This window comes from Streptomyces sp. NPDC051183 (genome assembly GCF_040682455.1).
In the GTDB taxonomy this organism is placed as follows: domain Bacteria; phylum Actinomycetota; class Actinomycetes; order Streptomycetales; family Streptomycetaceae; genus Streptomyces.
This window is the reverse complement of the sequence record NZ_JBFBBA010000042.1, coordinates 1-57135: the sequence shown is the minus strand read 5'-3', so window position 1 is coordinate 57135 and position 57135 is coordinate 1. Positions and strand designations below refer to the sequence as shown.

General features: G+C 70.6%; 50 protein-coding genes and 1 pseudogene (1 of these 51 only partly in view). 32 read left to right on the top strand and 19 right to left on the bottom strand.

Annotation, left to right across the window (positions count from 1 at the left end; all coding sequences use genetic code 11):
- Positions 1-242: pseudogene (locus tag AB0M99_RS30250) on the top strand (ATP-binding protein); it begins 405 nt to the left of the window's first position.
- A 169-nt stretch (positions 243-411) separates the two neighbouring features.
- Positions 412-1386, top strand: a complete 975-nt coding sequence (locus AB0M99_RS30245; RefSeq protein ID WP_365926017.1) for a DUF5926 family protein — start codon at positions 412-414, stop codon at positions 1384-1386.
- Positions 1387-1566: 180 nt separating this feature from the next.
- Here AB0M99_RS30245 and AB0M99_RS30240 read toward each other — a convergent pair whose 3' ends face one another.
- The gene (locus AB0M99_RS30240) at positions 1567-2142 is read right to left on the bottom strand and encodes a hypothetical protein (RefSeq protein ID WP_365926015.1); all 576 of its coding nucleotides are present in this window, start codon (positions 2140-2142) and stop codon (positions 1567-1569) included.
- Positions 2143-2276: 134 nt separating this feature from the next.
- Positions 2277-2981, bottom strand: coding sequence for a bifunctional DNA primase/polymerase (locus tag AB0M99_RS30235; RefSeq protein WP_365926013.1), 705 nt, complete (start codon positions 2979-2981; stop codon positions 2277-2279).
- A gap of 431 nt (positions 2982-3412) precedes the next feature.
- On the opposite strand from AB0M99_RS30235, the gene AB0M99_RS30230 reads away from it, so the two are divergent.
- Entirely contained in the window at positions 3413-4957 is a 1545-nt protein-coding gene (locus AB0M99_RS30230) for a PP2C family protein-serine/threonine phosphatase (RefSeq protein WP_365926011.1), read from the top strand.
- Between the two features lie 95 nt (positions 4958-5052).
- Positions 5053-6519 (top strand): aminopeptidase P family protein, encoded by a 1467-nt coding sequence (locus tag AB0M99_RS30225; protein ID WP_365926009.1) that lies wholly within the window; start codon positions 5053-5055, stop codon positions 6517-6519.
- A gap of 58 nt (positions 6520-6577) precedes the next feature.
- Here the strand turns inward: AB0M99_RS30225 and AB0M99_RS30220 are convergent, their stop codons facing one another.
- Complete coding sequence (locus tag AB0M99_RS30220; protein ID WP_365926007.1) at positions 6578-7108, bottom strand: ATP-binding protein; 531 nt, start codon at positions 7106-7108, stop codon at positions 6578-6580.
- Between the two features lie 245 nt (positions 7109-7353).
- Here AB0M99_RS30220 and AB0M99_RS30215 point away from each other — a divergent pair, with 245 nt between their 5' ends.
- The 9 genes from AB0M99_RS30215 to AB0M99_RS30175 all read left to right on the top strand — a co-directional run bounded on the left by AB0M99_RS30215 (position 7354) and on the right by AB0M99_RS30175 (position 17092).
- Positions 7354-8169, top strand: coding sequence for a hypothetical protein (locus tag AB0M99_RS30215; protein ID WP_365926005.1), 816 nt, complete (start codon positions 7354-7356; stop codon positions 8167-8169).
- Positions 8170-8279: 110 nt separating this feature from the next.
- Positions 8280-8996 carry a YcnI family protein gene (locus tag AB0M99_RS30210; protein WP_365926003.1) on the top strand — a complete coding sequence of 239 codons (717 nt, stop codon included), beginning with the start codon at positions 8280-8282 and terminating at the stop codon, positions 8994-8996.
- A gap of 92 nt (positions 8997-9088) precedes the next feature.
- Positions 9089-9742, top strand: coding sequence for an SCO family protein (locus AB0M99_RS30205; RefSeq protein WP_365926001.1), 654 nt, complete (start codon positions 9089-9091; stop codon positions 9740-9742).
- A complete protein-coding gene (locus AB0M99_RS30200; RefSeq protein ID WP_365925999.1) occupies positions 9739-10233 on the top strand; it encodes a copper chaperone PCu(A)C in 495 nt (164 codons plus the stop codon). Before AB0M99_RS30205 ends, AB0M99_RS30200 begins: the two co-directional genes overlap by 4 nt.
- Positions 10234-10255: 22 nt before the next feature.
- Positions 10256-12220 (top strand): copper resistance protein CopC, encoded by a 1965-nt coding sequence (locus AB0M99_RS30195; protein WP_365925996.1) that lies wholly within the window; start codon positions 10256-10258, stop codon positions 12218-12220.
- A gap of 5 nt (positions 12221-12225) precedes the next feature.
- Positions 12226-13500, top strand: a complete 1275-nt coding sequence (gene efeB / locus AB0M99_RS30190; protein ID WP_365925994.1) for an iron uptake transporter deferrochelatase/peroxidase subunit — start codon at positions 12226-12228, stop codon at positions 13498-13500.
- A gap of 42 nt (positions 13501-13542) precedes the next feature.
- Positions 13543-14478 (top strand): prephenate dehydratase, encoded by a 936-nt coding sequence (gene pheA, locus AB0M99_RS30185; RefSeq protein WP_365925992.1) that lies wholly within the window; start codon positions 13543-13545, stop codon positions 14476-14478.
- 527 nt (positions 14479-15005) lie between these two features.
- On the top strand, positions 15006-16283 hold the full coding sequence (serS, locus tag AB0M99_RS30180) for a serine--tRNA ligase (RefSeq protein ID WP_365925990.1): 1278 nt from the start codon (positions 15006-15008) through the stop codon (positions 16281-16283).
- Positions 16280-17092 carry an HAD family hydrolase gene (locus tag AB0M99_RS30175; RefSeq protein ID WP_365925988.1) on the top strand — a complete coding sequence of 271 codons (813 nt, stop codon included), beginning with the start codon at positions 16280-16282 and terminating at the stop codon, positions 17090-17092. Before serS ends, AB0M99_RS30175 begins: the two co-directional genes overlap by 4 nt.
- 163 nt (positions 17093-17255) lie before the next feature.
- Here AB0M99_RS30175 and AB0M99_RS30170 read toward each other — a convergent pair whose 3' ends face one another.
- From AB0M99_RS30170 to AB0M99_RS30150, 5 genes are all read right to left on the bottom strand, one after another.
- Positions 17256-17903, bottom strand: a complete 648-nt coding sequence (locus tag AB0M99_RS30170; protein WP_365925986.1) for a rhomboid-like protein — start codon at positions 17901-17903, stop codon at positions 17256-17258.
- Positions 17904-17989: 86 nt separating this feature from the next.
- Positions 17990-18709 carry an ABC transporter permease subunit gene (locus tag AB0M99_RS30165; RefSeq protein ID WP_365925984.1) on the bottom strand — a complete coding sequence of 240 codons (720 nt, stop codon included), beginning with the start codon at positions 18707-18709 and terminating at the stop codon, positions 17990-17992.
- A 14-nt stretch (positions 18710-18723) separates the two neighbouring features.
- Positions 18724-19635 carry an ABC transporter ATP-binding protein gene (locus tag AB0M99_RS30160; protein ID WP_365925982.1) on the bottom strand — a complete coding sequence of 304 codons (912 nt, stop codon included), beginning with the start codon at positions 19633-19635 and terminating at the stop codon, positions 18724-18726.
- Positions 19632-20519 carry an ABC transporter permease gene (locus AB0M99_RS30155; protein WP_365925980.1) on the bottom strand — a complete coding sequence of 296 codons (888 nt, stop codon included), beginning with the start codon at positions 20517-20519 and terminating at the stop codon, positions 19632-19634. Before AB0M99_RS30155 ends, AB0M99_RS30160 begins: the two co-directional genes overlap by 4 nt.
- Complete coding sequence (locus AB0M99_RS30150; RefSeq protein WP_365925978.1) at positions 20509-21489, bottom strand: ABC transporter ATP-binding protein; 981 nt, start codon at positions 21487-21489, stop codon at positions 20509-20511. The genes AB0M99_RS30155 and AB0M99_RS30150 overlap by 11 nt, the downstream gene beginning before the upstream one ends.
- Before the next feature lie 246 nt (positions 21490-21735).
- Here AB0M99_RS30150 and AB0M99_RS30145 point away from each other — a divergent pair, with 246 nt between their 5' ends.
- Genes AB0M99_RS30145 through AB0M99_RS30130 form a run of 4 tightly spaced genes read left to right on the top strand, consistent with a single transcriptional unit; the run spans position 21736 to position 26234 of the window.
- Positions 21736-22593: a M24 family metallopeptidase gene (locus AB0M99_RS30145; protein WP_365925976.1), complete on the top strand. Its 858-nt coding sequence runs from the start codon at positions 21736-21738 to the stop codon at positions 22591-22593.
- Positions 22590-24362 carry an SDR family oxidoreductase gene (locus AB0M99_RS30140; RefSeq protein ID WP_365925974.1) on the top strand — a complete coding sequence of 591 codons (1773 nt, stop codon included), beginning with the start codon at positions 22590-22592 and terminating at the stop codon, positions 24360-24362. Before AB0M99_RS30145 ends, AB0M99_RS30140 begins: the two co-directional genes overlap by 4 nt.
- A gap of 59 nt (positions 24363-24421) precedes the next feature.
- Positions 24422-25306, top strand: a complete 885-nt coding sequence (locus AB0M99_RS30135; protein ID WP_365926037.1) for a metal-dependent hydrolase — start codon at positions 24422-24424, stop codon at positions 25304-25306.
- A gap of 10 nt (positions 25307-25316) precedes the next feature.
- A complete protein-coding gene (locus AB0M99_RS30130; RefSeq protein ID WP_365925972.1) occupies positions 25317-26234 on the top strand; it encodes a MerR family transcriptional regulator in 918 nt (305 codons plus the stop codon).
- A gap of 115 nt (positions 26235-26349) precedes the next feature.
- Here AB0M99_RS30130 and AB0M99_RS30125 read toward each other — a convergent pair whose 3' ends face one another.
- Entirely contained in the window at positions 26350-27126 is a 777-nt protein-coding gene (locus AB0M99_RS30125; protein WP_365925970.1) for an aquaporin, read from the bottom strand.
- Between the two features lie 133 nt (positions 27127-27259).
- Here AB0M99_RS30125 and AB0M99_RS30120 point away from each other — a divergent pair, with 133 nt between their 5' ends.
- From AB0M99_RS30120 to AB0M99_RS30110, 3 genes are all read left to right on the top strand, one after another.
- Complete coding sequence (locus AB0M99_RS30120; RefSeq protein WP_365925968.1) at positions 27260-27799, top strand: RNA 2'-phosphotransferase; 540 nt, start codon at positions 27260-27262, stop codon at positions 27797-27799.
- Positions 27800-27971: 172 nt separating this feature from the next.
- The gene (locus AB0M99_RS30115; RefSeq protein WP_365925966.1) at positions 27972-29870 is read left to right on the top strand and encodes an HSP90 family protein; all 1899 of its coding nucleotides are present in this window, start codon (positions 27972-27974) and stop codon (positions 29868-29870) included.
- Complete coding sequence (locus AB0M99_RS30110) at positions 29867-32884, top strand: tetratricopeptide repeat protein (RefSeq protein ID WP_365925964.1); 3018 nt, start codon at positions 29867-29869, stop codon at positions 32882-32884. The genes AB0M99_RS30115 and AB0M99_RS30110 overlap by 4 nt, the downstream gene beginning before the upstream one ends.
- Positions 32885-32947: 63 nt before the next feature.
- Here AB0M99_RS30110 and AB0M99_RS30105 read toward each other — a convergent pair whose 3' ends face one another.
- Positions 32948-33841 (bottom strand): LLM class flavin-dependent oxidoreductase, encoded by an 894-nt coding sequence (locus tag AB0M99_RS30105; RefSeq protein WP_365925962.1) that lies wholly within the window; start codon positions 33839-33841, stop codon positions 32948-32950.
- Positions 33842-33927: 86 nt separating this feature from the next.
- On the opposite strand from AB0M99_RS30105, the gene AB0M99_RS30100 reads away from it, so the two are divergent.
- From AB0M99_RS30100 to AB0M99_RS30085, 4 genes are read left to right on the top strand one after another with little or no spacing between them, the layout of a single operon-like run.
- Positions 33928-34239, top strand: a complete 312-nt coding sequence (locus AB0M99_RS30100) for a hypothetical protein (protein WP_365925960.1) — start codon at positions 33928-33930, stop codon at positions 34237-34239.
- 51 nt (positions 34240-34290) lie between these two features.
- On the top strand, positions 34291-35499 hold the full coding sequence (locus tag AB0M99_RS30095; protein ID WP_365925958.1) for a hypothetical protein: 1209 nt from the start codon (positions 34291-34293) through the stop codon (positions 35497-35499).
- A 55-nt stretch (positions 35500-35554) separates the two neighbouring features.
- On the top strand, positions 35555-35803 hold the full coding sequence (locus tag AB0M99_RS30090) for a hypothetical protein (protein WP_365925956.1): 249 nt from the start codon (positions 35555-35557) through the stop codon (positions 35801-35803).
- A complete protein-coding gene (locus AB0M99_RS30085; protein WP_365925954.1) occupies positions 35800-36201 on the top strand; it encodes a DNA-binding protein in 402 nt (133 codons plus the stop codon). The genes AB0M99_RS30090 and AB0M99_RS30085 overlap by 4 nt, the downstream gene beginning before the upstream one ends.
- 48 nt (positions 36202-36249) lie before the next feature.
- Here the strand turns inward: AB0M99_RS30085 and AB0M99_RS30080 are convergent, their stop codons facing one another.
- On the bottom strand, positions 36250-36504 hold the full coding sequence (locus AB0M99_RS30080; RefSeq protein WP_365925952.1) for an LLM class flavin-dependent oxidoreductase: 255 nt from the start codon (positions 36502-36504) through the stop codon (positions 36250-36252).
- 126 nt (positions 36505-36630) lie between these two features.
- On the opposite strand from AB0M99_RS30080, the gene AB0M99_RS30075 reads away from it, so the two are divergent.
- Positions 36631-37551, top strand: a complete 921-nt coding sequence (locus AB0M99_RS30075) for a Cof-type HAD-IIB family hydrolase (protein WP_365925950.1) — start codon at positions 36631-36633, stop codon at positions 37549-37551.
- Between the two features lie 30 nt (positions 37552-37581).
- Here the strand turns inward: AB0M99_RS30075 and AB0M99_RS30070 are convergent, their stop codons facing one another.
- The 4 genes from AB0M99_RS30070 to AB0M99_RS30055 all read right to left on the bottom strand — a co-directional run bounded on the left by AB0M99_RS30070 (position 37582) and on the right by AB0M99_RS30055 (position 45544).
- On the bottom strand, positions 37582-39372 hold the full coding sequence (locus AB0M99_RS30070) for a GAF domain-containing protein (protein WP_365925948.1): 1791 nt from the start codon (positions 39370-39372) through the stop codon (positions 37582-37584).
- 24 nt (positions 39373-39396) lie between these two features.
- A complete protein-coding gene (gene cydD, locus AB0M99_RS30065; protein ID WP_365925946.1) occupies positions 39397-42957 on the bottom strand; it encodes a thiol reductant ABC exporter subunit CydD in 3561 nt (1186 codons plus the stop codon).
- Between the two features lie 61 nt (positions 42958-43018).
- The gene (gene cydB / locus AB0M99_RS30060; RefSeq protein ID WP_365925944.1) at positions 43019-44020 is read right to left on the bottom strand and encodes a cytochrome d ubiquinol oxidase subunit II; all 1002 of its coding nucleotides are present in this window, start codon (positions 44018-44020) and stop codon (positions 43019-43021) included.
- An 18-nt stretch (positions 44021-44038) separates the two neighbouring features.
- Positions 44039-45544 (bottom strand): cytochrome ubiquinol oxidase subunit I, encoded by a 1506-nt coding sequence (locus AB0M99_RS30055; RefSeq protein WP_365925942.1) that lies wholly within the window; start codon positions 45542-45544, stop codon positions 44039-44041.
- A gap of 191 nt (positions 45545-45735) precedes the next feature.
- Between AB0M99_RS30055 and AB0M99_RS30050 the strand changes: the two genes are divergently transcribed.
- Complete coding sequence (locus AB0M99_RS30050; RefSeq protein ID WP_365925940.1) at positions 45736-46104, top strand: cyclophilin-like fold protein; 369 nt, start codon at positions 45736-45738, stop codon at positions 46102-46104.
- A 51-nt stretch (positions 46105-46155) separates the two neighbouring features.
- Here the strand turns inward: AB0M99_RS30050 and hisC are convergent, their stop codons facing one another.
- The gene (gene hisC / locus AB0M99_RS30045) at positions 46156-47238 is read right to left on the bottom strand and encodes a histidinol-phosphate transaminase (RefSeq protein ID WP_365925938.1); all 1083 of its coding nucleotides are present in this window, start codon (positions 47236-47238) and stop codon (positions 46156-46158) included.
- Between the two features lie 361 nt (positions 47239-47599).
- Here hisC and AB0M99_RS30040 point away from each other — a divergent pair, with 361 nt between their 5' ends.
- The 3 genes from AB0M99_RS30040 to AB0M99_RS30030 all read left to right on the top strand — a co-directional run bounded on the left by AB0M99_RS30040 (position 47600) and on the right by AB0M99_RS30030 (position 51103).
- A complete protein-coding gene (locus AB0M99_RS30040) occupies positions 47600-48715 on the top strand; it encodes a LacI family DNA-binding transcriptional regulator (RefSeq protein ID WP_266627634.1) in 1116 nt (371 codons plus the stop codon).
- A gap of 215 nt (positions 48716-48930) precedes the next feature.
- Positions 48931-50136 carry a metallophosphoesterase gene (locus AB0M99_RS30035; protein ID WP_365926035.1) on the top strand — a complete coding sequence of 402 codons (1206 nt, stop codon included), beginning with the start codon at positions 48931-48933 and terminating at the stop codon, positions 50134-50136.
- A gap of 148 nt (positions 50137-50284) precedes the next feature.
- Positions 50285-51103 carry a hypothetical protein gene (locus AB0M99_RS30030; protein WP_365925936.1) on the top strand — a complete coding sequence of 273 codons (819 nt, stop codon included), beginning with the start codon at positions 50285-50287 and terminating at the stop codon, positions 51101-51103.
- A gap of 1 nt (position 51104) precedes the next feature.
- On the opposite strand, the gene AB0M99_RS30025 is transcribed toward AB0M99_RS30030, so the two are convergent.
- Positions 51105-52031, bottom strand: coding sequence for a hypothetical protein (locus AB0M99_RS30025; RefSeq protein ID WP_365925934.1), 927 nt, complete (start codon positions 52029-52031; stop codon positions 51105-51107).
- A gap of 233 nt (positions 52032-52264) precedes the next feature.
- Here AB0M99_RS30025 and AB0M99_RS30020 point away from each other — a divergent pair, with 233 nt between their 5' ends.
- The 3 genes from AB0M99_RS30020 (at position 52265) to AB0M99_RS30010 (ending at position 55459) form a co-directional block, all read left to right on the top strand.
- Entirely contained in the window at positions 52265-53425 is a 1161-nt protein-coding gene (locus tag AB0M99_RS30020; protein WP_365925932.1) for a glycosyltransferase, read from the top strand.
- 159 nt (positions 53426-53584) lie between these two features.
- Positions 53585-54745, top strand: a complete 1161-nt coding sequence (locus AB0M99_RS30015) for a hypothetical protein (RefSeq protein ID WP_365925930.1) — start codon at positions 53585-53587, stop codon at positions 54743-54745.
- Positions 54746-54823: 78 nt separating this feature from the next.
- On the top strand, positions 54824-55459 hold the full coding sequence (locus AB0M99_RS30010; RefSeq protein WP_365925928.1) for a DUF6461 domain-containing protein: 636 nt from the start codon (positions 54824-54826) through the stop codon (positions 55457-55459).
- Positions 55460-55839: 380 nt separating this feature from the next.
- Here the strand turns inward: AB0M99_RS30010 and AB0M99_RS30005 are convergent, their stop codons facing one another.
- Together AB0M99_RS30005 and AB0M99_RS30000 are read right to left on the bottom strand one after the other, a co-directional pair.
- Positions 55840-56694: a hypothetical protein gene (locus AB0M99_RS30005; RefSeq protein WP_365925927.1), complete on the bottom strand. Its 855-nt coding sequence runs from the start codon at positions 56692-56694 to the stop codon at positions 55840-55842.
- Positions 56675-56998, bottom strand: coding sequence for a hypothetical protein (locus AB0M99_RS30000; protein ID WP_365925925.1), 324 nt, complete (start codon positions 56996-56998; stop codon positions 56675-56677). Before AB0M99_RS30000 ends, AB0M99_RS30005 begins: the two co-directional genes overlap by 20 nt.
- Positions 56999-57135: the final 137 nt, after the last annotated feature.

Genomic DNA, 57135 nt, shown 5'->3' with positions numbered 1-57135 from the left:
CGGTCACCGCACGGGGCGGTCGGGGGCTGAACATCATCAGCGCCCTGGCCCAGGACTGGGGTGTCCGGGACGGAGCGGCGGGTGAGGTCACCGTGTGGGTGATCGTTGCCTGTGGGCCCCGGCACGAGGATTTCGCTACGCGCGTTGCGCCCCCGGCGATCGACTTCAGCACGGCCTTCGACGAACTGAACCAGCTGGATCCACTGAATCAACTGGACCCGCTGAATCAACTCGATCCCTGAGTCGGGATCCGAGCAATATCGAGCAGTACCGGTCATCCGTACACAAGCGGCCGTCCGGGAGCGCACGCCGACCGTGCTCCCGGCCGCACCCCACCGGTTCCGGCGGTACGAACGGCTAGGCTCGCGCCCAGACACAACGCCGTACCGCCGCAACCGGGAGACACCCACGATGGCCAAGAAGCGCCCCGCAGCGAAGTCTGCAAAGCCGCAGCTCAACAACGGGGAGATCCCTGTGGTGGGCGCTCGCGAGCCCTGCCCCTGCGGATCCGGGCGCCGTTACAAGGCCTGCCACGGCGCAGCCGCCGCGCACGCCGTCACCGAGCACGTGCGGCGCCCCTTCGAGGGACTGCCGGGCGAGTGCGACTGGGTGGCGCTGCGCGAGCTCGTACCCGCGGCCACCGTCCCGCTCACCCTCAAGGGCGGTCTGCCCGAAGGCGTCCCCTCCGTCACGCTGGTGACCGTGCTGCCGATGGCGTGGCCGGCGCTGCGCCGCGAGGACGGCTCCGTCCTGCTCGGCCTCCAGAACGACTCGACCACCGGGGACCTCGGCCGCGACATGGCCGACACCCTGGAGCGCGCACTCGCCACGGAGCCGGGCAACCCCGTCGCGGCCCACCGGGTGCCCGCCGAGGGACCCCGACTTCAGGAGCTCCTCGACACGGACGGCGTTTTCGAGCCGGTTGTGCACAGCGGCTTCGAATTCTGGATTCCGGATGCGGAGAGCGCCCAGAACGCCTCCCCGGAGATCGCCGCCTCGCTGGAGCGCGCCAACGCGGCCGCCATCCCGACCGTCAAGCTCGCGGGCGTGGACGCCGCCTACTGGTGCGAGACGCCGGACAAGAACCACCTGCGCTGGGTCATGCCGCACCCCGAGGAGAAGCTGCTCGACGCCCTGGCGCGACTGCACGCGGCCGGTACGTCCTCGCTCGGCGAGGGCACCAAGCTCGTCGGTTCCTTCCGCGCGCACGGCCTGATGGTCCCCGTCTGGGACCTGCCCACCGGCGTCACGGCCGACGACGTGGAGAAGCCGGCGGCGGAGTTCGCGGAGCGGCTGGCCACGGCCCTGGCCACGGACTCCCCGCTGACCACGGAGGAGCGCCGGGCGCGCGGCGGGCTCACCAACCGCCAGGTGACGCTCAGCTGACGGGCGCACACCGGGGGTTCGGTGACGGGTGTCACAACTCCCGCTAATCGCCTGCAAATCGATGTCTGAATATCAGAGATCGAATTTGCGAACAGGCGATCTCTTGTTACCGTTCTTGTAGCCCGGTCGCTGGTGCATCCCCCGTCGCCAGCGACCGGGCCCTTCCATTTCCGGTGGCGCTCAACCGTCGCCCGGTGCCGGCGAGTTGCTCCCGGACCGCAGTAGCAGTGCCCCTTCATCATCCGGAACTGCAAACTCCGCTACGGCCGAGTAGCCGTCCGGTTCTCCCGCCGAGGCCTCCCTCGGCGTCTCGCACAGCCCCGGCTCGTCACCCGCGCCGACCGCACAGCGGATCTGCACCGTCCGCCCGGCCGGCCCCATGACCGTCAGCACGGCTTCGAGGGCGCGCCCGCTCGTGTTGCGGTAGTAGCTGCGCCCCCAGGTCTGGCCCTCGCCGACCAGGATGCAGGTCTGCGCCTCCACCCCTTGCGGGGAGGACAGTTCGGGACCGCACCGGGAATCCGTACGGGGCTGCTCGGGCGGACCCGGCCGGGCCGGTTCCGGTGCGGCCGCCGACGGGGACGGCTCCGGGGCGGACCGGCCGGGCTCGGGGTCGGCGAGCCCGAGGGAGGAGAGCACCCCGCCTCCTTTTCCGTCACCCTGACCGGCGAAATCCGGTCCGGCGATCGCCCCGGCGAGCGGGAGCGACAAGATGATCAGCACACCGGCGCCGATACCGATCAAGCGGAGATTCATTCGCCGAAGATAGCGACGCGGGAATGGGGCACGGAGATCCCCGCGCCCAATTCCCTTGGAAACTCGTCCCGCTGGCACCCGTACGAGTGATCCGACTGTGCTCCGTACGTCAACTCCGCACGCGGGCTCGCACGTCAGTACGCAAGTCGGCTGCCGCCGCCGGAGGCCCCGGTGCTCGCCTCGACCAGCGCGTCCACGACCGCCTCCACCTCCGGCAGCCAGACGCTCCCGGCCGCCGCGGGCTCCCGCTCCCAGCGCACCTGGCCCCCGCCGGACGCGGTGGAGGGCGGCAGCAGCAGGTAGCCGCCCTCACCGTGGAAGCGCAGCGAGGAGGGCACGTGATCCTTGGCGTAGAGGAGTTCGCCGAGCCGTTCCAAGGAGTACGGCGCCACCAGCAGCGACCACCGGGTGGGGGTCGCCACGATCGGCCCGAGCAGCATGCCCTGTGCGTGCAGGCGTGCGACGGCCCGCGCGGCCGCCGCGGCGGGCAGGCTGACCGCGCACGGCGCGGTCCCGCCGGTGGCGAGCAGGACGGAGGCGGTGGGCCGGTTGGTCCACCACCAGGCCACCATCCGGGGGTCCGTGGTGGCCGCGAGCAGCCCGGGGTCGAAGGGGTGCGCGCCGGGCACGACGCAGTCGGGATCCGGGCAGGCGCACCGCGCGCTGTCGGTGCCGCAGCGTCCGACGCCCGGCAGAACGGGCCACTGCCAGGTGGTGGCGCAGGCCAGCGCCGCGTCGAGGAGGGGGAGAGCCGACGGCTCGCTCCGCCGGGGGGCGGGGCGCAGGGATTGCAAGCGATCGCGGAGCCGCTGGAGACGCCTTCCGAGGATCTCGCGCATGAGCGCTCGTTCCTTTCCGTTGAACGTCGAGGGCCACATCACACCATGTAAGCGGTGTTTCACCACACGTACACGTTTCGCGTCACTGTCCGCCTGAAGCAGGTTCACACGGTTCGTGCAGTTTTCTTACGGGTCCATGGAACGTCCGGCGGGGCCCCTGCGGGGGCGGTCCGCGCAACCAGAGACGGCGCCGGGACCGGCTGCCGCCGCCTAGGACGACGGGCCGCGCCGGGCGGTTCCCGGCAGGTGCCCGAAGGGTGCCGGGCTGCGTCAACTGTCCCCGGGCACCACGGATTACGTACCCGGACCCACTCAGCAGCCCGTCCAGTCGACAGCAAAAACCGTCCGCTTCCGGCTTTTTCCGGCCAAGTTCTAGCCTTGGCCGGACAGTGAGTTGTCGTCCCACAGACACCAGGATTCCCACCTGGGCAATGCTGGACATCGCTCCTCGTCTGCGTGTAGATGTGGATTCATTGATAGCGGCGCAGCACGATCTGGGGGTTTGCGATGCTATATGGCGAATCGCACCAGCTGGAAAGGCGGACGCCATGAGCGCCCCGCATCTGCCGAAAGTGGCTGGAATCGATCCAGCGGTTACGACATCCCCGCACACTGCGGCGCCCGTGCCCACACGCACCGCGCCCGCTCCGGCACCCGCGCCTGCCCCGGCACCCGCCGCGAGCACGCTCATCCAGGACCGGCTGGCGGGCATGGTCTCCGACCTCACCACCCTCCACGAGCTCACCGAGCGCCTCGCCCGCACCGATGACCTCACCTCCTCGCTGCAGGAGTTCCTGCGCGCCGGAGCCGCCCTCGTCGGCGCCCGGCGTGGCCTGATCGTCCTGGAGCCCTCCGACGGGCACGGTCCCAGCACCACGATCGGCCTGGGGCTCGGCCGCGCCGACCTCGGCCACATCGAGACCGTGCCGCGCAGCGCCACCTCGTACGGCCGCATCCTCGACGGGCTGCCCGACGCCCGGGGCGGCTCCGAGGTACTGCCCGAACCGGGCACGGCGCCCGGGAACTGCGCAACCCCCGTGGACCCGCGCCACCGCGAGGTCGCCGCCCGTCTCGGCTACGCCGCGAGCTACTCCCTCCCCCTGACCGCCGAGGCCACCGGGCGGCTGGGCGCGGCCGTCTGGCTCTACGACGAACAGGCCGAGCCCAGCGACCGCCAGCGCGACCTGGCCGGGCTGTACGTGCGGCACGGCGCCGAGCACCTGGCCCGGATGCTGGAGATCGAGCGCTCGCGCTCGCGCCTGGCCACCATCGCCGAGGAGCTGCTGCCCAGCCGGCTGCCCCGGATCACCGGGGTCCAGCTCGCCGCCCGCCACCACACCGGCCCGCGCGGCGGCGGCGACTGGTACGACGCCCTGCCGCTGCCCGAGGGCGCGCTGGGGCTGGCCGTCGGCTCGGTCACCGGCTCCGGCCCGAGCGCCGTCGCCGCGATGGGGCGGCTGCGGGCGTCGCTGCGCGCGTACGCCGTCATGGAGGGCGAGGACCCGGTCGCGGTCCTGTCCGACCTGGAGCTGCTGCTGCGGCTCACCGAGCCGGCGCGCTCGGCGACCGCGCTCTTCGCCTACTGCGAGCCCGCACAGCGGAAGATCATCCTGGCCGGGGCCGGCCACACCCCGCCGCTGCTGATCGGCGAGCGGCGCACCGAGTACGTGGAGACCACGCTCTCCGCGCCGCTGGGGATGCTGGCGTGCTGGGAAGCCCCGAGCGTGGAGGTCGAGCCCGCACCGGGAGAAACGGTGCTGCTGTACACGGACGGGCTGCTGCGGCGCACCGGGGACCCGATGGACCGGGCGTACGCGCGGCTGCACGCCGCGGCCGCCGGGGTGCCCCGTAGCGTGCGCGAGGACCCGGCCGCGCTCTGCGACCACATCCTGCGAACGGTGCTGCCCGAGGGGGAGGTGGACGCCGGGACCGACGCCGATGAGGACATCGTGCTGTTGGCCGCCCGCTTTGACTGATTTGTCACATAGCGCTCGGGGCGCCTTCCGCTCACACATACGATGGATGAGGTCCGCACCCGGTCCTTGCATGTCGTAGCAGCTGAGGAGAAGACGTGGCTGACGAGCTCACCCCGGAGACCCCGGAAGAAGAGCAGCCCAAGAAGACGCACAAGCAGCGGAAGAACGGGCTGTACCCGGGCGTCAGCGACGAACTCGCCGAGAGCATGCGCACCGGCTGGGCCGACACCGAGCTGCACGGTCTGGAGCCGATCGCCCAGGCCGAGCACACCGCCGCCCGCCGCGCCGCGCTGTCCGCGCGCTTCCCCGGCGAGCGCCTCGTCGTCCCTGCGGGCCGTCTGAAGACCCGCTCGAACGACACCGAGTACCCCTTCCGCGCCTCCACCGAGTACGCGTACCTCACCGGTGACCAGACCGAGAACGGCGTCCTGGTCCTGGAGCCCGCGGGCGACACCGGCCACACGGCCACCATTTACCTGCTGCCCCGCTCCAACCGCGAGAACGGCGAGTTCTGGCTGTCCGGCCAGGGCGAGCTGTGGGTCGGCCGGCGCCACTCGCTCACCGAGGCCGAGCAGCTCCTCGGCATCCCCGCCAAGGACGTCCGCGAGCTGGCCGAGGCGCTCACCGAGGCCACCGGCCCGGTCCGCGCCGTGCGCGGCCACGACGCAGGCATCGAGAAGGCCCTGACCGACAAGGTCACCGCCGAGCGCGACGAGGAACTGCGCGTCTACCTCTCCGAGGCCCGCGCCGTGAAGGACGCGTTCGAGATCGGCGAGCTGCAGAAGGCCGTCGACTCCACCGTCCGCGGCTTCGAGGACGTCGTGAAGGTCCTCGACAAGGCGGAGGCCACCTCCGAGCGCTACATCGAGGGCACCTTCTTCCTGCGCGCCCGCGTCGAGGGCAACGACGTCGGCTACGGCTCCATCTGCGCCGCCGGCCCGCACGCCTGCACCCTGCACTGGGTCCGCAACGACGGCGACGTCCGCTCCGGCGACCTGCTGCTGCTCGACGCCGGTGTGGAGACGCACTCCCTCTACACCGCCGACGTCACGCGCACGCTGCCGATCAACGGCACGTACAGCGACATCCAGCGCAAGATCTACGACGCGGTCTACGAGTCCCAGGAAGCCGGCATCGCCGCCGTCAAGCCCGGCGCGAAGTTCCGCGACTTCCACGACGCCTCCCAGCACGTGCTGGCCGAGAAGCTCGTCGAGTGGGGCCTGCTGGAGGGTCCTGTCGAGCGCGTCCTGGAGCTCGGACTCCAGCGCCGCTGGACCCTGCACGGCACCGGCCACATGCTCGGCATGGACGTCCACGACTGCGCCGCCGCGCGCGTCGAGGCGTACGTGGACGGCACGCTGGAGCCGGGCATGTGCCTGACCGTCGAGCCCGGGCTCTACTTCCAGGCCGACGACCTGACCGTGCCCGAGGAGTACCGCGGCATCGGTGTCCGGATCGAGGACGACATCCTCGTCACCGAGGACGGCAACCGGAACATGTCGGACGGGCTGCCCCGCACCTCGGTCGAGGTCGAGGCGTGGATGGCGCGCCTGAAGGGCTGACCGCCCGAGCGCAAAGCCGATGGGCGGGATCCCGTACGGGGTCCCGCCCATCGGCGTACTACGACACCTTCAGCAGCGCTCCCTCGCGCCACTTGAGGATCTTGTCGAAACTGACCACCGCACCGCTGCCCGGCCGGTTGCGGAAGCGGACGTGGTCCGCCAGCTCCGCGATCAGCCACAGGCCGCGGCCGTGCTCCTTCGCCGTCTCGGCGCAGCCCGGCGGACCGGGCTGCCCGGGTCTGCCCCCTGCTCCCGTACCGGCCGCGGCCGGATCGGGTGCGGCCGTGTCGGGCGGAAAACCCGGGCCCGAGTCGGTCACCTCGATGCGGCAGCAGTCCCCGTCCAGGTACGCCGTCACGCGGTACGCCGCGCAGGCCCCCTGACCGGCTCCCGCGCCGTCCTGACCGTCGTCGGCCGCAAAACCCCCGTGCTCCACCGCGTTCGCACACGCCTCGCTCAGCGCCACCGACAGGTCGAAGGAGATGTCAGGGTCCACCCCTGCGGTCTCCATCGTCCCGAGCAGCAGCCGCCTGGCCAGGGGCACGCTCGCTGCTTCGCGCCTCAAGTGGAGAGACCACCAGATGCTCATACGGTTACCTATTGCCGCCCATGCCGGGGCGTAAGCCCCCGGCGGCGCACGGAGCCCTCATTCGGCCGATGCGGCGCTCCCGGGTGGCGGTGTATGCGGCGGTATGGGGCGGCTCCCGGGCCCACGGGCGCGGTCCGCCGACCCTCCGAACGAAGCCGCCTGGAGCCGCGCTGGAGCGGAATCCAAGGCGCCTTCCGGAACCTGCCGTATGAAGGGCCTAAGCGCAGTGCAATGATGGCCCGGCCATGACTGCCCCCCACGCGACGCAGGCCGGAGCCGGCCTCCGACTGATCCGGGCCGCGGTGTTCACCGCGGTCTGTGTCGTGCTGTCCGCGTCCGGGCACGCCCTGGCGTCCTGCGCCACCGTGCCCTGGTGGGCCATCGGCATCGGCTTCCTCGCCGTCTTCGCGGTCGCCGCCCCGCTCGCGGGACGCCGCCGCTCGCTGCCGGGCATCGCCGCCGGGCTCGCGGCCGGACAGCTCGCGCTGCACACCGTGTTCGGCCTCGGCCAGCACGGTGCGGCCGCCTCCTCGGCGGGTGCTGCAGGCTCCTCCGACACCTCGCTCGCGGCTCTTGCCGCCCGGTTGGTGTGCGGGGGCAACTCCGTACCGCTCAGCCCGGCCGACGCCCGGCAGATCCTGGAGAGCGCCGGCCTGGACCCGGCCGCCCTGGCCGCCCAGGCCGAGGCGCAGGGACACTTGGCCCACACGCACCTGACCCAGGCCGCGGCGGAGCCCGCGACGGCTCTGTTCAGCCCGGCCATGCTGCTCGGCCATCTGCTGGCCGCGCTTGCCGCCGGCTGGCTGCTGGGCCGCGGGGACGCCGCGCTCTTCCGGCTCGTGGAACTGTCCCGGCGCTCCGCCGAGTCCGACCCGGTACGTCCGCTGCGCGCCGCGCTGGCCTTCGTACGGGCGCTCCGCACCGGGCTTGCGGGTACGCCTGCCCGTGCGCCGCGGGGCTCGCGGGCAGCGGCCGAGCCCGCCGCCCGCACCGGCCGGGAAGCTCTCCAGCACACGGTGATCAGGCGCGGTCCGCCCGCGGCCCTCGCCCTCGCAGCCTGACGCGGCACCCCCACTCCCCGGGACACGACGGGAGCACCGGTGCCGCGAACTCCGCGCGCGCCCTGTGCGCGGAGCCCCAGCCACCACTGCTTCCGTGGAGTGTTTCTGCCATGAAGACCTCTCGCGTCTCCATCGCCGCCGCCGTCGCCGCCGGCTCCGTCCTCCTCCTCTCCGGCACCGCCTTCGCCCACGTCGGCGTGCAGCCCGGCGAGGCCACCAAGGGCGGCTACGCGACGATCAACTTCAAGGTCCCCAACGAGCGCGACAACGCGTCGACCACGCAGCTGGAGGTCAACTTCCCGGTCGACCAGCCGCTCACGTCCGTGATGCCCCAGGACATCCCGGGCTGGACCTCGACCGTCGAGAAGACCAAGCTCGACAAGCCGCTCACGGTGCACGGCAAGCAGATCAACGAGGTCGTCAGCAAGGTCACCTGGTCCGGCGGCAAGATCGAGCCCGGCCGCTTCCAGCAGTTCCCGGTCTCCGTGGGCAAGCTGCCCGACAACGCGGACAAGATGGTCTTCAAGGCGATCCAGACCTACGACAACAACGAGGTCGTCCGCTGGATCGAGGAGCCCAAGGAGGGCTCCGCCGAACCCCAGAACCCGGCGCCCGTCCTGAAGCTGACCGCGCCCGCCGCGGGTGGCGACCACCACGACGACGCCAAGGGCGCGGACAAGAAGGCCGACAAGGCGGCCGACAAGGGCCACGACACGGCCGCGAAGAGCGGTTCCGACACGACGGCGCGCGCGCTCGGCATCACCGGCATCGTCGTCGGCCTCGCAGGTGTCGCCTTCGGCGTCGCCTCGCGCCGCCGCGCCTCCTGACCTGCCGCGCCCGCAGGACCGGCCCGGCCGCCTGCGGCGCACCCCATCGCCAGAACCACCAGAACCATCCCCGATCCCAGGGACATTTCCCCATGCGCACCACACGTGTGACGGTCGCCGCCCTCGTGGCAGCGGCCGCCCTCACCCTCACCGCCTGCGGCGGTGAGAAGGCCCCGACCAGCTCGGTCAAGCAGATCAGCGGCGGCCAGGCCAAGGCCGGCTCCGCGACCCTGCTCGACCGCCCGTTCGACAAGCCGGAGCTCGTCCTCACGGACACCACCGGCAAGCCCTGGAACCTGCGCGAGCAGACCAAGGGCAAGCCGACGCTCATCTACTTCGGCTACACCAACTGCCCCGACGTGTGCCCGCTGACGATGAGCAACATCGCCGTCGCCAAGAAGGCACTCCCCAAGGCCGACCAGGACAACCTCCGGGTCGTCTTCGTCACCACCGACCCCGACCGGGACACTCCCGAATCCCTCGGCTCGTGGCTCAAGGCCCAGGACCCGTCCTTCATCGGACTGACCGGCGACTTCGCCACCATCCAGGCCGCCGCACGCAAGCTCGGCATCGGTATCGAGGCCGCCAAGCCGGGGCCCGACGGCAAGGTCGTGTCCATGCACGGCGCCCAGGTCATCGCGTTCTCGCCCAAGACGGACGAGGGCTACGTCCTCTACGGCGAGGGCACCACCGTCGATGACTACACCAAGGACCTGCCGAAGATCGCCAAGGGAGAGAACCCGTGAACGCCCGCACCACCCGCACCCTCGCCGCCGCCCTCTCCCTGACGGCAGCGCTCGCCATATCCGGCTGCTCCTCGGACGGCGAGGACGCCGGGGCCAAGCCGAAGCTCTCGGTCAGCGGCGCCTTCATGCCCCAGCCGGTGAACGACAAGATGGCCGGCGCGTTCATGGTCATCAAGAACGACTCCAAGACGGCCGACAAGCTGACCGGCGTCACCAGCACGCTCTCCGACGATCTGCAGATCCACGAGACCAAGGACCAGAAGATGCAGCAGGTCCCGTCCCTGGACGTGCCCGCCAACGGCGAGCTGAGGCTGGAACGCGGCGGCAGCCACGTCATGTTCATGGGTCTCAAGACCACCCCGAAGGTCGGCGACAAGGTCACCGTCGAGCTCCGCTTCGAGAAGGCCGACCCCGTCAAGGTCGAGCTGGACGTCAAGGAGCGGACGTACAACGCGAAGACGCCGACATCCACCGACGGCAACGCCCACTGACGGACCGAGGGACTGACACGCCATGACGGCCACCGCCCCCGCCCCATCCGCGGCCCGCGTCCACGCCACGGCCTTCCTGCCGCGGCTCACGCTGGTCCTCGCAGCCCTGCTGGCAACCCTGTTCGCCGTGGCCACCCCGGCCTCGGCGCACGCCGCACTCACCGCGAGCGACCCCAAGGACGGGGCGGTGGTCGCCACGGCTCCCGCCCAGGTCACCCTCTCCTTCTCGGAGCAGGTCGCCATGGGCGACGACTCCATCCGCGTCCTGGACCCCCAGGGCAAGCGCGTCGACACCGGTGAACTGCGCGACATGTGCAGCGGATCGATCATCCGCTACGGCACCGCCCTGCACACCGGCCTGCCCAACGGCACCTACACCGTGGCCTGGCAGGCCGTCTCCGCCGACAGCCACCCCATCGCCGGCGCCTTCACGTTCTCCATCGGCGCCCCTTCGGCCACCGCGGTGACCCTGCCCGCGCAGACCGCGGGCGACGGTCCCGTCGCCATCGCCTACGACGTCGCCCGGTACGCCGCCTACGCCGGCTTCGCCGTCCTGGTCGGCGGCGCCGCCTTCATCCTGGTGTGCTGGCGCCGGGGCGCCGCCGAGCGGTCGCTGCAGAGGCTGGTCGTACGGGCCTGGGTCACGCTGACCGTCGCCACGCTCGCGATGCTGATGCTCCGCAACCCGTACACGGGGTCGGGGAAGTTCGCCGACGCCTTCGACCTCGACGGGCTCAAGGCCGTACTGGAGACCAAGTCCGGCGCCTCCCTCGTCTCCCGGCTGCTCCTGCTCGGCGCCGCCGCACTGTTCATCGCCGTACTGTTCGGCGCCTACGCGAGGCGGCAGCAGGCCGACAGGAGTGCGGAGGACGCCAAGGCCGACGGAGACCTCGTCTTCGGCCTCGCCATCGGCGGGACCGTCGTCGCGGCGGGCATCGCCGCCACCTGGGCCCTGTCCGAGCACGCCTCGACCGGTATCCAGCCCGGCATCGCCATGCCCGTCGACGTCCTTCACCTGCTGGCCGTTGCCACCTGGCTCGGCGGACTGACCGCACTGCTCGTCGCCCTGCACAAGGCCCCCGGGATCGAACGCGCGGCCATCCGGCGGTTCTCCACCGTGGCCTTCACCAGCGTGATGGTCCTCGCCGCGACCGGGACCTATCAGGCCTGGCGGCAGATCGGCACCTGGTCCGCCCTCACCGGCACCGGATACGGACAGCTGCTGATCATCAAGGTCGGCCTCGTCGCCGTCCTCATCTCCATCGCCTACGTCTCCCGCTCGTGGACCGGGCGGCTCGCCGAGTCCGCCTCCGGGAAGACCGCCGACACGGCCGAGGCGGCCAAGGTCGTGGCGCAGCGCGATGTTTCACGTGAAACACAGCCCGTCGGCGTCGGCGGCACGGCGGCCGGCGACCCCAAGCGGGCCGCGCAGCTCGCCCGGCAGCAGGCCGCGCAGGACAACGCCCGCGAGAAGCAGGCGCGCGACGCCGATCCGGACCGCGCCGGCCTGCGCCGCTCGGTCCTCGCCGAGGCGGGTGTCGCCGTCGTGCTGCTGGCCGTCACGACCATCCTGACCAGCACCGAGCCCGGCCGGGCCGCGGAGCTGGAATCCTCGCGGGGTTCCAACGCCACCGCCGTGCCCAACCGGGCCATCAAGGTCACCCTGCCGTTCGACACCGGCGGTCAGAACGGCAAGGGCTCCGTGCGGGTCGAGCTCGACCCGGGCCGCGTCGGCGCCAACACCCTCCACGTGTGGGCCGAGACCCCCGACGGCAAGCCCCTCGACCTCCCCGAGATGAAGATCTCCTTCACCCTCCCGACCAAGGACATCGGCCCCCTGCCGGTCGTCCCCGACCGTGCCGCGCCCGGGCACTGGAGCGCGTCCGGCGTCCAGTTGCCGCTGGCCGGCGAGTGGCGGATCGACGTGACGGTCCGCACCTCCGACATCGACCAGACCACCGTGCAGAAGAACGTGAAGATCGGCTGACCAGCGTGACCGAGAGCAACCCCGACATCGAGATCTCCCGACGCCGCCTGCTGGGCACCGTCGGCGCCGCGGGCGCCGCGGGGCTGGCGCTCGGCGCCACCGGCGGCGCCCTCGCCCACTCCGCCGTCGCCGAACCCGCGGCGGGAGCCCCGGGCGCCACCGGGAGCCTCAGCTCACTCGGCGCCACCCAGGTCGCCTTCCACGGGGACCACCAGCCCGGCATCACCACGCCCCTCCAGGCCAAGGGGCACGTCCTCGCCTTCGACCTGGCTCCGGGCGCCGGACGCACCGAGGCCGCCGCCCTCATGCGCCGTTGGTCCGACACCGCACGGCGGCTCATGGCGGGCGAGACCGCGCCGACCTCCGACACCGGGATCGCCCTCGACGCCGGGCCGTCGTCCCTCACCATCACCTTCGGCTTCGGGTACTCCTTCTTCGAGCGCACCGGTCTGGCCGCCCGCCGGCCCGCGGCACTGGACCCGCTGCCGGACTTCTCCGCGGACCGGCTCGACGCCCAGCGCAGCAACGGCGACCTGTGGGTCCAGATCGGCGCCGACGACGGACTCGTCGCCTTCCACGCCCTGCGCGCCGTACAGAAGGACGCCGGGGACGCCGCGCGCCTGCGCTGGTCGATGAACGGCTTCAACCGGTCCCCCGGCGCCACCGCGGCCCCCATGACCGCCCGCAACCTGATGGGCCAGATCGACGGCACGGGCAACCCGAAGCCCGCCGAGCCCGACTTCGACAAGCGGATCTTCGTCCAGGGCGCGGGCCCCGGACCCGCCGAGCACGCCTGGATGGCCGGAGGCTCGTACGCCGTCGTACGCCGCATCCGCATGCTCCTCGACAGCTGGGAGCAGCAGTCGGTGGCGCAGCAGGAGCAGGTCATCGGCCGTACGAAGGCCACCGGCGCCCCGCTGAGCGGCGGCACCGAGACCACCGCGATGGACCTCGACAAGATCGGGCCCGACGGCAAGTCCGTCGTCCCGGCCAATGCCCACGCCCGGATCTCGGCCCCGGCGCAGAACGGCGGGGCGGCCATGCTCCGGCGTCCCTTCTCCTTCCACGACGGGATCTCGGCGGACGGCACCCCGGACGCCGGACTCCTCTTCATCTGCTGGCAGGCCGACCCGCTGCGCGGCTTCGTCCCCGTCCAGCGCAAGCTCGACCGGGGCGACGCGCTGTCGGCGTTCATCCGGCACGAGGCCAGCGGCCTGTACGCGGTACCGCCCGGCGCGCGGTCCGGGGAGTACGTGGGGCAGCGGCTGCTCGAAGGGTGAACAGCCCCACGGCGGCCGGTGCCCCGGCATTAGGCTGATCACATGTCGGCCACCCGCTTCACCTATCTCGGTCCCGAGGGCACGTTCACCGAAGCCGCCCTCCGGACACTGCCGGAAGCCGCGACCCGGGAGCTCGTCCCGATGGTGTCGGTCCCGGCCGCCCTGGACGCCGTACGCAACGGCGAGGCCGCGGCCGCGCTGGTGCCGATCGAGAACTCGGTGGAGGGCGGGGTCACCGCCACCCTCGACGAGCTCGCCTCGGGCGAACCGCTGATGATCTACCGCGAGGTGCTGCTGCCGATCGCGTTCGCGCTGCTCGTGCGGCCGGGGACGAAGCTGTCGGACGTGAAGACCGTCACCGGCCACCCGGTCGCGCAGCCCCAGGTCCGCAACTGGCTGCGGGCGAACCTGCCGGACGCGGTGTGGGAATCGGCCGCCTCCAACGCGGACGGGGCCCGGCTGGTCCAGGAGGGCCGGTTCGACGCCGCCTTCGCGGGGGAGTTCGCGGCGGCCACCTACGGGCTCGTCCCGCTGGTCACCGAGATCCACGACGCGGAGAACGCGGAGACCCGCTTCGTGCTCGTCGGTCGCCCGGCCCGGCCGGCCGCGCCGACCGGTGCCGACAAGACCTCGGTCGTGCTCTGGCTCGGCGACGACCGCCCCGGAGCGCTGCTGGAGCTCCTCCAGGAGTTCGCCGTGCGCGGGGTGAACCTGATGCTGATCCAGTCCCGGCCGACCGGTGAGGGCATCGGCAACTACTGCTTCGCCGTCGACGCCGAGGGCCACATCTCGGACCGCCGGGTCAGCGAGGCCCTCATGGGCCTCAAGCGCACCTGCCCCCAGGTCCGCTTCCTCGGCTCGTATCCGCGCGCCGGGGTCGCTCAGGGTGACGTCCGCGCTCCGCGGCCCGGCACGTCCGACGGCGACTTCACCGCGGCTTCCGACTGGCTGGCGCGCTGCCTCGACGGCCGCGCGTAGCGATCCGTCCACTGTCCACAGAGTTATCCACAGGGCGAGACCCGGGCCTGGGGACAAGTCGACAGAGCAGCGCGACAAGGTCGACAAATCGGTCGGGTGGCGCAGGTTTCGCGCTGGGGAGCGGAGGGTGAACGGCGTCACCCCCGCATCACCGATCAACTCTTTGGGGCGAGCCATTCCCACCCGAATGAGTGTGTGAGGGTGGTTTGAGCCCTGATTGGGCCCGCCCGCTCCCCGGTCGGGAATGATCTATTCCCGTGTCCACAGATCCGGCGCACAGCCTGTGGATAAGACGCCCGGACGGGGAATTCCTGTGGACAAGGCGGAGCCTCCCGCCCTGCTCAGGGCGTGCCCGATCCCTCACGCCGTGCCCCTTTTCGGGGAATGGGACCGTTTTTATTGACCCGTCCCGAAGGTGACTCCGGACCACCTTGCCGGAACTTTTCCATTCTCCGCAATTAGGACATAGCGACACGCAGCGTGATATCGGTGTGAGCCCGGGAAGCCCCGCCCGGTAGCCTGGAGGGGTGATTGACCTTCGGCTGCTCCGTGAAGACCCTGACCGTGTCCGCGCCTCGCAGCGCGCCCGTGGAGAGGACGTCGGCCTCGTCGACGCACTGCTCTCCGCCGATGAGCGCCGCAGGTCCTCCGGCATGCGCTTCGACGAACTGCGCAATGAGCAGAGGTCCCTCGGCAAGCTCATCCCGAAGGCCTCCCCCGAGGAGCGGGCCGAGCTGCTGAAGAAGGCCGACCAGCTCAAGCAGAACGTCAAGGCCGCCGAGGCCGAGCAGAACGAGGCGGACGAGGCTGCCAAGCAGCTCCTGCTCCAGCTCGGCAACATCGTCCACACGGACGTGCCCGTCGGCGGCGAGGAGGACTTCACGGTCCTCGAAACCCACGGCACCATCCGTGACTTCGGCGCCGAGGGCTTCGAGCCCAAGGACCACCTGGAGCTCGGAGAGTCGCTCGGCGCCATCGACGTCGAGCGCGGCGCCAAGGTGTCGGGCTCGCGCTTCTACTACCTCACCGGTGTGGGCGCGCTGCTCGAACTCGCGCTGGTCAACGCGGCCATCGCGCAGGCCACCGAGGCCGGCTTCATCCCGATGCTGACCCCGGCGCTGGTCCGCCCGCGCGCCATGGAGGGCACCGGCTTCCTCGGCCAGGCCGCGGAGAACGTGTACCACCTGGAGAAGGACGACTACTACCTGGTCGGCACCTCCGAGGTCCCGCTCGCCGCGTACCACATGGACGAGATCATCGACGCGGACAAGCTCCCGCTGCGGTACGCCGGCTTCTCGCCGTGCTTCCGCCGCGAGGCCGGTACGTACGGCAAGGACACCCGCGGCATCTTCCGCGTCCACCAGTTCGACAAGGTCGAGATGTTCTCGTACGTCGCGCCGGAGGAGGCCGAGGCCGAGCACAAGCGGCTCCTCGACTGGGAGAAGCAGTGGCTGACCAGCCTGGAGCTGCCGTTCCAGGTGATCGACGTCGCCACCGGTGACCTGGGTGCCTCCGCCTCGCGCAAGTTCGACTGCGAGGCCTGGATCCCCACCCAGGGCAAGTACCGCGAGCTGACCTCCGCCTCGAACTGCGACAGCTTCCAGGCCCGCCGCCTGTCGATCCGCTACCGCGACGGCAAGAAGACCCAGCCGCTGTCCACGCTCAACGGCACGCTGTGCGCCGTCCCGCGCACCATCGTCGCCATCCTGGAGAACCACCAGCAGGCCGACGGCACCGTGCGGGTCCCGCCCGTGCTCCGTCCGTACCTGGGCGGCCGCGAAGTGCTGGAGCCGATCGCCAAGTGAGCACGGCCCCGTTCCCGTACAAGCTCGTCGCGACGGATCTCGACGGCACGCTGCTGCGTGACGACGACACCGTCTCGGAACGCACCCGTGAGGCGCTCGTCGCGGCCACCGCAGCGGGCGCGGCGCACATCATCGTCACCGGCCGGGCCGTGCCGTGGACGCGGCACGTCCTGGACGACCTCGGCTACAAGGGGATCGCGGTCTGCGGGCAGGGCGCTCAGGTCTACGACGCGGGCGCGCACCGGCTGCTCACCTCGGTGACGCTGGACCGGCAGCTCGCCGGCCTGGCGCTGTCGAAGCTGGAGGCCGAAGTGGGTCCGCTCGCCCTGGCCGCCAGCCGGGACGGGGTGGACGGCGAGGTCTTGTTCGGGCCCGGGTACCAGGTGCAGGAGGGCCTTCCGGCGCTCTACCTCCAGGACACCGCCGCGATGTGGACGGCCCCGCTGAACAAGCTGTACATCCAGCACCCGGAGCTGGACGACGACGCACTGGTCAAGGTGGCCCGGCTGACCGTGGGCAGCCTGGTGGACATCGTGATGGCCGGTCCGGGGATCGTGGAGATCCTGCCGCTGGGGCTGACCAAGGCCACCGGCCTCTCGCTGGCCGCGCGCCGGCTGGGGGTGAAGGCGGCGGAGACGATCGCCTTCGGTGACATGCCCAACGACATCCCGATGTTCGGCTGGGCCGCGCACGGGGTGGCGATGGCCAATGCCCACCCGGAGCTGAAGGCGGTGGCCGACGAGGTGACGACCTCCAACGAGGAGGACGGCATCGCGGTGGTGCTGGAACGCCTGCTGGGCGCGGCGTAGCACGACGACGTAAGAGAAGGTCCGGGGCAGCCCGCGCCGTCAGGCGCGCTCGAAGTGGCTGCCCCGGACCTTTTTTGTTGCTCCCCGCACGACTCACTCTGCCCCGCGCTCAATCCCCGTACCAGCGAATTTCCGTACGTCAGCGGCGCGTCCGGCTCATGTTTCACGTGAAACATGGGCGCCCGTGCGGGTGGGGGTGCCGGGTGAGCGGCCAGGCGAGCAGACCGACGGCGAGCGAGATGGCGTGGCCGAGGTCGGTGAAGGTGCCGCCGGTGGCGAGCGGGAGCCCGAAGAAGGCAACGACACCGGCGAGGTAGAACCATCGCCAGGGGCCGGGCAGCCGGTAGGTCAGGACGCCGATGGCGGCCGCGAGCCCGTAGCTGACGCCGATGTCGACGACGTGGACCATGCTGCGCGGGGCCCGGTGGTCCTGGATGGCCATCAGGACGACCTTCTGGCTGACGAGGGTGGCCGTGATGTGGGCGGTCGCGACGATCACGAGCCAGCGCAGGGTGCCGAGCCAGCGTTCGACGGGGGCGTGGAAGAGCTCGAAGAGCACGGCGTAGAGGGCGAGCGAGGCCGGGTTCTCGATCCAGAAGGCGCTGGAGAGAAGGCTCCTGATCGGGTGCTTGGCGAGCTCGTGGATGTTGCTGCTGTTGCGGTGGAGCAGGACTCGTTCGAGGTGGTCGGGCGCGATCACCACGACGATGCTGGTGATGGCGATGATCAGCAGCCAGATGTGCGTGCCGGGCGCGGACCGTATCCAGGACCGCACGGGCCTGGACGGCTCGGGCTCGGGGTGCTCGATCATGCACTGATGATGACGTGCGCGGCTGTGCCCCGCCCGGCCGGGTGGGCCGGGCGGGGCACAGTGTGCGGAGCGGGTGCGGCGGAGGCCTACTCCTCGCCCGCCAGGGTCAGGCGCCGCAGCTTCTGGCCGGCGTAGACGGTGGCGCCGATGGTGACCGTGACGAGCAGGACCACGGCGGTGGGCATGCTGACGGTGGCGTCCACGTATCCCTCGCCGGCGATCTTCTCCGCGAGGGTGAGGGACCACTGCTGGACGCTGAGGGTCTTGGCACCGTTGACCAGGCTGCCGAACAGCGATTCCCAGATCAGGGCGTAGACCAGGCCGAAGACGACGGCGTGCCGGCTGACGGTGCCCAGCAGCAGGAAGAGCGCGCTGTAGGCGATGGAGGCGACCACGGCGGCGACGGCGTAGGCCACGGCGATCTGCTGGCCGTTGCCGTTGAGGATAAAGCCGGCGATCAGGGTGGGGATGGCGGAGAAGGCCATCGTGACGGCAATCGCGACGATCAGCTTGGTCATGATGATCGTCGGGCGCTTCACCGGCTTGGAGAGCAGGTAGACGATCGAGCCGTCGTCGATCTCCGGGCCGATGGCTCCGGTGCCGGCGATCACGCCGATCAGCGGGACCATGGTGGCGAGGGCGAAGCCTCCGAGGAGGTCGGCCGCGACCTTGTCGTCCACGCCGGCGAAGGCGCGGACGGCGACGGAGATGACGATCAGCAGGACGGGCAGCGCGCAGAGGATCAGCGCGCGGCGGCGGCCGAGCAGGGCCCGGTAGGTGAGCCGGGCGACAGTGGGGTTGTACATGGGTGCCAGCTCCTTCAGGCCGCGACGAGGTAGGAGAAGACCGACTCTAGGGACTCGTCGGAGGGCGAGACCGTCAGCAGCCGGATGCCCTGCGCGCGGGCGACCCGCGGCAGCAGCTCGGTGAAGCGCCCGAAGTCGACGGCCTGGATCCGCAGGGCGCCTTCCTTGAGGTCGACCTCGATGCCGGCCGTGGACGGGTCGGCGATCAGGGCCGCGGCGAGGGCCCGGTCGTCGGAGGAGCGGACGAGGTAGCGGTGCGGGCGGTCCGTCATCAGGCGGCGGATCTTGCGGTAGTCGCCGGATGCCGCGTGGCGGCCGGCGACGACCACCTCGATGTGCGAGGCCAGTTGCTCGACCTCCTCCAGGATGTGGGAGGAGAACAGCACCGTGCGGCCTTCGTCGCCCATGCGCCGCAGCAGTTCCATGAGCTGCATGCGCTGGCGCGGGTCCATGCCGTTGAACGGCTCGTCGAGGAGCAGCACGGACGGGTCGTGCACGAGGGCGGAGGCCATCTTGACGCGCTGGCGCATGCCCTTGGAGTACGTGGAGATCTTGCGGTCCTGGGCGTACTCCATCTCGACGGTGGCCAGGGCCCGCTGGGCGGCCGCGTCGTCGAGCCCGTGGAGTTCGGCGTTGGCGACGACGAACTCCCGGCCGGTGAGGAAGTCGTACATGGCCTCGCGCTCGGGCACGACGCCGACCTGCTTGTAGACCTGCTCGTTGCGCCAGATCTGCACCCCGTCGAGGGTGACGGCGCCGGTGGAGGGGGCGAGGAAGCCGCCCATCATGTTGATGAGGGTGGACTTGCCGGCGCCGTTGGGGCCCAGCAGCCCGGTGACGCCGGGGCCGATGCGCATGGTGACGTCGTTGACGGCGACGACGTTGCCGAACCAGCGCGAGGCGTGGTCGATGTCGATGATGGTCACAGCCCGGCCTTCCGGTAGCGGGCCATCAGGGCGGCGTAGGAGCCGGCGATGAGGCCGAGGATGACGAGCAGGTAGACCATGCCGACGCCGGCCGACGGGCCCGTGCCGCCGGGGAAGGCGGAGGACGCGCCGAGGAGGGCGGTCTGGAAGCCGTCGATCAGGGTGATCGGGGAGAAGAGGCCCAACCAGTCGATGGCTCCGGTGGACCCGGTGCTGTAGGCGATGCCCTGCACCGCGGTGACCGCGCCGTAGGGGATCAGCAGCACGGCGATGATCGCGGCGACGCCGAAGCCGCGGCGCGGGGTGAGCGCTGCCATGACCAGGCCGAGGCCGGAGAAGAGCAGCGACAGCAGCAGTACGGACACCAGTCCCTGCCCGAATCCCTTGGTCTGGTCACTGAAGTCGAACTTCGCCAGCAGCGCGCCGATGTACATGATCAGCAGCGGGGTGGCGGTGAGGATGAAGAGGGCCGAGGCCATGGCCGCGAACTTCGCCACGACGTAGTCGACGCGCTCGATGGGCCGCGAGAAGTAGAGCGGCACGGTCTTGAAGCGCAGGTCCCGGGAGACCGACTGGGGTGCCTGCGATGCGAGGAACAGGTAGATGATCACCTGAGTCGTCAGGGCGTACGTCGTGTACTTGATCGGCAGGTCGGTGTAGCTCGGCACCATGATGGACACCGCGACGAGGATCGGTGCGGGAACGCACATCACCGCGAAGAGGAGCATCGGCAGCACCTTGGACTTGGCGGAGCGGCCGAGTCCGAAGGCCCCGCGCAGGGACTGCGAGTACAGCGACGTGCGGGCGTAGGCGCGGCCGAGCCGGAGGCCGTCGTAGGACCGGTAGCCGATGTTGTGGATCTGGGTCGAGGTGTCAGGCGCCATGGGAACCGGCTCCCTTCCGCTGGACGGACTGGTCGTTGTCGCGGAAGACCTCCGCGATGTGGTGGCGGCGCTGCTCCATGCGGACCAGGCCGAGCCCCAGGTCGGCGACGGTGTCGCGGACGGTGTCGTACGTCTGCTCGCCGGTGGCCTCGACGAGGAGGATGTGGCCGGCTCCGGGCAGGCCCTGCTCCTCGCCCGCGTGCAGGGTGATGCCCGCCTCGGTGAGCGCCTTGCGCAGGGCGGAGGTGCCGTCCGGGTGGGTGTCGGAGTCGGTGACCTCGACCGCGAGGGTCGCGGTGGTCTGGGTGAAGTCGCTGGTGGAGCTGGAGCGCAGCAGCTTGCCGCCGTCGACGACCACGACGTGGTCGCAGGTCCGCTCCAGCTCGCCGAGCAGGTGGGAGGTGACCAGCACGGAGATGCCGAAGTCCGTGTGGATGCGCCGGATCAGGCCCAGCATCTCGTCGCGGCCGACGGGGTCCAGGCCGTTGGTGGGCTCGTCGAGCAGCACCAGCTGGGGGTCGTGGACGAGTGCTTGGGCGAGCTTGACGCGCTGCTTCATGCCGGTGGAGTAGCCGCCGATGGGGCGGTAGCGCTCCTCGTACAGCCCTACGTGGCGCAGGGTGTCGGCGGTCCGCTCACGGGCGGCGGTCGGCGGGAGGCCGGACATGCGCGCCATGTGCACGACGAACTCGGTGGCCGAGACGTCGGGTGGCAGGCAGTCGTGTTCGGGCATGTAGCCGACGCGCTCGCGGATGGCACTGCCATGCGTGGCGACGTCGAGTCCGAGCACGGCGGCGCGGCCCTCGGTGGCGGGGGACAGTCCCAGCAGAATCTTGATCAGCGTGGACTTGCCGGCTCCGTTGGCACCCACGAGTCCGGTTACGCCGGGCCCGATGTCCAGGGAGAGCCGGTCGAGAGCGGTCACTCGGGGGTACCGCTTGCTCAGGCTTTCGGTCGCGATGACAGTCACGAGTTCGACGGTAGTGGCGACGGCGGCGCGGATCGTCAGACCTGGAGCCGGATCGAGTCTCCGCCTTCAGGACTACACACCCTGACCAAAGGCTGACGCGGACGGTGGCCGATTGCGAGGCCTGATGCGTACCGGACAGTTTGTCCACAGGTCCGTGCACGGGCCTTGACGTGATCTCCGGTCATTGTCACATTCATCAGTGTCAAGTTACGGGCGCGTACGGCTAGTAGGGATGGACGGGCTGGTATGGCTGGGGACACCAAGCAACGCACCGCGCGACTCTCCGCCGAACTGAGCGGGTTCCGGGAAGTACAGCGCCTCTCCTACGAGTGCGCGGAGGCCGTCGCGGCGCAGCTGCGGCCGGGCGTGACCGAGCGCGAGGCCGCGCGGATGCAGCGCGATTGGCTGCGCGAGCGCGGGGTGCGGGACTGGTTCCACATGCCGTTCGCCTGGTTCGGGGACCGCACCGCCTTCGTGAACTTCAAGATCCCCCTGCAGTTCTTCCCGACGAACCGGGCGCTGGAGCCGGGGATGCCGTTCATCCTCGACATGGCACCGGTCTACAAGGGCTACACCGCCGACATCGGGTACTCGGGCTGCCTCGGGCTCAACCCCATGCACGACCGGCTGCTCTCGGACCTCAAGGCGCACCGCGAGCTGATCCTGGAGCAGGTGCGCGAGCGCCGCTCGCTGCGCGACATCTACGAGGACGTCGAGCGGCTCATGATCCGCCAGGGGTACGCGAACCGGCACCGCGCCTACCCCTTCGGGGTGATCGCGCACAAGATAGACCGGGTCAAGGAGCGGCGCTGGTCGCCGACGGCGTTCGGGTTCGGCACGCAGGCCCTGAAGGGGCTGGCCGCCGATGCCCTGCACGGGCACCGTGAGGGCTGGTCCCCGCTGTGGAGTCCCTACCACTTCTCCGACCATCCGCCCCAGCCCGGCCTGTGGGCGGTGGAGCCGCACCTGGGCTTCCGGGGCACCGGCGCGAAGTTCGAGGAGATCCTGGTCGTCACCGACTCCCGGGACCCCGAGGAGAGCGCGTTCTGGCTGGACGACGATCTGCCGCACGTGCGGCGCTGGGCTGAGGAGCAGACGGCATGAGCGGGACGGGAATCGCGGGGGCGCGCGAGCGCTGGGTGAGCAGCGGCGGGGTCGAGCTGTGCGTCGTCGAGCTCGGCGAGGCGGACCGGCCGACCGTGGTGCTGGTGCACGGGTACCCGGACAGCAAGGAGGTCTGGTCGGAGGTCGCCGAGCGGCTGGCCACGCGTTTCCACGTCGTGCTCTATGACGTGCGCGGTCACGGGCGCTCCACGGCGCCGAAGCCACTGCGCGGGGGTTTCACCCTGGCGAAGCTGACCGACGACTTCCTGGCCGTGGTGGACGCGGTCAGCCCGGACCGGCCGGTGCACCTGGTCGGGCACGACTGGGGCTCTGTGCAGGGCTGGGAGTTCGCCACGGTCGGCCGCACCGAGGGCCGGATCGCCTCCTTCACCTCGATGTCGGGGCCCTCCCTCGACCACTTCGGGCACTGGATCAAGAAGCGGATGGCGCGGCCGACCCCGCGCCGGGCCGCGCAGCTGCTGAGCCAGGGCGCCAAGTCCTGGTACGTGTACATGCTCCACACCCCCGTGCTGCCGGAGCTCGCCTGGCGCGGGCCGCTCGGCAAGCGGTGGCCGGGAATCCTCCAGCGGATCGAGCAGGTTCCGGCCGGGTCCTACCCGACGGCCTCGCTGCCCTCCGACGCGGCGCACGGCGCCTGGCTCTACCGGGACAACGTCCGGCCGCACCTGCGCCGGCCCCGCGCCGACGCGTACGCGCACGTACCGGTCCAGCTGATCACCCCGACCGGGGACGCCTTCCTCTCCGAGCGGCTCTACGACGACCTCGAACTGTGGGCCCCCGACCTGGTGCGCCGCACCCTGCCGGCCAAGCACTGGGTGCCCCGGACCCGGCCCGACCAGCTGGCCTCGTGGATCACCGAGTTCGTCACCGCGCGGGAGGAGCCCGCCACGCGGGCGCCGGAGCAGAAGGCCCCGGGGAAGTACGCCGACCGGTTCGGCGGCCAGCTGGTCCTGGTCACCGGCGCGGCCAGCGGCATCGGCCGGGCCACCGCCTTCGCATTCGCCGAGGCCGGGGCCCGCGTGGTGTGCGTGGACCGGGACGCCGAGGGCGCGGCGCGCACGGCCGACATGGCCCGCCTCGTCGGCGCCCCCGAGGCCTGGGGCGAGTGCGTGGACGTGAGCGACGAGCAGGCGATGGAGGAGCTCGCGGCGAAGGTCGCGGCCGAGCACGGAATCGTGGACGTCCTGGTCAACAACGCCGGGATCGGCCTGTCGGGCCCCTTCCTGGAGACCAGCTCCGAGGACTGGAAGAAGGTCCTCGACGTCAACCTGTGGGGCGTCATCCACGGCTGCCGGATCTTCGGCCGGCAGATGGCCGAGCGCGGCCAGGGCGGCCACATCGTCAACACCGCCTCCGCCGCGGCCTATCTGCCGTCCCGGACCCTGCCCGCGTACAGCACGTCCAAGGCGGCGGTGCTGATGCTGAGCGAGTGCCTGCGCGCCGAGCTGGCCTCGAAGTCGATCGGGGTCTCGGCGATCTGCCCGGGCATCGTCAACACCAACATCACCGCCACCTCCCGGTTCGCCGGAGTGGACGAGGCCGAGGAGAAGCGCCGCCAGCAGCGCTCCTCGCGGCTCTACGGGCTGCGCAACTTCCCGCCGGAGAAGGTCGCCGACGCGATCCTGAAGGCCGTGGTGCGCAACGAAGCCGTGGTCCCGGTGACCCCCGAGTCCAAGGGCGCCCTGTGGATGTCCCGCTTCGCCCCGCGCACGCTGCGGGCCTTCGCGAAGCTGGAGCCCCCGCTGTGAGCCGGGCCGCGGAGCAGCCGGGCGTACCGGCACCGGGGCCGCAGGGGGCGTCGTACGCGATCGTTCCGCGCCGGGTGGCCTTCGACTGGAAGACCACCCCGCTGCACTGGATACCCGACGAGCCCACTGCCACCCACGTCATCAACGTGCTGCACCTGCTGCTGCCCGCCGGCGAGCGGTGGTTCGTGAAGGTCTTCAAGGAGGGCCTGCCGCTGGTCACCGACCCGGGGCTGCGCAAGGACGTGAAGGGGTTCATGGGCCAGGAGGCCACGCACAGCGTGCAGCACTCCTACGTCCTGGACCACCTCGCGGAGCAGGGCCTGCCGACCGAGCCGTACACGAAGCACGTGGACTTCCTCTTCGAGAAGCTGCTGGGCGAGACCCCGCCCTTCGGGGCGCCGATCACGGCGCAGGAGTGGCTGCGCTTCCGGCTCTCGCTGATCGCCGCGATCGAGCAGTTCACGGCGGTCCTCGGGGACTGGGTGCTGCGCGCCGAGGGGCTCGACCGGGCCGGCGCGGACGAGATCATGCTGGACCTGCTGCGCTGGCACGGAGCGGAGGAGGTGGAGCACCGCTCCGTCGCCTTCGACATGTACCAGCACTGCGGGGGAGCCGGGCTGCTCCGGTACGCGCGGCGCGTGGAGGGCATGGTCGTGGTCGCCCCGGTGCTGGGCTGGCTGTGGGTGTGGGGGGCCTCGTACCTCATGCGCAACGACCCCGGACTGCGCGGTCGGACGCGCTATTCGCTGCGCGCGCACAACCGGGCCGTGGCCAAGGGGCTGCTGCCGACGTGGAGAGAGCTCGGCACGGCCATACCCCGCTACCTGCGGCGGTCGTACCATCCCTCGCAGGAGGGCTCGCTGCGCAGGGCGGTCGAGTACCTTGCGGCTTCGCCTGCCGCCCGGACCGCCGCGGGCGCGGTCGGCCGAGCCGCCATGTCGTAGGGAGCCGGGGTTGTCCGAACAGGCAGTAGCCGAGTACCGGATCGAGGATCTGGCGCACCACAGCGGTGCGACCGTTCGCACGATCCGGGCGTACCAGGACCGCGGTCTGCTGCCCAAGCCGGAGCGGCGAGGCCGTTCCAACGTGTACCGGGACACGCACCTGGCTCGGCTGCGGCAGATCGCCGACCTGCTGGACCGCGGCTACACCCTGGCCTCCATCAAGGAGTTGCTGGAGGCCTGGGACGCGGGACGCGGGCTGGGCGGCGTCCTGGGACTGGTCGCCGAGGTGCACGGGCCGTGGACCGACGAGGAAGCGGCCCGGATCAGCCGGGACGAGCTGAACGACCGGTTCGGAGGCAAGCCCGACGACGACGCCGTGGGCGAGGCCTGCGAGCTGGGGGTGCTGGAGCGGATCCCGGGCCGCCCGGACCAGTTCCTGGTGCCCTCACCGCAGGAGCTGGCCGTGGCCGCCGAGCTCTACGCGGCCGGGGTGCCGCTGCCGGCGATCACCGGCCACCTGCGGGAGCTGCGCGGGCAGGTGGAGCACATCGCCTCGCGCTTCCTGGAGTTCACCACCGAGCACGTCTTCGCCCGGTACCTCGGGCCGGTGCCTCCGACCGATGCGGACGCGGCCGAGGCGGCGACGATGGTACGGAGGCTGCGGCCGCTGGCACAGCAGACGGTGGACGCGGAGCTGGCGCGGGCCATGCGGCTGTTCGCGACCCGGCACCTCCAGCGGCACCTGGGGACGGCGGCGCCCCCCCAGCCCGCGGGACCGGCACCGGTGGCGCTGCCGGCCGAGACGGTGCGGGCGGTGCAGGACCTGGTGGGCGCGGACCATGTCGCGGAGTTCGTCCGGGCCGCGACGGAGCGGGAGCTGCAGGCCCGGACGATGAACGATCTGGCGCGCCGCGGCGGCGGCCGGTAGCAGTCGATCAGTAGTCCACAGGGCGGATCCCGCTTTTGCAGTCGAAACCGGACCAAAGGGCTGTGGACAGCTGTGGACAACTCCTGTGGAGCTGTGGGGAACCAGGCCAGGAGGCTCAGCTGACGGCCTCGTAGGCCGGGTCTGCCGGGCTGTTTCCGGCCACCTGTTCCGGGTTGCCGACGCCGGTGGCGACGACGGTCGCCACCCGCTGGGCGCGGCCGTAGAGCATGGCCGCCAGGACCAGGCCCAGGGCCCCGCCGAGCAGCTGGGCGGTGACGAACCCGGGCAGGGACTGCGGGGCGATGCCGGCGAAGGAGTCGCTGAAGGAGCGCCCGATGGTGCCGGCCGGGTTGGCGAAGGAGCCCGAGGACGTGAACCAGATCGCGGCGGCGATGTACGCGGCGACCGCGGGCGGGATGAGCCTCGGGCGCCCGATCCGGCCGAGGCCCTGGATGACGAGGACCAGCCCGGCGGTGGCGACCACCTCGCCGATGAGCAGGTGGCCCCCGTCGCGGACCTGGGTGGAGAAGGCGCCCGGGGTACGGCCGAACATGGCCTCCGCGAGGACCGCCCCGCCGATGGCTCCGGCGATCTGCGAGGCGGTGTAGACGAGGGCGTCCCGGCCCGCGAGTCCCTCGCCGCCGGTACGCCGGCCCCACCAGGAGGTGAGGGTGACCACCGGGTTGAGATGGGCGCCGGAGAGAGGCCCGAAGAGGGTGATGATCAGTCCGAGGCCGATGGCGGAGGCGAGCGAGTTGGCGATGAGGGCGACACCCGTGTCGCGGCTCAGCTCGGCGGCCTGTATCCCGGATCCGATCACCACCACGAGCAGGCCGGCGGTGCCGATGAGCTCGGCGGCCGCGCGGCGTGGCAGAGACGCGTGGGTCGTCATGGATTCTCCCCTGAACAGAAGTGGCAGCGGAAAATATATTCCGCATCTCGGAAAGGCGATAGAGGGTGTCCACCCCCTGTCGACCGTCGGAAAATCCCTGTCGGAGGCCCTGCGGACCGGGCACGCTGGGCGCATGGATGACAGGCGCACCGTGAAGGTGTCCAAATACGTCTCGAAACACCTGCGGCATCAGCCGGATCGCATCGGACTGGTGCTCGATCCCCAGGGCTGGGTGGAGATCGACGATCTGCTGAGCGCGGCCGCGGCCCACGGGTTCGCCATCAGCCGCGCCGAGCTCGACCACGTCGTGGCCGCCAACGACAAGCAGCGGTTCGCCGTGCAGGGCACCCGGATCCGCGCCAGCCAGGGGCACACCGTCCCGGTGGACCTGGGTCTGCCGGAGGCCGAGCCGCCCGCGTACCTCTACCACGGCACCGTCGCCGCCGCCCTGGACGCGATCCGCGCCGAGGGCCTGCGCCCGATGGCCCGCCACCACGTGCACCTGTCCCCGGACCGCGAGACCGCCACCCGCGTCGGCGCGCGCCGCGGCCGGCCGATCGTGATCAGCGTGGACGCGGGGGCGATGCGTGCGGCCGGACACGTCTTCCGGGTCAGCGCCAACGGGGTCTGGCTGGCGGACGCCGTACCGCCGCAGTTCCTGCGCTTCCCCTGATCCCTTGGGCGCCGGGGGGGGGGCAGGGGCACCGGGGGGTCAGGGGCACCGGGGGAATTCACTCAGGGTGATTGTCGGATCATCGCCCTACTCTGTTGCCCACTCCGGGATACGTGAGGGGGGCACCTCGCGATCGCCGAACCACCCGCGCGAACACACGAGGTGACGCACCATGACGTCCACACCCCCATCCGTTCCCACTCCCGTTCCGGCTCCGGCTCCGACTCCGGATCCGGCTCCCGGGGCGGCGACCAGCACCTTCCAGGTCGATCTGCGCGGCCTGGTCGACCTGCTCTCCCACCACCTCTACTCCAGCCCGCGCGTCTACGTCCGCGAGCTCCTGCAGAACGCCGTCGACGCCGTCACCGCCCGCCATGGCTTCGACCCCGAGGCCCGGGTGCACATCCGGCTCTGCGCCACCGCCGGAACCGTGACCATCGAGGACAGCGGCATCGGCCTCACCGCGACCGAGGCGCACTCCCTCCTCGCCACCATCGGCCGCAGCTCCAAGCGCGGCGGAGAGCACGGCCTGGAGACCACCCGCCAGGAATTCCTCGGCCAGTTCGGCATCGGCCTGCTCGCCTGCTTCGTCGTCGCCCGGCAGATCCGCGTCGTCACCCGCTCCGCCCGCGACCCCGAGGCCGCGCCCGTCGAGTGGCTGGCCACGGACGACGGCTCGTACACCGTCCGCGAACTGCCGCCCGAGGCCCGCCCGGAGCCCGGCACCACCGTCACCCTCCAGGCCCGCCCCGGCGCCGAGGAGTGGGCCGAGCCGGCCAAGGTCGAGCAGCTCGCCCGCGATTACGGCTCCCTGCTCCCGTACGACATCACCTTCGACGACGGCTCCGGCGGCGAGCCGCGCCACATCACCGACCGGCCCCCCGTGTGGGACCGGCCCTTCCCCACCCCCGCCGCCCGCCGCGTCGCGCTCGCCGGGCACTGCGACCAGCTCTTCGGCTTCTCCCCGCTCGACAGCATCGACCTCGACCTGCCCGTCGCCGGAGTGCGCGGAGTGGCGTACGTCCTGCCCGAGCCGACCAGCCCCGCCCACCGGGCCGGCCACCGTGTCCACCTCAAGGGCATGCTGCTCACCGACAAGGCCGACAACCTGCTGCCCGACTGGGCCTTCTTCGTCCGCGCCGTCCTCGACACCGACACGCTGCGGCCCACCGCCTCCCGCGAGAACCTGTACGACGACGAAACCCTGGGCGCCGTACGCGAGGCCCTCGGAGCCCGCGTCCGGGCCTGGCTCACCGAACTCGCGGCGAGCGACCCCGAGCGCCTGGCCGCGTTCCTGAGCGTCCACCACCTCGGCGTGAAGTCCCTGGCCCGGCACGACGCGGAGCTGTTCGGCCTCATGCTGCCGTGGCTGCCGTTCGAGACCAGCAACGGCTCGATGAGCCTGGAGGAGTTCGCGGCCGCCCACTCCGAGATCCACTTCACCCGCACCGTCGAGGAGTTCCGCCAGATCGCCCCGATCGCCGCGGCCCACGGCCTCGGCGTCATCAACGCCGGCTACACCTACGACGCGGACCTGCTGGCCCTGCTGCCCGCCGTACGGCCCGGGCTCAAGGTCTCCGAACTGGACGCCGGAGCCGTCACCGAGCGGCTCGACCCCGTCCCGGCAGCCGCCGAACTGGCGCTCGCCTCCTTCCTGTCGACCGCCCGTACCCGGCTGGAGCCGCAGGGCTGTGACGTGGCGCTGCGCGCCTTCCAGCCCGTGTCCGTCCCCGCGCTGTACCTCGACGACCGCCAGGCCCGGCAGGAACGCGACCGCACCGCCGCGCTGGACAGCGCCGACTCCCTGTGGAGCGGCATCCTCGGCGCGCTGCGCGGGTCCGCTCCGCGGGCCCGGCTCGTCCTCAACCACAACAACCCGCTGATCCGCCGGATCGCCGCCCTCCCCGACGCCGCCCTGACCGGCACCGCCGTCGAATCGCTGTACGGGCAGGCCCTGCTGATGTCCCAGCGGCCGCTGCGCCCCGCCGACTCCACCCTGCTCAACCGGGCCTTCCTCGGGCTCCTGGAATGGGCGACCCACTCCGCCGACTCCCGGGAGGACGACAAGTGAACAGCATGACGGCCGAGGAGATCCAGCAGGCGCTGTACGAGAACCGCCGGCTGCCCCACGGCCCCGCGCGCAACGCGCAGGCCGAGGTGCTGACCGCGGCCGCGGAGGTCTGCGGTGACCCGGAGCTGTTCCGGCAGGCGCTGATCGCCCAGATCGACGCCTACGAGTACAGCGCCGAGCGGACCCGCATGGTGATCCCGTTCGCCCGGCTGCTCCAGGAGTACGATCGGGACCCGGGCGCCTTCGGCACGCGGGACACCTATGACCTGTTCTGGCGGTTCAAATGGGTGTCCGGCCGGATCGTGGAGTCCCCCGAGATCCCGCTGGAGTCCGCCACGGGCTGGCTGGAGGACATGGAACGTCGCTACCGGCTCGCCGGATACAGCGAGCGGGCCGTACGCCAGTCGGAGTTCTACCTCGCGCACGCCATCGGTGACGACGAGCGCGCCGAGCGGGCCATCAACCGCTGGCGGGCCGCTGAGCGCGACGGCATGAGCGACTGCCATGCCTGCGAGACCCACACCCAGGGCTGGTTCTGGACGATCAAGGGCGATGACGCGAAGGCGATCGAGATCTGGGAGCCGGTACTCGCGGGCAGTCAGACCTGCCGGGAGGAACCGCACCGGGTGCTCGCCCGCTCGCTGCTCCCCCTCGTCCGCCTCGGGCGCGCCGACGAGGCCCGGTCCCACCACCTGCGCGGCTACCGCATGGCGCGGGGCACGGAGAGCCTGTTGCGCTCGATCGGCGAGCACATCGAGTTCTGTGCCCTCACCGGCAACGAACCGCGCGGCCTGGAGATCCTCACCGAGCACACCGCCCTCCTGGGCCCTCTCGCGGACGTCGAGTCGCAGATGGAGTTCTACGGCGGCGTCCTGGTCCTGCTGCGCCGGCTGAGCCTGCTCGGGCACGGCGCCGACCCGTCCGTGTCGTACGAGGGCTCCCCCCGGACGGTCGACGAGCTGTACGGGATCCTGCATGCCGAGGCCCTGGGAATCGCCGGGCGCTTCGACGTGCGCAACGGCAACACCCGGACGTCGGACGTGCTCCGCACCCGCATCGAGCAGGCTCCACTGCTCGACGTACTGCCGCTCGGGGTACGCAGCACAGCGCTGCCCGAGCCGGCCGGGGTCCCGGCACCGGCTCTCTTCCCGGTGCCCGCCGCGGCGCCGGCCACCGACTTCGCCGAGTTGGTGGAGCGCGCCCGGCAGGCCCGCGACCAGGGGCATCCGGCCGCCGACGGGCTGTGGGCCGAGGTGGCCGCACGGCTGGACGAGCGGAGCGGGCAGGACGGGCAGGACGCCGAACCCCTGCTCCTGGCGGACGTGGCGGACCATCGTGCGCTGTCCGCCGCCCGGAGCGGCGCTGCCGACGCGGCCGAGCTGCTGACGGCGGTCCGCGACCGGTATCGCGCCCTCGGCCGGGCGGAGCGGGCGGCCCTGGCCGAACTGCGGCTGGCGACCGCGGCCGCGCAGGCCGTCGGCGCGCCGGGGGAGATCCGGGCACTGCTCGCGGCGGCCCTGCAGTCCGCGGAGGCCTTGGATCCGGCCGAGCCGCTGCGCACCCGCCGGATCGCGCTCGCGGAACTGACCTCGATCCGCGTGGAGTCCTACCTGCGCTCGGTCGAGGCCGCCCACTCGGACGCGCCGGGCGACGGCCACGACCACGGCCACGGCCACTCCGACGGGCACGACGAGTTCGCCGCCGAACTGGCCGCCTTCGCCGCGGCCTACGACGAGACGCTCCCCGACGTGGTCGCGGAGGCCGAGGAGACGCTCGGGCGCCTGGCCCTGTCGCAGGGGGACCCCGACAGGGCCGCGACACTGCTGGCCGCGGCTGCCGCCCGGTCGGTCGCGGCGGGTCGGCCGTGGGAGGCGGTGGACCCCCTGGCACTGCGGGCCGGCGTACTGGTCTCGCTCGGCCGGCCCGAGGAGGCCCAGGAGGCGGCACTTTCCGCGCTGGAACACGCCTCGGAGGTGACCGATGCCGATACGCAGGGCGTCGTACGGCTCACCCTGGCGGACATCCTGCTGCGGTGCGGGGCGGCGGGGGAGGCGACCGTACACGCCCTGACCGCGGCGCACTGGTTCGACCAGGCCGGTCGCACCGCGGACGGCGGGGCCCAGGCCCGGCTGCTGCTGGCCCGGGCGTACGCACGGGACGGTCGCCCCGCCGACGCGGCGGAGGTGCTGCAGTCGACGCTGCCGGACCTCCTGGAGCACGGCGAGGGGCAGGCCGTTTCCGTCCGGGAGTTCCTGGGCGACCTGCTGGGCGAGCTGCGGGAGCCGCGGCCGGCGGCCGAGCAGTACCTGCTGGCGGCGGAGTTGGCGAAGGACTGGGAGGACCAGCGTCCGCACGCGGGTCTCGCCCAGTCGGCGGCCGACCAGCTCTCGATGGCCGACCTGGTGCCGGAGGCGGTCGCCGCGTACGAGCGGGCCCTGGAACTGCACCGGCAGACGGACGGGGTTCCGGTCGCCGAGGTACGGATGCTGCGCTCGCTGGCCTGGTTGGAGCTGCGCGAGGGGGTCACCGACGCGGGAGTGGCACGGGCGCGGGCCCGGATGGACGAGGCGGCCGCGGTGCTGGAGGTCTTGCTGGCCTCGGATCCGCAGGCACCGGAGCTGCGTTCCGAACTCGCCCAGACCTGGCACCAGCTGGCCCAGGTCCTCGACCGGCGCGTCAGTACCCAGGAGGACGAAGACGAAGACGAGACCGGCACGGGCTCGGACGGCCTCGTACTCCTGGACAAGGCCGAGATTGAGGCGCTGCGGCTGGAGGAGGTCCGCCTGTGGGACCGGGCGGCCGGGATCTACGGGGAACTGGGCACGGACCATCTGGAGGACCGGTTCCAGTGCCTGAGCAGCGCCGCCTGGACCGAGCACGAGCTGGGCCGTGCGGAAGCGGGCGCCGCCCGGATGTCCGCTCTGGCCGACGAGCTCCGGGCACTGCCCGAGGGCACGGCCCCGGAGTGGCTGCTGCCCAGCGCGGAGCGGTCCGCGAAGAGCCTGATGGCCTGATGGCCTGAGCCATCTGCTCCGGCCCCGCCGCCCGATGGCGGCAGGGCCGGAGCCGGTGGTGGCTCAGCCCAGCTGCGCGAGCGCCTCGGTGGCGATCCGCTCGAAGACGCGCTCGTCGGCGGCGAAGTCGGAGTCCGGGATCGGCGCGTGGATCACCAGCTCGGTGAAGCCGAGCTCGCGGTGGCGTCCCGCGAAGTCGACGAAGGCGTCCACCGACTCCAGCATCGTGTTGCGCTCCGGGGTGAAGCCGGTCAGGAGGATCTTCTCCATGGGCTCGGGTGCCCGCCCGATCTCCGCGAACGCCTTGTCCAGCTTGGCGATCTGCCCGCGCATGGCCTCCAGCGACTGCTCGGGCGTGCCCGCCTCGAACAGCTTCGGATCGCCGGTGGTCACCCAGGCCTGGCCGTGGGCGGCGGCGAGCTTGAGGCCGCGCGGCCCGGTCGCGGCGACCGCGAACGGCAGGCGCGGCCGCTGCACGCAGCCGGGGATGTTGCGGGCCTCGTCGGCGGAGTAGAAGGTGCCCTGCTGGGTCACCGCGTCTTCGGTCAGCAGCTTGTCCAGCAGCTCGACGAACTCTGCGAAGCGATCGGCGCGCTCGCGCGGGGTCCACGCCTCCTGGCCCAGGGCCGTGGCGTCGAAGCCATTGCCGCCCGCACCGATGCCGAGGGTCACGCGCCCGCCGGAGATGTCGTCCAGGCTGATGAGGTCCTTGGCGAGGGTCACCGGGTGCCGGAAGTTCGGCGAGGTGACAAGGGTGCCCAAACGGATACTCCGCGTCACCGTCGCCGCGGCCGTGAGCGTGGGGATCGCTCCGAACCACGGCCCGTCCCGGAAGGACCGCCAGGACAGGTGGTCGTAGGTGTATGCGGCGTGGAACCCGAGGTCTTCGGCCCGTCGCCAGATCTTCTGCCCCTCGCTCCACCGGTGGATGGGGAGGATCACCGTGCTCAGTCGCATGCCCCCGACCCTACGCTTACGCACCGGCGGGTGAGGGTTCGCGCAACCCGCAGCGGCGTGACCTGCGCGGCCACTAGCGTGGCGCCATGGGCGTACTGGGTAAGGCCGAGCTTGAGGCGATGGTCGATGAGGCCATCGTGGACGCGTATAACGAGGACGAGCAGCTGACCGGCCTGTTCACCATGATCGATGAGCACCTTGTGGTGCCGTTCGGCACGACGGTTCTCGGGGTCGAGGTGACCGTGCGCGGCGTCGACCTCACCCAGGACGGCCGGATCGTCGCTCTGTGCTCTTGCGGCCACGTTCGGCAGGAGATCGGGATCCTGGACCTGCCGATGCCGACGCCTCCCCCGGACGGTGCCGAGTGGGTCGAGGCCTACCGGCACTGGGCCGGCTGACGCCAAGCGGATCGCACCACCTCGGAACCGGCTCGTACGGAAAGGCAGGACGTGGCAATCGCCGCACGGGATGCGAATCACGGCATCGATGGGCGCTCGCTCAGTGAGCTCATCGAGCGCAGCGCCGAGTTGAAGGGCGAGCTGGTCGTCTTCGGGCAGAGTGCGCGCTTCGACCAGTGGTTGACGCCCCTCCTGCTTGATGCCGCAGGGCCTGAGCGGCAGTTGGACGAGGGCACGGCGATCCGAATCACCGATCACTTCCTCCTGCGGTACCGCCTGCCGGACGGGTCGACCGTGGTGGACCGCTTCGTGGCCCGACGGCGGGATCTGACCGAGCTGGACCGGAAGCTGCTGCTCGGCTGGCGTGACCCGGTCGAGGGGATCTTCGAGATCCGGCGCAAGGACGGGGACGCCATCGTCCTGCTGAACCTGGTCGACGACCTGGAGTACCGCACGTACTCGAACGTCGGGCGGGCGGCCTTCCGCGGAGTGTCCAAGGGAGGGTTCCTCCTCGCCTGCCTGGTGCCCGTCCACGCGGCCGACACGGCGTGGCTGATCTCCGGGGCGATGGAGTACTACCCGAAGTCCAGCGCCGCCGAGATTGGGCAGGCCGCGCTTGAATTGGCCACCAGCCGGCCCGAGCTCGTCTTCCGCAACCCCGAGAAGATCGAGCAGGGGTGGGCGCGGATGCGCGAGGACCGGGCCGCGTTCGTCGAGTTCTGCGGGGGTGACGAACTGATCCTTCCGCCCACCGAGGCCGAAGACCTTCTCAACGCCTACTACCGTCACCGCCAGGAGGCCGCCGTCGCCGGACGGCCGCGCCGTGGCCGGGGCAGACTGCTTCCCGGCCTGGACCTGCCGGCCTTCGTGCTGCCGCGAGAACTCGCGGACTCGGACACCATCGGCGTCATCCACGACGAGGTCGACGGCCTCAACTTCTACGCCGACTACGGGATGCTGCGGGACCTCTTCGCAGACCCTGCCCTGGCGGGGCGCAGGCAGCACCAAGACCTGCTGCGCACGTACCTGCGCGAGGAGTCGATCGCACCGCTGCCGATCCGCCGTCTGGCTTCCGCTCACCCGAACACCGCCGACGCGGTGTTCCGGAAGCTTCTGCGGAAACCGGGATTCACCTGGAGCGAGCACGGCGAGACGCTGCTGCGGCGACGCAAGCCCTGGTACTTCGAGAGCGAGCCGCGTCCGGGGGTGTCAGTCATCGGCAGCCGTCTGAGTCAGCTGCTCGGTATCGGACGGCGCTGAGCGCCCTTGCGGAGAAGCCCCGACAGCAACATGCATACCGCAGTATGCTGAATCCATGGCCGATACGACCCGCATCACGGTCACTCTGCCCACGGAGCAGGTGGCGGAGCTGAAGAGGCTCACAAACAACGTCTCCGGCTACGTCGCGGAGGCGGTCGCCCGCCAGATCAGGCATCAGCTCCTCGGTGAGGAGCTGCGCCGCTACGAGGAGGAGTACGGCGCCTTCACCGACGAGGAGCTGGCCGCAGCCGAAGCCAGAATCTTCGGCACGGCCGATCACGAGGACTCGGCGAGCGCTGCGTGAGCAATCGCATGGAGACCGTCGTACTGGACTCCCAAGGTCTGTCCGCCTGGATCTCGCAGGACCGGGGCGTGCTTGCGATGATCCGGTCCTTCCATTCGATGGCAGCCGATCTGGTGGTCTGCTCCAACACCATCGTGGAAGTCATGCACGCCCGCGTGAACACCGCCCGACTGAACTGGGTGCTCTCCCAGGTCAAGGTCGAAGCGGTGACCGAGCAGGCGGCCAGAGCCGCCGCTGGGCTGCTGAAAGAGGCCGGACTGCACGGCCACAAGTACGCGATCGACGCCACCGTCGCCGAGCTGGCGCTCCGCCAGCCAGGCCCGGTGGCCATGCTCACGTCGGATATCGACGACATGGCCAAGCTGTGCGGCAAGCGCATCCGGCTCATCTCGACCTGACTGTCCTCGGGGCCGCACCAGAATCTTCCCTGCGTACGTCTTCCCAGGTCAGGCTGCGATAGGCGAACGAGGCTTGACTGAAGTGACGAGGGTGCCCAGACGCATCCGCTCGGTGACGGCGGCCGCGGCGGTCAGAGTGGGTACCGCGCCGAACCACGGGCCGTCCCGGAAGGTCCGCCAGGACAGGTGGTCGTAGGTATAGGCGGTGTGGAAGCCGAGCCGCTCGGCCCGCACCCACTGGTCGCGGCCTCCCTCGTGCCACGCGCGTACCGGAAGGATCACAGTGCTCAGACGCAGACTCATGCATCGAGCCTACGGTGGCCTGCCGCCGTGTTTCACGTGAAACATGGCTGGGTGGTCTCTTGTTTCACGTGAAACATCGCTCACGGCCCGGGAGTGCGACCGGCCCTGGCTCTGCGCCCGAGTCCCATGGGTGAAGATGGAGCCGTGACCTCGGCTCCTCAGTGCCCGGACGGGCCAACCCCCACGCCCCGGCTCATCGCCACCGACCTCGACGGCACCCTGCTGCGCGACGACAAATCCGTCTCGACGCGGACCATCGCCGCGCTCGCCGCCGCCGAAGAGGCCGGCATCGAGGTCTTCTTCGTCACGGGCCGCCCGGCCCGTTGGATGGACGTCGTCCGCGACCACGTACACGGCCATGGACTGGCGATCTGCGCGAACGGTGCCGCCGTGGTCGACCTGCGCGGGGAGCCGGAGTTCGTCGAGGTCAGAGCGCTGCCCCGGAGCACCGCACTCAAGGTGATGGAGGCCCTGCGAGCCGCTGCCCCCGGCACTTCCTTCGCGGTCGAGCTGACCACCGGGATCAACTACGAGCCGGCCTACCCGCCCTTCTTCCAGGACCCTGGTGCCAACGTGGCCACGGCCGAGAAGCTCCTCGCCGAGGACACGGACGAGAACTCCGCCCCCGTGCTCAAGCTGCTCGCGCACCACGGCGAGCTGGCCCCGGACGAGTTCCTGACCCTGGCCCGCTCCGTCGCGGGCACGTACGCCTCGATCACCCGCTCAAGCCCGACCGCCCTGCTGGAGATCAGCGGGCTGGGCGTGTCCAAGGCCAGCACCCTGGAGCTGTGCTGCGAGGAGCGCGGCATCTCCCCCACGGAGGTGGTCGCCTTCGGGGACATGCCGAACGACATCGAGATGCTCGTCTGGGCGGGCACCTCGTACGCGATGGCCAACGCCCATCCGGCCGTGATCGCGGCCGCGTCCGGCCGGACGGTCGCCAACAACGAGGACGGGGTCGCCGTCGTCATCGAGCAGATCCTGGCCGAGCGCGCCGAGCGCGCCGAGCGCGCCGCCCGCGCCGCCCGCGCCGAGTCCGAGCTGTAGCGAGCCCGCGCAGGCGGCAACCGGCAGAGCCTAGAGCGGGGCCTCCCAGACCAGGGTGGTCCCGCCGCCGTTCTCGCCGATGCCCGGTCCGTAGGAACTGGAACCGCCCAGTGACTCGGCCCGGCGGCGCAGATTGCGCAGCCCGCTGCGCCGTCCGCCCTCGGCGATGCCCACCCCGTCGTCGGCGACCTCCAACCGCACCCCGGGCCGTCCGTCGGCCAAGGTGACGGTGGAGTCGAGGACCACCTCGATCCGGCCCGCGTCCGCGTGCCGGAAGGCGTTCGACAGTGCCTCGCGCAGAGCGGCGATCAGGTTCTTGCCCACCAGTTCGCCGACGACCGCGTCGATCGGGCCGAGGAAGCGGTGCGCGGGCTTGAAGCCCAGCGGTACGGCAGCCATGTTGATCTCCCGCAGCACCCGGGTACGCAGTCCCGAGGGGGCCTCCGCCGGTCCCTGCTGGAGCGCGAAGATCGCGGTGCGGATCTCCTGGATCGTCACGTCCAGCTCGTCCACGGCTTTGCCGACCCCGTCGCGGACCTCAGGGACGATGGACCGGCGCTGGGCTCCCTCCAGCATCATCCCGGTGGCGAACAGCCGCTGGATGACCAGGTCGTGCAGATCGCGGGCGATCCGGTCGCGGTCCTCGAAGACGGCCAGCCGCTCCCGGTCGCGCTGCGCCTCCGCCATCATCAGCGCGAGCGCCGCCTGGGAGGCGAACTGCGTGGCGAGGGTTCGTTCCGCCTCGGTGAAAGGCCTCTTTCCTCGGGCCCGTGGGGTGACCAACGCGCCGAGCACTCGGCCGCCGCTCTGCAGGGGCAGCATCATGCAGGCCCCGTACTGGCTGGTCAGCCGGCTGATCATGCGCGGATCGCTGGCCGCATCGTCCACGAAGACCGGCTCGCCCTCCAGCAGCCTGGCCACCACCGGGCTCTCGGCCGGGATCACCAACCCGAGTGAGGTGGCGGGGTTCTCCGCGGAGACGGCGACGATCTCCATTCCGCCGTCCTCGGCGGGCAGCATCACGATCCCCGCGGCCGAATCGGCCAGGTGCCGGGCCTGTTCGGCGACGACCGCGAGGGCGTCGTCCGCATCCCCGCCCGAGAGCAGGGCGGTGGTGACGGCCACCGAGCCGTCGATCCACCGCTCGCGCTGGGTGGCGGCCTCGTAGAGGCGGGCGTTGCCGATGGCGATACCGGCCTCGGTGGCCAGCACCCGGACCATGTGGACGTCGTAGTCGTTGAACTGGCCGCCGCCGTTCTTCTCGGCGAGGTACAGGTTGCCGAAGATCTCCCCCTGGACCCGGATCGGAACGCCGAGGAACGTCCGCATGGGCGGGTGGTGCGGGGGGAAGCCGGCCGAGCGCGGATCCTTCGTCAGATCGGCGAGCCGGACCGTGTCGGGGTGCGAGATCAGGGCGCCGAGCAGGCCCCGCTTCCCGTCCGGACGGTGTCCGATCCGCCGCGTCGTCTCGGGGCTGACCCCGTACGTGACGAAGTCCGAGAGCCCGCGGCCCTCGGTGTCCACGACCCCGATGGCCGCGTACCGGGCGTCCGCGAGTTCGGCCGCGGTCTCGCAGATGCGGTCCAGCGTGGAGTGCAGTTCGAGGCCGGTACCGACCGAGCGCATCGCCTCCAGCAGTTGCGGCACCCGGGCAGTGAGCTCGGTGGACAACCCTTGGAGACTTCTGGTGGCCGCGGAGGCGGCCTCCAGCGGGTCCGGTGCATCCGGTCTGCCCGGCGTATCCGGCGCTGCCTCGGGCGATCCCTGCGGGCCCCGCCGTTCCTGCGGTCCCTGCGAATCCTGCGACTCCTGCACTGACATGCCCTTGAGCCTAGTTAGTCCCATTTATTGAGGAAAGTCGGCCAGGGCGCCGTCGACCTCCCTTTCGCGCTCCAGCAGCCGCCGCAGCGGCCCTTCGACGGCCGCCAGTTCCGCGTACGGGCCGCGCTGCACGACGTGTCCGCCGTCCAGCACGAGCACCTCGTCGACCGCCTCCAGGCCGGCGAGCCGGTGCGTGATCAGCACGGTGGTCCGGCCCTCGGTCGCGGCCAGCAGGTCCGCCGTCAGGGCGTCCGCGGTCGCCAGGTCCAGATGCTCGGCCGGCTCGTCCAGGACGAGCACCGGGAAGTCCGCGAGCAGCGCCCGCGCCAGGGCCAGCCGCTGGCGCTGGCCGCCGGAGATCCGTTCGCCGTGCTCGCCGACCAGGGTGTCCAGGCCGTCCGGGAGGCCGTCGGCCCAGTCCAGCAGCCGGGCGGCCGCGAGCGCCTCGCGCAGCTGGGCCTCGCTCGCCCCGGTGCGGGCCAGCCGCAGGTTCTCCCGTACCGAGCTGTCGAAGATGTGCGCGTCCTGGGCGCACAGCCCCACGAACCGGCGTACCGCGTCGCCGTCGAGCGTGCGCGCGTCGATGCCGCCGAGGGTGTACGAGCCCTCGTGCGGGTCCAGGAACCTCAGCAGGACCTGGGCCAGCGTGGTCTTGCCCGCACCCGAGGGGCCGACGACCGCGATGCGGCGGCCGGCCTCCAGAGTCAGGTTCAGCCCGTGCAGCGCGTCGCGCTCCTGGCCGTGGTGGCGGGTGGTGAGCCCGGCCAGCCTCAGCGGGAAGGGCGAGGCGGGCGCCTCGCGCACCTGCTCCGGTTCGGCGACCGGCACCGGTGCGTCGATGACCTCGTAGACCCGCTCGGCACTGCGGCGCACCCGCTGGCGGTACTGGACGGCCAGCGGAAGCCCGGTGACGGCCTCGAAGGCGGCGAGCGGAGTCAGTACGGCGACGGCCATGGCCACCCCGGACAGCCGACCGTCGTGCACCGCGTCGGCGGCGACGGCGGCCGCGGCCACCACGGTGAGCCCGCACACCAGGGCGGTCAGCCCGCTCCCGAGTCCGGTGGCGGCGGCCCCGCGGGCGGCGATCGAGGTCAGCGTACGGTCGCTCTGCCGCGCGGCGTCCTTGCGCCCGCCGAGTGCGCCGGCGACGGTCAGCTCGGCGGTACCGGTGAGCAGATCGGCCACCCGGGTGGCGAGCTCGCCCCGGGCGGGGGCGAGCCGCCGCTCCGCCCGCCGGGCGCAGGCCCCGCTGACGAGGGGCACCGCGACACCGGCGGCGAGCAGTCCCACGGCGAGAGCGGCCCCGGCTTCGGGCAGCAGCCAGGCGGTGAAGGCGACCGATCCGGTCCCGACGAGCACCGCGGTGCCGACCGGGAGCAGCCAGCGCAGCCAGTAGTCCTGGAGGGCGTCCGCGTCGGACACCAGGCGGGCCAGCAGGTCACCGCGCCGCTGCTCGCGCAGCCCGGCGGGGGCGATGCGCTCCAACTGCCGGTACACGGAGACCCTCAGGTCGGCGAGCATGCGCAGTACGGCGTCGTGCGACACGAGCCGCTCCGCGTACCGGAAGACGGCCCGGCCCATACCGAACGCCCTCGTCGCGGTGACGGCCACCATCAGGTAGAGCACGGGCGGCTGCTCCGAGGCCCGCGAGATCAGCCACCCGGAGACGGCCATCAGCCCGACGCTGCACCCCACGGCGAGCGCCCCGAGCAGCAGTCCCAGCCTGAACCGCCCCTGCCAGGCACTGGCCACGGCCCTGACCCGGCTGAGCGGGTCGGCTCCGCCCGAGTCCTTCCCCGCGGCCCTCTCCGCCTGCTCGGGCGCGGCCCCGAGGATCCACTCCCCGGGATCCCGCACCGGGGTCGCCCCCGGTTCGGCGGACCGGGGCGCGGCCGCCACGGGCTGGTGCTGTGGATCCGGTACGGGGGCCTGCCCCGCGGGGCCGGCGCCCACCGCGACCACCCGGTCCGCGACGGCCAGCAGCGCCGGCCGGTGCACGACCAGCAGGACGGTGCGCCCCACGGCGAGTCGGCGTACCGCCTCCACCACCGCGGCTTCGGTCTCCCCGTCCAGTGCGGCCGTCGGCTCGTCCAGCAGGAGCAGCGGGCGGTCGGCGAGGAAGGCCCGCGCGAGCGCGAGGCGCTGGCGCTGCCCGGCGGACAGGCCGGCTCCGCCCTCACCCAGCAGCGTGTCGGCACCCCGCGGCAGCGCGGCCACGAACTCCCGGGCCCCGGCGTCCCGCAGGGCCGCGGCGACCGCCTCCGCGGACGCGCCCGGCCGCGCCAGCCGTACGTTCTCGGCGATCGTGCCCGCGAACAGGTGCGGCCGCTGCGGGACCCAGGCGATCCGCTCGCGCCACTGCTCCGGGGACAGCTCGGCCAGGTCCACACCGCCGACCCGCACACCGCCCGCGGTCGGCGTGACGAATCCGAGCAGCACCTGGAGCAGTGTGGACTTGCCCGCCCCGCTCGGCCCGGTGAGGGCGACGCATTCGCCCGGTTCCACGACGAGCGAGACCGGAGCGGGCGAATCCTCGCCGCGGCCCGGGTAGCGGACGGCGACCCCGTCCAGCTCGATCCGCAGCCCCGCCCCGCCGGCCGGGACGGAGGCCGTGCCCCCGGCCTGCGGGACCGGGGTCTCCAGGACCTCGAAGATCTCCTCGGCGGCGGACAGCCCCTCCGCCGCCGCGTGGTACTGCGCGCCCACCTGCCGCAGCGGCAGGTACGCCTCGGGTGCCAGGATCAGGATGACGAGGCCGGTGTACAGGTCCAGTTCACCGTGGACGAGCCGCATGCCGATGGTCACGGCCACCAGCGCCACCGACAGGGTCGCCAGCAGCTCCAGGGCGAACGACGACAGGAAGGCGATGCGCAGCGTCCGCATCGTCGCCCGCCGGTAGTCGTCGGTGATCTTCCGGATCGACTCCGCCTGGGCCTTGGCTCGCCCGAACACCTTGAGGGTCGGCAGTCCGGCGACCACGTCCAGGAAGTGTCCCGACAGCCGGGACAGCAGCCGCCACTGGCGGTCCATCCGGGACTGTGTGGCCATGCCGATCAGTGCCATGAACAGGGGGATCAGCGGCAGCGTGACCACGATGATGGCCGCCGACACCCAGTCCTCGGTGACGATCCGGGCCAGGACCGCGACCGGTACGACCACCGCGAGCCCCAACTGGGGCAGGTAGCGGGAGAAGTAGTCGTCGAGCGCGTCCACGCCCCGGGTGGCGAGGGCCACCAGGGATCCGGTCCGCCGGCCGCCCAGCCAGCCGGGCCCCAGGTCGGCGGCCCGCTCCAGCAGCCGGCCCCGGAGCTCCGACTTGACCGCCGCGCTGGCCCGGTGCGCGGCCAGCTCCGTGAGCCAGGCCACCAGGCCGCGCCCCAGCGCCACCGCCGCGAGCAGCAGCAGCGGTGTCCGGAGCGCCGCCCCGTCCAGGCCCTCCTCGAATGCGCCCACCACGATCTGGGCGATGAGCACCGCCTGACCGACGACCAGCCCCGCCCCGGCAAGGCCCAGCGCTACCACCGCCCCCAGGAAGAGGCGGGTGGAGCGGGCGTACCGGAGCAGGCGCGGGTCGATCGGTTTCACGTGAAACATCCCCCAAGGCAGGGTCAAACAGGAGGGTCGGCGGCCGAGCCGTCAGCGGGCGTCAGTGCGCATCGGCGATGTGCTGCGTCCCGATCCGCTTGCGGAACACCCAGTAGGTCCAGCCCTGGTAGAGCAGGACGAGCGGCGTGGCCACTCCCGCGAGCCAGGTCATGATCTTCAGGGTGTACGGGCTGGACGAGGCGTTGGTGACCGTGAGGCTCCAGGCATCGTCGAGCGAGGAGGGCATGACGTTCGGGAAGAGCGTCAGGAACAGCATCGCGACGGCAGCCACGATGGTGACCCCGGACAGTGTGAACGACCAGCCCTCGCGGCCCGCCAGGTTGAAGCCCAGTGCCCCGACGAGAGCCAGCACGGCGACGATCATCGCGATCAGGCTCCCGCCGTCACCGCGCGAGACCTGGGTCCAGATCAGGAACACGAGCGCCAGCACCGCGGTGACCACACCCAGCCGGGTGGCCAGTTGGCGCGAGCGATCCCGGATGTCACCGACCGTCTTGAGCGAGGTGAAGACCGCGCCGTGGAAGGTGAACAGGGTGAGGGTGACCAGCCCGCCGAGGATCGAGTAGCCGTTGAGGAGGTCGAGGAAGGTGCCGACGTACTCCTTGTGCTCGTCGATCTTCACGCCCCGCACGATGTTGGCGAAGGCCACGCCCCACAGGAACGCGGGGATCAGCGAGGTCCAGAAGATCGCGTGTTCCCAGTTGGTCTGCCACTTGTCCTCGGGCCGCTTGTGGCGGTACTCGAAGGAGACGCCACGGATGATGAGGCAGACCAGGATGATCAGCAGCGGCAGGTAGAGCCCTGAGAAGAGGGTGGCGTACCAATCGGGGAAGGCGGCGAACGTCGCGCCGCCCGCGGTGAGCAGCCAGACCTCGTTGCCGTCCCAGACGGGTCCGATCGTGTTGATCAGGACCCGCTTCTCCTTGCGGTCCCGGGCGAGCAGCTTGGTCAGTACGCCGACTCCGAAGTCGAAGCCCTCCAGGAAGAAGTAGCCGATCCACAGGACGGCGATGAGTACGAACCAGACGTCATGGAGTTGCATGGTGTGGTCTCCTCAGCCTCAGTACGAGAAGGCCATCGGCCGGTCGGGGTTCTTGTCGTCTCCACCGATCTTGGTGGGCGGGTTGAGATCGGCCTCGGTGAGCTCGGGCGGGCCGGCCTTGACGTACTTCACGAGCAGCTTGACCTCGATGACCGCGAGCACGGCGTAGAGGAGTGTGAAGCCGATCATCGAGGTGAGCACCTCGCCCTGGGAGACGCCCGGCGAAACCGCGTCCCTGGTGCGCAGGACTCCGTAGACCACCCACGGCTGGCGGCCCATCTCGGTGAAGATCCAGCCCCAGGAGTTGGCGATCAGCGGGAAGCCCATGGTCCAGAGCGCGACGATCCAGTACAGGTTGGTGAACCTGGGGTTCAGCGCCTTCTTGAAGAGGACCAGGTGCGGGACCTCGCCCTCACCGGTGCGCAGCCCCGGCGGCAGCATGAACTTCTTGCGGGTCAGCCACAGCCCCAGCATTCCGATGCCGAGGGAGGCCATGCCGAAGCCGATCATCCAGCGGAAGCCCCAGTAGGCGACGGCGATGTTGGGCCGGTAGTCGCCGGGCCCGAACTTCTCCTGCTCGGCCTTGTTCACGTCGTTGATGCCCGGGACGAACGACGTGAAGTCGTCGTTGGCCAGGAAGGACAGCAGTCCAGGGACCTCTATCGCGACCTTGTTGTGGCCCTTGTCGACATCGCCGTAGGCGAAGATCGAGAAGGGTGCCGGTGCCTGGCCGTCCCAGAGCGCCTCGGCGGCGGCCATCTTCATCGGCTGCTGCTTGAACATGACCTTGCCGAGCAGGTCACCGCTGATGGCGGTGCCGAGTCCGGCGATGATCAGGGTGATCAGGCCGAGCCGCAGCGAGGTACGCATCACGGGGATGTGCTTCTTGCGGGCGAGGTGGTAGGCCGCGATGCCGACCATGAACGCGCCGCCGACCAGGAAGGCCGCCGTCATGGTGTGGAAGAACTGGGTCAGTGCGGTGTTCTGGGTGAGCACCAGCCAGAAGTCGGTGAGCTCGGCCCTGCCCCGCTCCTCGTTGATCCGGTAGCCGACCGGGTGCTGCATCCAGGAATTGGCCGCGAGGATGAAGTACGCGGAGAGGATGGTGCCGATCGAGACCATCCAGATGCAGGCCAGGTGGATCTTCTTCGGCAGCTTGTCCCAGCCGAAGATCCACAGCCCGATGAACGTCGACTCGAAGAAGAAGGCGATGAGCGCCTCGAAGGCCAGCGGGGCTCCGAAGATGTCGCCGACGAAGCGCGAGTAGTCGGACCAGTTCATGCCGAACTGGAACTCCTGGACGATGCCGGTGACGACACCCATCGCAATATTGATCAAGAAGAGCTTGCCCCAGAACTTCGTCGCCCTGAGGTACTTCTCCTTCTCGGTGCGCACCCACGCGGTCTGCAGGCCGGCGGTCAGCGCGGCGAGCGAGATCGTCAGGGGGACGAAGAGGAAGTGGTAGACGGTGGTAATGCCGAACTGCCATCGCGCCAATGTCTCTGGCGCCAACGCTACGTCCACGTCGTCGGTCTCCTTCGGGTCGCCGTGGTCACTGCGGCAGTTTGCCTGTTGTGTCCCACTCAATCCTGGAAAAAGCAGGACACGCTTGTGAACGCGTTCACATTCACAAGCATTATGTCGTACTGCTGTCGGCAACTTTCGACGGGGGTCCCCTCTAGCCAATATCTTCAACAGATTGTTGAATCTGGCGCATGCAGATACGAATCTCCTGGCCCTCGGGCCAGCTCACCGCGACCCTCGACGAGACTCCGACCGCCAAGGCCCTGGCCGATGCGCTCCCGATCTCGGCCTCCGCCAACACCTGGGGCGAGGAGGTCTACTTCGACACGGGCGTCTCCGTGGCCCTGGAGCCCGGCGCCCGGCAGGTCGTCGACCCGGGCACCGTCGCGTTCTGGACCGAGGGCGACGCACTCGCGCTGCCCTACGGCCCGACGCCCATCTCGCGCGGTGGCGAGAGCCGCCTGGCGAGCCCCTGCAACGTCCTCGGCTCGTTCGACGGCGACCCCCGCCTGCTCGCCACCGTCCGCGACGGCGACCCCGTCCGCGTGGAACTGGCGTAACCGCACCGGTCACGCCGTCCATGCCGTCCACGCCGTGGCACCGCGGCGGTGCTACAGCTCCTTGAAGAACGCCCCTGCCGTGTGCAGGAAGATGTCGTTCGCCTCGGACTCACCGATCGTGACCCGCAGGCCCTCGCCCGCGAAGGGCCGGACCACCACACCGGCCTTCTCGCAGGCCTGAGCGAACTCCGCGGTCCGCTCCCCCAGCCGCATCCACACGAAGTTCGCCTGCGTCTCCGGGACCACGGTCCAGCCCTGGGCCAGCAGCGTCGTGTGCACCCGCTCGCGCTCCCCGACCAGCGCCCCGACCCGGCCCATCAGCTCGTCCTCGGCACGCAGCGAGGCGACCGCCGCGTCCTGGGCGAGCTGGCTGACGCCGAAGGGCACCGCCGTCTTGCGCAGGGCCGCGGCCACCGGCTCGTGCGCCACCGCGAAGCCGACCCGCAGGCCGGCCAGCCCGTACGCCTTGGAGAACGTACGCAGCACGGCGACGTTCGGGCGGGTGCGGTAGAGCTCGATGCCGTCCGGCACCTCGGTGTCCCGGATGAACTCGCGGTACGCCTCGTCCAGCACCACCAGCACGTCGGAGGGCACCCGGTCCAGGAACCGCTCCAGCTCGGCCCGGCGCACGACGGTGCCGGTGGGGTTGTTGGGGTTGCAGACGAAGATCAGCCGCGTCCGGTCCGTGATCGCGTCGGCCATGGCGTCCAGGTCGTGCACGTCCCCCGCGGTCAGCGGGACCTCAACGGGCGTCGCGCCGGAGATCTGCGTGATGATCGGGTAAGCCTCAAAGGACCGCCAGGCGTACATGACCTCGTCGCCCGGGCCCGCCGTCGACTGGATCAGCGACTGGGCAACGCCCACCGAGCCGGTGCCGGTCGCGATGTGCTCGACCGGTACGCCGAACCGGTCGGCGAGCTCCGCCACCAGGCCCGAGCACGCCATGTCGGGGTAGCGGTTGAAGTTCCCGGCGGCGGCGACCGCGCTCTCCAGCACGCCCGGGAGCGGCGGGTACGGGTTCTCGTTCGAGGACAGCTTGTACGCGACGGCCCCGCCCGCGGCCGCGGGCTTGCCCGGCTTGTACGTAGGGATGCCGTCCAGTGCGGCGCGCAGCTTCGGGCTCTTCTCGCTCACTACAGGTCCTCCTCGACCATCCCGTACGACGTCGCCGTCGACTCAATACTCCTCACCTTATGAGGATTCCGCCCTCCCGAGAATGGGAGTGCCAGGAATGCGGGGGAGCGCACGCATATATGCGCACGCCGGTGGCCTGCGCCGTGGCGCGCGTCCCTCGTGCAGGTGAGTTGAGACCGGCCCGAGACCGTACCGCTTTGGCATGCCCGGACCCGACGACAAGCCCACTGCTCACCCCCTGCAACTAAAACCCTTCATTTCCAAGGTCATTGGGGGTGGCGAACCATGCAGAAACGTGCCTGTCAACGGCTGCATATGCATCCGGACCACGCAGCCCACCGAGCCCTACTATCGGCTCGCCATGACAGCAGCAGGGAAGCACCAGGTGAGCCGGACCGAGACCACCCGGCGGGCCGCCGGCCGACAGGGCCGGGCCGGCATCAGGGACGTGGCCGCTGCGGCGGGCGTCTCGATCACGACCGTCTCCGACGCGCTCAATGGCAAGGGGCGGCTGCCGGACGCCACCCGCCGCCACGTTCGCGAGGTCGCCGATCGGCTGGGCTACCGCCCCTCCGCCGCGGCCCGCACGCTCCGTACCGGCAAGTCGGGCCTCATCGGCCTGACCGTGACGACGTACGGGGATGAACCTTTCACCTTCACCGAATTCGCCTACTTCGCCGAGATGGCCCGGGCCGCCACCTCCGCCGCGCTCGCCCGCGGCTACGCCCTGGTCATCCTCCCAGCCACCTCCCGACACGACGTCTGGTCCAACGTGGCCCTCGACGGCACCGTCGTCATCGACCCCTCCGACCACGATCCGGTCGTCACCGAACTGGTCCGCCAAGGCCTGCCCGTGGTCTCCGACGGCCGCCCGGCCGGCTCCCTCCCCGTCACCGCCTGGGTCGACAACGACCACGAGGCCGCCGTACTCAACCTGCTCGACCACCTCGCCGCCGCCGGCGCCCGCCGGATCGGGCTGCTGACCGGAACCACCACCGACACCTACACCCGGCTCTCCACCACCGCCTACCTCAGCTGGTGCGAGCGCGTGGGCCAGGACCCCGTCTACGAGTCCTACCCCGCCCACGACCCGTGCGCGGGCGCCGTGGCCGCCGACCGGCTGCTCGCCCGCCCCGACCGGCCCGATGCCGTCTACGGGCTCTTCGACCCCAACGGCACCGACCTGCTCGCCGCCGCCCGGCGCTACGGCCTGCGCGTCCCCGAGGACCTGCTGCTCGTGTGCTGCAGCGAATCGACCGTGTACGCCAACACCGAACCGCCCATCACGACCCTCTCCCTCAAACCGCGCCGCATCGGCACCGCCGTCGTACAACTGCTCATCGACGCCATCGAGGGAGTGGACACCGGACGCCCCGTCGAACAAGTCGTCCCGACCGAACTGATCATCCGCACCTCGTCGCAGCGCAGGCAGCCCCGTACGACCGTCAGTCCGCCCCGTTCTCCGGCCAAGGACTGACCGCCAGACCGTCCGGTCGGCCTGGCCAACGGCCCGGCCGAGGATTCAGCAACACCGATATCGGTAGAAACTGGTAGGAACGATCGGCTCCGCACAGGATTCACCACCCCTGGTGCGTCACAGAGCGCGAGCCGCATTCCTATGATGGGCGCACGACATCACGGACCCTCCTCCCTTGAGGTGAGAAGGGTCCGCAGGTGTACGGCAGCGCGACGGTGGTGGAGGGGTCGATGACTCAGGGGGCCGGTCAGGGACCCGCGATGCGGACGGAGACGCTGCGGGACTTCCGGGTTCCGGTCACCGAACCCGCCCCGTACGCCGTATCCGCCGGGCTTTCCGGCGAGGCCCCCGTGTACGGCGAGTACCCCGCGTACTACGGCGAGAGCGTGCCGACCGTGCCCGCTCAGTCCGGATACGAGGCCGCAACCGCGGCCGCGCCCGTACGCGTACCCGCGCTCGCCATGAGCGAGGCACCCGAGGTGAGCGACCCCGAGGGCTACACCCCGACGCACCGCGACCTCCCGGTCATCGGACGCGGCGGCCCCGGAGACACCGTCCAGGTCCAGTACGTCCCCCAGGAGCGCTCCGCCGCGGGCCCCGGCCCGCTCTACGTCGTCGGCGACGTCCACGGCTACCTCGACGAGCTCGTCACCGAACTGCACGCCCAAGGCCTCATCGACACCGAGCAGCGCTGGTCCGCGGGCAACGCCCGTCTCTGGTTCCTCGGCGACTTCACCGACCGGGGCCCCGACGGCATCGGCGTCATCGACCTGGTCATGCGGCTGTCCGCCGAGGCCGCCGCCGCGGGCGGCTACTGCAAGGCACTCATGGGCAACCACGAACTCCTGCTCATCGGCGCCAAGCGGTTCGGCGACACACCCGTCAACTCGGGCGCCGGCACCGCCACCTTCCAAGCCGCCTGGCTCCTCAACGGCGGCCAGCGCACCGACATGGAGCGCCTGCAGGACGTCCACCTCCAGTGGATGTCACGGCTGGACGCGGCCGTCCTGGAGGAGGACCACCTGCTCCTCCACTCCGACACCACCGCGTACCTCGACTACGGCGACTCCATCGAGGACGTCAACGACACCATCCACGAGCTCCTCAACCGCAACGACGCCGACATCACCTGGGACCTCTTCCGCAAGTTCACCAAGCGGTTCGCCTTCCGCGACGAGGGGACCGGGCCGCAGGCCGTACGCGAACTGCTCGGTACCTACGGAGGCAGCCGCGTCGTGCACGGCCACAGCCCCATCCCGTACCTGCTGGGCGAGGTCGGCACGGAGGACGGCGACGAGTCCCGCGGCCCCGAGGCCGTGGACGGCCCGCACGTGTACGCGGAGGGGCTGGCCATCGCCATGGACGGGGGGGTGACCATGGCGGGCAAACTGCTCGTCGTACAACTCCCGCTGAACGACTGAGGGTTCCCCGAGCGGGGTATTTCCGGAAAGCCCCTGTCAACGTGTGGCGTGGGCGCTCTACCATCGCTCTATCCGTAGCAGGCTCTCCTCCGTTTGTGCCGGTGACCGGGTCTACGCGGGCAAACCGGCTTCTACGGAGCATCGGGGGATGCACATGACCAGCGCTCCGCACCTGCTGACCGAAGACCGACCGGAGTTCGATCGGCTCCTCGACGAGGCGCTGCGCACGCCGAGCGAACGGCCCGAGCTCGCCACCCTCGGCGAACGGCTGAACGCCGAACAACTGCGCACCATGGCCATGGACGCCAGCGACCTGCTGGCGGCGGCCGCCGCCGCCGAGTACGACCACTACGTGAAGGTGCGCGGCGAGCGGCGCGACGAGATCCTGTCCACGCCGACCGTGACGGGCCACGAGGACGCCGGTCAGGGCACCGGCGAGGGCGCGGGCATCAGCGCCGTGGTCGCCGTCCTCGCACCCGTCCTGGCGGGCACCGCCATGCTGATCTTCCTGCTGGTCGGCTACATCCTGAAGATGATCGAGCCCGAACCCGCCTTCGCCGACACCATGCTGACGGCTGGTTGGCTCTTCGGCGGGCTCACCGTGGCCGCGCTGCTCTTCGCGGTGATCGGGCTGCTCCTGACGGCCGTCCGCAACAGCTCCACCGAGGTGGTGGCGGAAGAGGCCGAGGTGGTGCCCGACGAGGTCTCGCGGGCCCGGGAGGCCTGGCGCAACGCGCTGCTGGAGCGCGGCATCATTCCGTTTCTACGGGATGCGCTGGCCGATCCGAGCTCGGGAACCGCGTATCCGATCCCCCGTACGCCAGGGGCCGGGCGCATCCCCAACCTGGGATACACCCGGCCCGACTTCACCAGCCCGGGGCCCCCCAAGCAGGGGCCCCGTCCCGGTTACTCGTCACCGGACTTCACCAGCCCGGACTTCGGCGGGCCGGACCACGACCCGGAGTGAGCTACAGACCGTTGGGCGCACCGGAGTAGGCCAGATCGCCCTTCCACTCGATGCCCTTGCTGCGGAGTCCGACCATCGGGTTCGGGGCCGGCAGGAGCTGGGTCCAGGCCTCGTCCCAGACGAAGGTCTGGCCATTCACATCACCGTGGGTCTGGAACACCATCCCGGTCGTGGTCAGAACCTTGATGTACGCGTCGTTGCCCTGGGCCTCGATGGAGATTCCGCAGGCGATGCCCTCCCGCCCGCCCGTGGGGAAGCCCGGGTTGTCGGCGTTGCTGATGTTCTGCCAGGCCGGCACGCCGCCGGGTACGGATGCCCGTCCCGCGTACGCGATGCCGCCCACGAGCGCGGCGTGGAAGTCCTCGGTGTTCGAGGGGGAGTAGCTGTCGATGTCGATGCACGGCCCGGTGGCGCCGGTCGCGCCCGTGGCACCCGTCGCACCGGTCGGGCCCGTCGGGCCCGTGGCACCGGTGGCACCCGTCGCGCCCGTCGCGCCTGTGGCACCCGTCGCACCGGTCGGGCCCGTCGGGCCCGTGGCACCGGTGGCACCCGTCGCACCCGTGGCACCCGTCGCACCCGTCGCACCCGTCGCACCCGTCGCACCCGTCGCACCGGTGCCACCGGTCGGGCCCGTCGGGCCGGTCGGGCCCGTATGCCCCTTCGGGCCCCGGGGGCCCGTCGGGCCCACGCACTTGTCGCTCTTCGGCGGATTCCCGGCCTTGGCCTTCTTGTCCGGGTCGTCGTGCTTCGACCGGCAGCGGTCCCCGGCATCGGGAACCGCCACCGTCTCCGCCGAGCGCGGCGTCGCGACGGCGGGGGCCGCGATGCTCGCCAGCACCAGCGCCACCGAGGCGAAGGTGCCTCCAGCCACCCAGCGGGCCCGTCGGGGCAACGGACCCAGCAGTCGGGACCTGTCTTCAGAACTCATTTACCGCTCCTCGCACACACCGGGATCGAATGGTTCTCCGGAGCCCGGACACGAAGCCGGACTCCGCGGACATCCTGAAGAACCCTCAACCGATAAGCGGACCGCCTCGCCCATAGGTCAGCAGAACGGCGCAGCCCACACCGCCACATGGCTGTTCCCCCGGGGGCCACCCGGGTCCAGCCACCGGCGTGCCGCATCCGCCCCGCACCGGCCCCTGCCTAGGGTCGGCGGCCGTGAAGCCGACCATTTGCCTGTGCATGATCGTGAAGAACGAGTCCGCCGTCATCGAGCGGTGCCTCGACTCCGTACGGGGCCTCATCGACACCTGGGTCATCTCCGACACGGGTTCCACCGACGGCACCCAAGAGCTGATCCGGGGCGCCCTGCGCGGGATCCCCGGAGAACTGCACGAAGAGCCCTGGACCAACTTCGGGTACAACCGGAGCCTCAACATCAGCCACGCCCGGGGCAAGGCCGACTACCTGCTGCTCCTCGACGCCGACCTCGTCCTGCGCAGCGCCGGCCCGCTGCCCCCGCTCACCGCCGACTCGTACATGCTGCGCCACGAGGGCCCGACCGAGTACCGGATCAAACGGCTGGTGCGTGCGGACCGGGCCTGGCGGTACGAGGGCGTCACCCACGAGTACCTCACCTGCGACCGCCCGGACGAGAACGATCAGCGCCCGGGAGTCCAGGAGAACCTCGATGCGCTCGTCATCGAGGACTACGCCGACGGCGGCTCACGGCATGACAAGTTCGAACGCGATGCCCGCCTGCTCAGCGCCGAGTTCCAGCGCGACCCTTCGAATGCTCGTACCGTCTTCTATCTCGCCCAGACCCTGCGGGACATGGGCGACACCGAGGGTGCGATCCGGCTGTACGAACACCGCGCGACGATGGGCGGCTGGGATGAGGAGGTCTACTACGCCCTGCTCCAAGCGGGCGTGCTGAACGGCGAGTCGGGGGACTTCCCGGCTGCCATGGACGCCCTCTCGCGTGCCTGGGAGTTCCGGCCCAGCCGCCTGGAAGCCTGTTACGAACTGGCCTCCAGACTGAGGGTGTTGGGCCGCCACCACACCGCCCACGCGATCACCGGGTCGGTCCTGGGGCGCCCGGCACCGGAGGACCTGCTCTTCGTCCAGCCCTGGGTGTACCAGTGGGGGCTGCTCTTCGAGCACTCCATCACCGCGTACTGGGTGGGCGACATGGACGCCTCGCTACGGGCCTGCGACCAGTTGCTGACCATGCCCGAGCTGCCGGAGTCCTATCGCCGCCAGACCGAGACCAACCGCGGCTTCGCCCTTGCCCACAGCGGCCCGGCAGGCTCTGTTTCACGTGAAACATCCGTCCCTGTTTCACGTGAAACATCGGAAAGCTCGGCCTCGCCGGTCTAGCCGGCGGCCCGGTCTCCCCCAGCGGGAGCTTCTGCGCTGGAAACGAGGGAAGGTCAATTGGCTTCCGGTCCACCAGACCCCGGAACCGGACCCGACAAACAGAAATACGAGGTTCTCTCCGAACCTCATCAAGCCGCAGCACAATCAAGCTGCGACGACGTGAAGAATAATCTGGCCCGGGTTCGGAAGTCAGGCCAGAAGACAGCCGTTTGCTTCGAGTTTCAGCACCCGCAGCAACAGGCCGGATTTAAGCAGCTTGCGCCGCCGGTGGCCTCCAGTGGCGTCTGGTGTGACGCCGCACCCATGGACAAATCCGTCGTCACGCGCTTTGCAATCTGCTCAGTTCGTAACGTGTTGATTCTTCTCATCGACACGAAAACCGGGGCCACGCTCGGCAAGGCCACTGGAATTATCGAGCAGGAAATCGACACAGCCATCTCGTCAGTCGAGTTCTCCGAGCATCTTACTTTTAAGCTCGTGAAGTCGGAAATAACGACTTCCGCCATGACCGTAAAGATTGATTCCACCTGCTCGGTCGATGGCAGCTGCCGGCAGGACACACAGCCCTGGTCTTCCCCTCGCCCCATTACGGTCGGCGGCTCAATCGACGGTACATGGACTCGCTCCTGGACCGGAAATGTCGGTCACAAAGAGTTCCTCATCGACTACGCCATCACTGTCAGCATGGCCGGAACTTCCGGGACTGCTCGGTGGGGTGGAAATGGCCAGCCTGGCGGGGGGCAGTACAAAGTCCGTTGCGACAATGAGTTTGCCACATACGCAGGTTGTGTCGTACCGGCAGCCATCATGACTCTCGACGTGAATCCCATATACAGCGGGGCGCGTAAATATATTGCCGCGGCTCAGGAATCGATGAACACACACCCAGGGTGGGAAGGCCACGGGCAGCCCCTACACCGCGAGGCGAGCAAGCTTGAAGGGGGCATGAACCGCTCCGTCATATGCGATGGAACGTTCAGAGAGAGTTCCAGCACGCCGCCTCCAGTTCAGTGCGACGAGTGGCCTTTTGCAGGATCAAAGGAAAGTGGCCGGTCGCAGGGGGTGAAATCTGGTGCAGAATGCCAGCAGTACTTCGTGTACGCCACCACGGACAGCAGTGGCGCTCCAACGCTCGGACTCATGTGGCCTGGATTCCTCCAGGGCATGATGCCTTCACCTACGGCCAAGTGCGCTCGCGCCAGCATGACAAAGTTTGACAACGAAGGTGTGGGTGGCGATTTTGGGCGGCTAATCCAAAAATGGCGCCTCATCGACAATGACCCCTTCTGGGTGAACTCAGGGGCTGGACTTCCCTGGTAGGTTGGAACTGAATTCGCATGGGTCGGCCTGTCACGTGACGGGCCGACCTTCCAGCTTTCGAGTAAGCGAGGCAGTCGGATGACTGTGGACCTTTTCCCCAATTCGAATCTGTACGAGACCGGATATTGCGTCATCTTCGCAAAGGGGATTTCCGCAAAGGAACTCTTGGCGCGAGCAGGGAAGGAAGACATTCATCCGATTGGGATCAATCGGATGGAGGCGGAGGCGATCAAGGCTCTCGGCGAAGAAATTGACGAAGATATCGTCCCGGAGTTGAGCATCGAGGAACTGCACGATGCCGGGATTCTGGTGGACGACGGCCCACTGTTGCGCGCCGGAACCTTAGGGGACTGGTCTTTCGTGGTCGAATCCGAAGGCGCATTTCTTGCAGGGGAAGGGATTCTTGCAAGGGTTTCCGTCGGCTCAGTCGCGCTAGCCGCCCAGCTGAGTGACTCGATGGCTGCTTGGATTTCCTATGCGGAAAACGGCGAAGTCCTATCATCCTTTGACCCCCTCTTCCCTGAGCAGGACTATGGAACCCGTCCCGAACGCCTGGAGTCACTGACGGGCTACCGGGAGGCAATCGGAGGTGGCGACCGTTCAATCGCCTTCGAGAGTGCCTTCCGCAAGATCCAGCGCGAACTACACTGCGACATCCCCAAAGAGGTTGACGAACAGCGCCTGCTCACCATCAGAATCCCAGGAGGCTACTAGTCAATCCGGCACCACTCTGAGCTGCAACGGTCTCTGACCGCACAGGTCACCGCGAATTACCGTCCACCCACACGGGGCTGGGGCCGGTGGCCTCCACGGCTTTACCCACCTGTTCCGCTCGGGGCCCGCGTCGGGCTAGTCCAGGGGGCCACTCGATCAAATTCCGGGCAGGATCAAAGCCTGCCCGAGTTGCCGGACAGCGTAAGGCCCCCTGAACATGCCCGACCCCAACCCGAACAGGACACCGGCCAAAGCCGCTCCGGCCACCGGCGTTGGAACGTGACCGGCCAATTTCGGTAACGGTCGACCCGTGGGCGGCAGTTGGCACGCCAGGATCCCGGCGCGGGGGGAGTGTGCCGGGGCCTGGGGCAGAGGGGATGTCAGGCAGTTATCTCCGCCGGGGCCGTGACCGGCGGGCGGATGCCGGTCAGTTCTTCGGCGCGGTCCAGGAGAAGCGGTGCGAGCTTGGGGTAGAGGCCGCGCGCGACAGCTTGGAGCATTTCCGCGAGCGCGGCCAGTTCCCCAATGCGGCCAGCGGGAGTGTTGAGGATGTTCCCGAAGCGGCTGCGGACGTGAGTGGCGACGAGCGGGACACGAAGGCTGTAAGCGTGGAGGAGGCCGGGGTCGTAGCCCACAGGGACGCGGCCCCAGCGTTCCCAGTCCAGGAGCGTCAGCGGCATGGCGGTGACGTTGCCCCGGTGCAGGTCTCCGTGTCCGGTGACGCGCTCGATCCTGGCCGGGGCGGGGATGCCGAGGAACTGAGGAAAGGCCCGCTCGATCCAGTCGTCCCGCATGGTCTCCTTGACTCCCTCCACGTCCACCAGGCGGTCGAGGGAGCGGCGCAGCTCCGTCCACCACTCCTCGGGCAAAGCGGGGTTGCGGTTGAGTTCCGGGCTTCGGGGTGACACGACGGGGTGCGCCACCAGGTCCAAAACCTCAGCCTCGAAGGCGTACTCGCCCTGGGTCCAGTCGTAGGTTCCGTGGACGGCCGGACGCGGTACGTCGCGCGGGACCAAGGCGTCGGCCCCGGTGATTCCTTGCCCGTGCTTGCGTCCGGCGTTCTTGACCAGACTCCGGCTGCCCCTCAGCCAGTAAGGGCCCGAGCGGCGGCCCAGGGTGAAGCCCGCGAAGCCCCAGACCAGGGGCCCGGAGCAGATCAGGCCGACCTTTGCGGCGGCCCGGTCATGGGCCGCCGTCATGAGGGCCTGGACAGCCTCATCCGGTGGCAAGTTCATCGGTCACTCTCCTGAGGTGTTCGCGGGTGAGAGGCACGGCCAGGGCTCTGGCGGCATCGTCCCAGTGAGCGTGGCTACTCGCCGAGGTCAGCACGACGTCCAGGGCCGGGCAGGACGCAGCGGCCAGAAGGCCGGCGGCGCCGGGCGTGAGGCCGGGGCGGATCAGGTCCACCAGTTCGGGTGTCATGGCGTCGAGGAGGTCACCGCCGTGCAGGGGTGCGGAGCCGAAGGTGATCATCCCTGCGTCCTGGGCTTGGACCAGGGGCCCGCCACCGTTGAGGGCCTGCGTGATCGGCGCGTCCATGATCAGGCTCACCGGCATTTGCAGGCCGACTGCGCCGCAAAGCCCTCTCTGACAGTCTCGGCTGAGACACCCGGTTTGCCGGGTTAGTCTGGATGGGCGAGACAGGAGATCCCTTCAGCATGGCCAGCACCACCCCG

Bases quoted from the DNA above. Each gene is read 5' to 3' on its own strand.
- AB0M99_RS30205 (WP_365926001.1), top strand. From the start codon at position 9,089: ATGCGCACCACACGTGTGACGGTCGCCGCCCTCGTGGCAGCGGCCGCC.
- AB0M99_RS30070 (WP_365925948.1), bottom strand. From the start codon at position 39,372: ATGTCAGTGCAGGAGTCGCAGGATTCGCAGGGACCGCAGGAACGGCGG.
- AB0M99_RS30245 (WP_365926017.1), top strand. From the start codon at position 412: ATGGCCAAGAAGCGCCCCGCAGCGAAGTCTGCAAAGCCGCAGCTCAAC.
- AB0M99_RS30210 (WP_365926003.1), top strand. From the start codon at position 8,280: ATGAAGACCTCTCGCGTCTCCATCGCCGCCGCCGTCGCCGCCGGCTCC.
- AB0M99_RS30100 (WP_365925960.1), top strand. From the start codon at position 33,928: ATGGGCGTACTGGGTAAGGCCGAGCTTGAGGCGATGGTCGATGAGGCC.
- AB0M99_RS30075 (WP_365925950.1), top strand. From the start codon at position 36,631: ATGGGTGAAGATGGAGCCGTGACCTCGGCTCCTCAGTGCCCGGACGGG.
- AB0M99_RS30125 (WP_365925970.1), bottom strand. From the start codon at position 27,126: ATGACGACCCACGCGTCTCTGCCACGCCGCGCGGCCGCCGAGCTCATC.
- AB0M99_RS30005 (WP_365925927.1), bottom strand. From the start codon at position 56,694: ATGAACTTGCCACCGGATGAGGCTGTCCAGGCCCTCATGACGGCGGCC.
- AB0M99_RS30140 (WP_365925974.1), top strand. From the start codon at position 22,590: ATGAGCGGGACGGGAATCGCGGGGGCGCGCGAGCGCTGGGTGAGCAGC.
- AB0M99_RS30090 (WP_365925956.1), top strand. From the start codon at position 35,555: ATGGCCGATACGACCCGCATCACGGTCACTCTGCCCACGGAGCAGGTG.
- AB0M99_RS30000 (WP_365925925.1), bottom strand. From the start codon at position 56,998: ATGGACGCGCCGATCACGCAGGCCCTCAACGGTGGCGGGCCCCTGGTC.
- AB0M99_RS30105 (WP_365925962.1), bottom strand. From the start codon at position 33,841: ATGCGACTGAGCACGGTGATCCTCCCCATCCACCGGTGGAGCGAGGGG.
- cydB (WP_365925944.1), bottom strand. From the start codon at position 44,020: ATGCAACTCCATGACGTCTGGTTCGTACTCATCGCCGTCCTGTGGATC.
- AB0M99_RS30195 (WP_365925996.1), top strand. From the start codon at position 10,256: ATGACGGCCACCGCCCCCGCCCCATCCGCGGCCCGCGTCCACGCCACG.
- AB0M99_RS30165 (WP_365925984.1), bottom strand. From the start codon at position 18,709: ATGTACAACCCCACTGTCGCCCGGCTCACCTACCGGGCCCTGCTCGGC.
- AB0M99_RS30010 (WP_365925928.1), top strand. From the start codon at position 54,824: ATGACTGTGGACCTTTTCCCCAATTCGAATCTGTACGAGACCGGATAT.
- AB0M99_RS30025 (WP_365925934.1), bottom strand. From the start codon at position 52,031: ATGAGTTCTGAAGACAGGTCCCGACTGCTGGGTCCGTTGCCCCGACGG.
- AB0M99_RS30040 (WP_266627634.1), top strand. From the start codon at position 47,600: ATGACAGCAGCAGGGAAGCACCAGGTGAGCCGGACCGAGACCACCCGG.
- AB0M99_RS30240 (WP_365926015.1), bottom strand. From the start codon at position 2,142: ATGAATCTCCGCTTGATCGGTATCGGCGCCGGTGTGCTGATCATCTTG.
- AB0M99_RS30170 (WP_365925986.1), bottom strand. From the start codon at position 17,903: ATGATCGAGCACCCCGAGCCCGAGCCGTCCAGGCCCGTGCGGTCCTGG.
- AB0M99_RS30235 (WP_365926013.1), bottom strand. From the start codon at position 2,981: ATGCGCGAGATCCTCGGAAGGCGTCTCCAGCGGCTCCGCGATCGCTTG.
- AB0M99_RS30080 (WP_365925952.1), bottom strand. From the start codon at position 36,504: ATGAGTCTGCGTCTGAGCACTGTGATCCTTCCGGTACGCGCGTGGCAC.
- AB0M99_RS30220 (WP_365926007.1), bottom strand. From the start codon at position 7,108: ATGAGCATCTGGTGGTCTCTCCACTTGAGGCGCGAAGCAGCGAGCGTG.
- AB0M99_RS30215 (WP_365926005.1), top strand. From the start codon at position 7,354: ATGACTGCCCCCCACGCGACGCAGGCCGGAGCCGGCCTCCGACTGATC.
- AB0M99_RS30230 (WP_365926011.1), top strand. From the start codon at position 3,413: ATGCTGGACATCGCTCCTCGTCTGCGTGTAGATGTGGATTCATTGATA.
- AB0M99_RS30145 (WP_365925976.1), top strand. From the start codon at position 21,736: ATGGCTGGGGACACCAAGCAACGCACCGCGCGACTCTCCGCCGAACTG.
- AB0M99_RS30155 (WP_365925980.1), bottom strand. From the start codon at position 20,519: ATGGCGCCTGACACCTCGACCCAGATCCACAACATCGGCTACCGGTCC.
- AB0M99_RS30115 (WP_365925966.1), top strand. From the start codon at position 27,972: ATGACGTCCACACCCCCATCCGTTCCCACTCCCGTTCCGGCTCCGGCT.
- pheA (WP_365925992.1), top strand. From the start codon at position 13,543: ATGTCGGCCACCCGCTTCACCTATCTCGGTCCCGAGGGCACGTTCACC.
- AB0M99_RS30050 (WP_365925940.1), top strand. From the start codon at position 45,736: ATGCAGATACGAATCTCCTGGCCCTCGGGCCAGCTCACCGCGACCCTC.
- AB0M99_RS30120 (WP_365925968.1), top strand. From the start codon at position 27,260: ATGGATGACAGGCGCACCGTGAAGGTGTCCAAATACGTCTCGAAACAC.
- AB0M99_RS30030 (WP_365925936.1), top strand. From the start codon at position 50,285: ATGCACATGACCAGCGCTCCGCACCTGCTGACCGAAGACCGACCGGAG.